57 protein-coding genes and 2 tRNA genes (2 of these 59 cut by a window edge) are annotated in these 57,671 nt (G+C 37.4%); 8 read left to right on the top strand and 51 right to left on the bottom strand.

What is annotated here, in order from left to right; translation table 11 throughout:
* The 3 genes in view from C5L23_RS05475 to C5L23_RS05465 are tightly spaced (at most 22 nt apart) and all read right to left on the bottom strand, a layout consistent with a single transcriptional unit that may run on beyond the window.
* On the bottom strand, positions 1–187 hold the beginning of the coding sequence (locus C5L23_RS05475; RefSeq protein ID WP_010007707.1) for an RluA family pseudouridine synthase. Its footprint begins 719 nt before the window's first position; the window shows 187 of its 906 coding nt (coding positions 1–187); the start codon lies at positions 185–187; the stop codon falls past the left edge of the window.
* Between the two features lie 11 nt (positions 188–198).
* The gene (locus C5L23_RS05470; protein ID WP_010007708.1) at positions 199–993 is read right to left on the bottom strand and encodes an NAD kinase; all 795 of its coding nucleotides are present in this window, start codon (positions 991–993) and stop codon (positions 199–201) included.
* Positions 994–1,015: 22 nt separating this feature from the next.
* Positions 1,016–1,594, bottom strand: a complete 579-nt coding sequence (locus C5L23_RS05465; protein WP_010007711.1) for a GTP pyrophosphokinase — start codon at positions 1,592–1,594, stop codon at positions 1,016–1,018.
* 169 nt (positions 1,595–1,763) lie between these two features.
* On the opposite strand from C5L23_RS05465, the gene C5L23_RS05460 reads away from it, so the two are divergent.
* Positions 1,764–2,381 (top strand): DsbA family protein, encoded by a 618-nt coding sequence (locus C5L23_RS05460; protein ID WP_010007713.1) that lies wholly within the window; start codon positions 1,764–1,766, stop codon positions 2,379–2,381.
* Positions 2,382–2,427: 46 nt separating this feature from the next.
* Here C5L23_RS05460 and C5L23_RS05455 read toward each other — a convergent pair whose 3' ends face one another.
* The 3 genes from C5L23_RS05455 to rnz are packed head-to-tail and all read right to left on the bottom strand — an operon-like array spanning position 2,428 to position 5,925.
* The gene (locus tag C5L23_RS05455) at positions 2,428–2,955 is read right to left on the bottom strand and encodes an adenine phosphoribosyltransferase (protein WP_010007714.1); all 528 of its coding nucleotides are present in this window, start codon (positions 2,953–2,955) and stop codon (positions 2,428–2,430) included.
* A gap of 50 nt (positions 2,956–3,005) precedes the next feature.
* The gene (gene recJ, locus C5L23_RS05450) at positions 3,006–4,982 is read right to left on the bottom strand and encodes a single-stranded-DNA-specific exonuclease RecJ (RefSeq protein ID WP_010007717.1); all 1,977 of its coding nucleotides are present in this window, start codon (positions 4,980–4,982) and stop codon (positions 3,006–3,008) included.
* On the bottom strand, positions 4,969–5,925 hold the full coding sequence (gene rnz, locus C5L23_RS05445) for a ribonuclease Z (protein WP_010007718.1): 957 nt from the start codon (positions 5,923–5,925) through the stop codon (positions 4,969–4,971). Before rnz ends, recJ begins: the two co-directional genes overlap by 14 nt.
* 340 nt (positions 5,926–6,265) lie before the next feature.
* Here rnz and rpsO point away from each other — a divergent pair, with 340 nt between their 5' ends.
* The 4 genes from rpsO to C5L23_RS05425 all read left to right on the top strand — a co-directional run bounded on the left by rpsO (position 6,266) and on the right by C5L23_RS05425 (position 8,944).
* Entirely contained in the window at positions 6,266–6,535 is a 270-nt protein-coding gene (rpsO, locus tag C5L23_RS05440; protein WP_010007719.1) for a 30S ribosomal protein S15, read from the top strand.
* A gap of 48 nt (positions 6,536–6,583) precedes the next feature.
* Entirely contained in the window at positions 6,584–6,835 is a 252-nt protein-coding gene (rpsT, locus tag C5L23_RS05435) for a 30S ribosomal protein S20 (protein ID WP_010007720.1), read from the top strand.
* 24 nt (positions 6,836–6,859) lie between these two features.
* Complete coding sequence (gene rpmF / locus C5L23_RS05430) at positions 6,860–7,033, top strand: 50S ribosomal protein L32 (protein WP_010007721.1); 174 nt, start codon at positions 6,860–6,862, stop codon at positions 7,031–7,033.
* 219 nt (positions 7,034–7,252) lie between these two features.
* Positions 7,253–8,944, top strand: a complete 1,692-nt coding sequence (locus C5L23_RS05425; protein WP_133264408.1) for an NFACT RNA binding domain-containing protein — start codon at positions 7,253–7,255, stop codon at positions 8,942–8,944.
* A gap of 39 nt (positions 8,945–8,983) precedes the next feature.
* On the opposite strand, the gene argF is transcribed toward C5L23_RS05425, so the two are convergent.
* The 21 genes from argF to C5L23_RS05320 form a co-directional block, all read right to left on the bottom strand.
* Positions 8,984–10,000, bottom strand: coding sequence for an ornithine carbamoyltransferase (argF, locus tag C5L23_RS05420; RefSeq protein ID WP_133264407.1), 1,017 nt, complete (start codon positions 9,998–10,000; stop codon positions 8,984–8,986).
* Complete coding sequence (gene argH / locus C5L23_RS05415) at positions 9,997–11,385, bottom strand: argininosuccinate lyase (RefSeq protein WP_010007723.1); 1,389 nt, start codon at positions 11,383–11,385, stop codon at positions 9,997–9,999. The genes argF and argH overlap by 4 nt, the downstream gene beginning before the upstream one ends.
* The gene (locus tag C5L23_RS05410) at positions 11,385–12,614 is read right to left on the bottom strand and encodes an argininosuccinate synthase (protein ID WP_029508646.1); all 1,230 of its coding nucleotides are present in this window, start codon (positions 12,612–12,614) and stop codon (positions 11,385–11,387) included. Before C5L23_RS05410 ends, argH begins: the two co-directional genes overlap by 1 nt.
* 205 nt (positions 12,615–12,819) lie before the next feature.
* Positions 12,820–14,295, bottom strand: a complete 1,476-nt coding sequence (locus tag C5L23_RS05405) for an ABC transporter substrate-binding protein/permease (protein ID WP_133264406.1) — start codon at positions 14,293–14,295, stop codon at positions 12,820–12,822.
* Positions 14,296–14,462: 167 nt separating this feature from the next.
* Positions 14,463–15,032: a hypothetical protein gene (locus C5L23_RS05400; protein WP_010007731.1), complete on the bottom strand. Its 570-nt coding sequence runs from the start codon at positions 15,030–15,032 to the stop codon at positions 14,463–14,465.
* Positions 15,033–15,088: 56 nt separating this feature from the next.
* Positions 15,089–17,881, bottom strand: a complete 2,793-nt coding sequence (ileS, locus tag C5L23_RS05395; RefSeq protein ID WP_010007733.1) for an isoleucine--tRNA ligase — start codon at positions 17,879–17,881, stop codon at positions 15,089–15,091.
* 305 nt (positions 17,882–18,186) lie between these two features.
* Positions 18,187–18,897 (bottom strand): DivIVA domain-containing protein, encoded by a 711-nt coding sequence (locus tag C5L23_RS05390; RefSeq protein WP_133264405.1) that lies wholly within the window; start codon positions 18,895–18,897, stop codon positions 18,187–18,189.
* A gap of 27 nt (positions 18,898–18,924) precedes the next feature.
* The gene (locus C5L23_RS05385; protein WP_033192915.1) at positions 18,925–19,713 is read right to left on the bottom strand and encodes a YlmH family RNA-binding protein; all 789 of its coding nucleotides are present in this window, start codon (positions 19,711–19,713) and stop codon (positions 18,925–18,927) included.
* 4 nt (positions 19,714–19,717) lie between these two features.
* Positions 19,718–19,978 carry a YggT family protein gene (locus C5L23_RS05380; protein ID WP_010007737.1) on the bottom strand — a complete coding sequence of 87 codons (261 nt, stop codon included), beginning with the start codon at positions 19,976–19,978 and terminating at the stop codon, positions 19,718–19,720.
* 2 nt (positions 19,979–19,980) lie between these two features.
* Positions 19,981–20,430, bottom strand: a complete 450-nt coding sequence (locus C5L23_RS05375; RefSeq protein ID WP_010007738.1) for a cell division protein SepF — start codon at positions 20,428–20,430, stop codon at positions 19,981–19,983.
* 8 nt (positions 20,431–20,438) lie between these two features.
* Positions 20,439–21,788 (bottom strand): cell division protein FtsZ, encoded by a 1,350-nt coding sequence (ftsZ, locus tag C5L23_RS05370; RefSeq protein WP_010007739.1) that lies wholly within the window; start codon positions 21,786–21,788, stop codon positions 20,439–20,441.
* 24 nt (positions 21,789–21,812) lie between these two features.
* A complete protein-coding gene (gene ftsA / locus C5L23_RS05365) occupies positions 21,813–23,150 on the bottom strand; it encodes a cell division protein FtsA (protein WP_010007740.1) in 1,338 nt (445 codons plus the stop codon).
* A gap of 84 nt (positions 23,151–23,234) precedes the next feature.
* Complete coding sequence (locus C5L23_RS05360) at positions 23,235–23,993, bottom strand: cell division protein FtsQ/DivIB (RefSeq protein WP_010007742.1); 759 nt, start codon at positions 23,991–23,993, stop codon at positions 23,235–23,237.
* 3 nt (positions 23,994–23,996) lie between these two features.
* A complete protein-coding gene (gene murG / locus C5L23_RS05355) occupies positions 23,997–25,106 on the bottom strand; it encodes an undecaprenyldiphospho-muramoylpentapeptide beta-N-acetylglucosaminyltransferase (RefSeq protein ID WP_133264404.1) in 1,110 nt (369 codons plus the stop codon).
* A gap of 16 nt (positions 25,107–25,122) precedes the next feature.
* Complete coding sequence (gene murD / locus C5L23_RS05350; protein WP_133264403.1) at positions 25,123–26,472, bottom strand: UDP-N-acetylmuramoyl-L-alanine--D-glutamate ligase; 1,350 nt, start codon at positions 26,470–26,472, stop codon at positions 25,123–25,125.
* 55 nt (positions 26,473–26,527) lie between these two features.
* Positions 26,528–27,496 carry a phospho-N-acetylmuramoyl-pentapeptide-transferase gene (gene mraY / locus C5L23_RS05345; protein WP_133264402.1) on the bottom strand — a complete coding sequence of 323 codons (969 nt, stop codon included), beginning with the start codon at positions 27,494–27,496 and terminating at the stop codon, positions 26,528–26,530.
* Between the two features lie 10 nt (positions 27,497–27,506).
* Positions 27,507–29,654, bottom strand: coding sequence for a penicillin-binding protein (locus C5L23_RS05340; protein WP_133264401.1), 2,148 nt, complete (start codon positions 29,652–29,654; stop codon positions 27,507–27,509).
* Between the two features lie 6 nt (positions 29,655–29,660).
* Positions 29,661–30,017 (bottom strand): cell division protein FtsL, encoded by a 357-nt coding sequence (gene ftsL / locus C5L23_RS05335; RefSeq protein WP_010007746.1) that lies wholly within the window; start codon positions 30,015–30,017, stop codon positions 29,661–29,663.
* A gap of 38 nt (positions 30,018–30,055) precedes the next feature.
* Positions 30,056–31,009: a 16S rRNA (cytosine(1402)-N(4))-methyltransferase RsmH gene (gene rsmH / locus C5L23_RS05330; protein WP_010007749.1), complete on the bottom strand. Its 954-nt coding sequence runs from the start codon at positions 31,007–31,009 to the stop codon at positions 30,056–30,058.
* Between the two features lie 25 nt (positions 31,010–31,034).
* The gene (gene mraZ, locus C5L23_RS05325; protein ID WP_010007750.1) at positions 31,035–31,466 is read right to left on the bottom strand and encodes a division/cell wall cluster transcriptional repressor MraZ; all 432 of its coding nucleotides are present in this window, start codon (positions 31,464–31,466) and stop codon (positions 31,035–31,037) included.
* A gap of 162 nt (positions 31,467–31,628) precedes the next feature.
* Positions 31,629–31,973 carry a DUF3397 family protein gene (locus C5L23_RS05320; RefSeq protein ID WP_133264400.1) on the bottom strand — a complete coding sequence of 115 codons (345 nt, stop codon included), beginning with the start codon at positions 31,971–31,973 and terminating at the stop codon, positions 31,629–31,631.
* A gap of 103 nt (positions 31,974–32,076) precedes the next feature.
* On the opposite strand from C5L23_RS05320, the gene C5L23_RS05315 reads away from it, so the two are divergent.
* Entirely contained in the window at positions 32,077–32,283 is a 207-nt protein-coding gene (locus C5L23_RS05315) for a DUF4044 domain-containing protein (RefSeq protein ID WP_010007756.1), read from the top strand.
* Positions 32,284–32,337: 54 nt separating this feature from the next.
* Here C5L23_RS05315 and C5L23_RS05310 read toward each other — a convergent pair whose 3' ends face one another.
* The 8 genes from C5L23_RS05310 to C5L23_RS05275 form a co-directional block, all read right to left on the bottom strand.
* The gene (locus C5L23_RS05310; RefSeq protein WP_133264399.1) at positions 32,338–34,686 is read right to left on the bottom strand and encodes an FtsK/SpoIIIE family DNA translocase; all 2,349 of its coding nucleotides are present in this window, start codon (positions 34,684–34,686) and stop codon (positions 32,338–32,340) included.
* Between the two features lie 68 nt (positions 34,687–34,754).
* A tRNA-Glu gene (locus C5L23_RS05305) sits at positions 34,755–34,826 on the bottom strand.
* A gap of 123 nt (positions 34,827–34,949) precedes the next feature.
* Positions 34,950–35,309, bottom strand: a complete 360-nt coding sequence (rplS, locus tag C5L23_RS05300; protein WP_010007758.1) for a 50S ribosomal protein L19 — start codon at positions 35,307–35,309, stop codon at positions 34,950–34,952.
* A 137-nt stretch (positions 35,310–35,446) separates the two neighbouring features.
* Positions 35,447–36,160, bottom strand: coding sequence for an acetolactate decarboxylase (gene budA, locus C5L23_RS05295; RefSeq protein ID WP_010007760.1), 714 nt, complete (start codon positions 36,158–36,160; stop codon positions 35,447–35,449).
* 37 nt (positions 36,161–36,197) lie between these two features.
* Complete coding sequence (gene alsS / locus C5L23_RS05290; protein WP_010007762.1) at positions 36,198–37,874, bottom strand: acetolactate synthase AlsS; 1,677 nt, start codon at positions 37,872–37,874, stop codon at positions 36,198–36,200.
* Positions 37,875–38,048: 174 nt separating this feature from the next.
* A complete protein-coding gene (gene obgE / locus C5L23_RS05285; RefSeq protein WP_010007763.1) occupies positions 38,049–39,365 on the bottom strand; it encodes a GTPase ObgE in 1,317 nt (438 codons plus the stop codon).
* Between the two features lie 127 nt (positions 39,366–39,492).
* Positions 39,493–41,286 (bottom strand): excinuclease ABC subunit UvrC, encoded by a 1,794-nt coding sequence (uvrC, locus tag C5L23_RS05280; protein ID WP_133264494.1) that lies wholly within the window; start codon positions 41,284–41,286, stop codon positions 39,493–39,495.
* 57 nt (positions 41,287–41,343) lie between these two features.
* Positions 41,344–42,078, bottom strand: coding sequence for an amino acid ABC transporter ATP-binding protein (locus C5L23_RS05275; RefSeq protein WP_133264398.1), 735 nt, complete (start codon positions 42,076–42,078; stop codon positions 41,344–41,346).
* Positions 42,079–42,216: 138 nt separating this feature from the next.
* Here C5L23_RS05275 and C5L23_RS08635 point away from each other — a divergent pair, with 138 nt between their 5' ends.
* Complete coding sequence (locus C5L23_RS08635) at positions 42,217–42,339, top strand: hypothetical protein (RefSeq protein ID WP_275668019.1); 123 nt, start codon at positions 42,217–42,219, stop codon at positions 42,337–42,339.
* A gap of 87 nt (positions 42,340–42,426) precedes the next feature.
* On the opposite strand, the gene tuf is transcribed toward C5L23_RS08635, so the two are convergent.
* From tuf to C5L23_RS05240, 7 genes are all read right to left on the bottom strand, one after another.
* Positions 42,427–43,614 carry an elongation factor Tu gene (gene tuf, locus C5L23_RS05270; protein WP_010007766.1) on the bottom strand — a complete coding sequence of 396 codons (1,188 nt, stop codon included), beginning with the start codon at positions 43,612–43,614 and terminating at the stop codon, positions 42,427–42,429.
* A 171-nt stretch (positions 43,615–43,785) separates the two neighbouring features.
* Positions 43,786–44,724, bottom strand: a complete 939-nt coding sequence (locus C5L23_RS05265) for a hypothetical protein (protein ID WP_010007768.1) — start codon at positions 44,722–44,724, stop codon at positions 43,786–43,788.
* Positions 44,725–44,773: 49 nt separating this feature from the next.
* On the bottom strand, positions 44,774–46,642 hold the full coding sequence (locus C5L23_RS05260; protein WP_133264397.1) for a ribonuclease J: 1,869 nt from the start codon (positions 46,640–46,642) through the stop codon (positions 44,774–44,776).
* A 3-nt stretch (positions 46,643–46,645) separates the two neighbouring features.
* A complete protein-coding gene (gene dapA, locus C5L23_RS05255) occupies positions 46,646–47,512 on the bottom strand; it encodes a 4-hydroxy-tetrahydrodipicolinate synthase (protein ID WP_010007769.1) in 867 nt (288 codons plus the stop codon).
* Positions 47,513–47,654: 142 nt separating this feature from the next.
* Positions 47,655–48,314 carry a VTT domain-containing protein gene (locus C5L23_RS05250; RefSeq protein WP_010007770.1) on the bottom strand — a complete coding sequence of 220 codons (660 nt, stop codon included), beginning with the start codon at positions 48,312–48,314 and terminating at the stop codon, positions 47,655–47,657.
* Between the two features lie 32 nt (positions 48,315–48,346).
* Entirely contained in the window at positions 48,347–49,348 is a 1,002-nt protein-coding gene (gene holA, locus C5L23_RS05245; protein ID WP_133264396.1) for a DNA polymerase III subunit delta, read from the bottom strand.
* A gap of 348 nt (positions 49,349–49,696) precedes the next feature.
* A tRNA-Asn gene (locus C5L23_RS05240) sits at positions 49,697–49,768 on the bottom strand.
* Between the two features lie 515 nt (positions 49,769–50,283).
* Here C5L23_RS05240 and C5L23_RS05235 point away from each other — a divergent pair.
* Positions 50,284–50,634, top strand: a complete 351-nt coding sequence (locus C5L23_RS05235; protein ID WP_010007773.1) for a hypothetical protein — start codon at positions 50,284–50,286, stop codon at positions 50,632–50,634.
* 51 nt (positions 50,635–50,685) lie between these two features.
* On the opposite strand, the gene C5L23_RS05230 is transcribed toward C5L23_RS05235, so the two are convergent.
* The 9 genes in view from C5L23_RS05230 to C5L23_RS05190 are tightly spaced (at most 55 nt apart) and all read right to left on the bottom strand, a layout consistent with a single transcriptional unit that may run on beyond the window.
* Entirely contained in the window at positions 50,686–51,576 is an 891-nt protein-coding gene (locus C5L23_RS05230) for a peptidoglycan amidohydrolase family protein (protein ID WP_010007775.1), read from the bottom strand.
* Positions 51,576–51,863, bottom strand: coding sequence for a holin (locus tag C5L23_RS05225; RefSeq protein WP_010007777.1), 288 nt, complete (start codon positions 51,861–51,863; stop codon positions 51,576–51,578). Before C5L23_RS05225 ends, C5L23_RS05230 begins: the two co-directional genes overlap by 1 nt.
* Positions 51,864–51,865: 2 nt before the next feature.
* Complete coding sequence (locus C5L23_RS05220; protein WP_010007778.1) at positions 51,866–52,327, bottom strand: phage holin family protein; 462 nt, start codon at positions 52,325–52,327, stop codon at positions 51,866–51,868.
* Between the two features lie 55 nt (positions 52,328–52,382).
* Entirely contained in the window at positions 52,383–55,094 is a 2,712-nt protein-coding gene (locus C5L23_RS05215; protein WP_133264395.1) for a pyocin knob domain-containing protein, read from the bottom strand.
* A complete protein-coding gene (locus C5L23_RS05210) occupies positions 55,094–55,624 on the bottom strand; it encodes a putative phage tail protein (RefSeq protein ID WP_010007781.1) in 531 nt (176 codons plus the stop codon). The genes C5L23_RS05215 and C5L23_RS05210 overlap by 1 nt, the downstream gene beginning before the upstream one ends.
* The gene (locus tag C5L23_RS05205; protein ID WP_133264394.1) at positions 55,617–56,759 is read right to left on the bottom strand and encodes a baseplate J/gp47 family protein; all 1,143 of its coding nucleotides are present in this window, start codon (positions 56,757–56,759) and stop codon (positions 55,617–55,619) included. Before C5L23_RS05205 ends, C5L23_RS05210 begins: the two co-directional genes overlap by 8 nt.
* A complete protein-coding gene (locus tag C5L23_RS05200) occupies positions 56,756–57,229 on the bottom strand; it encodes a DUF2634 domain-containing protein (protein ID WP_133264393.1) in 474 nt (157 codons plus the stop codon). The genes C5L23_RS05205 and C5L23_RS05200 overlap by 4 nt, the downstream gene beginning before the upstream one ends.
* Positions 57,230–57,242: 13 nt before the next feature.
* Positions 57,243–57,536, bottom strand: coding sequence for a DUF2577 domain-containing protein (locus tag C5L23_RS05195; protein ID WP_010007783.1), 294 nt, complete (start codon positions 57,534–57,536; stop codon positions 57,243–57,245).
* On the bottom strand, positions 57,536–57,671 hold the 3' portion of the coding sequence (locus tag C5L23_RS05190) for an XkdQ/YqbQ family protein (RefSeq protein WP_133264392.1). 911 nt of this gene lie beyond the right edge of the window; only the last 136 of its 1,047 coding nucleotides appear in the window; its start codon lies beyond the right edge, outside the window; the stop codon is at positions 57,536–57,538. Before C5L23_RS05190 ends, C5L23_RS05195 begins: the two co-directional genes overlap by 1 nt.

Raw genomic sequence — 57,671 nt, 5'->3', positions numbered from 1 at the left:
GCATAATGATTGTTACGCTATCACCCTGCTTTAAAAAATCAGAGGTATAGACTGGCTTTTCATTCACCAAAATAGCACCGCCATGATGTTTCATTCGGCTAAACATTCGATGGGAAACCCCATGCCCTTGTAAAAATGTCCGTACCTTACGTAATTCTTCTCCTTGATATGTCCAAGTAAATTTCACAATTTTCTCCGTTATTCTATATCATTAATAAATGAATTATGTACACGTCGCCAGAAATTAACATGACGATATTCTGCAAAGTGTACTCTTTGTTCTGCAACTTTAAAGCGTACGCGTTTCACATGATTTGTCGCTATCATCCCTTGATCAAACATCAAAGCAAAATTTGAGTGAGCTGGTTCTATGATAATTTCTTCGCCTTTAGGTACAATTAAAGGTGAACCAAGGGTTCGAAAAACACGATTATTCAGCGATGAAATCTCCGACATTTGAATAGCCGAAAGATTAGGATGTAACACTGCCCCACCATTAGACTTATTATAAGCCGTTGAGCCTGTTGGTGTTGATACAGAGACACCATCACCTCGAAAACGCTCAAATAACTCGCCGCCTAAATAAATATCGGCAACGAGTGTTCCCATGGGTTGTTTGACCACTGCTTCATTTAAAGCCAAGTGTTCTTGTCGCTTGCCATTGTCATATTCAACAGTTAATGATAATAAAGGATAATCTACACTTTGTCCATTATCATGCACTAACGCTGCTACTAACGCTGGAATTTCATCACTTAACCAGTCAGTATAAAATCCTAAATGGCCAGTATGCAAACCAACAAATCGGATGGTATGGATTTGATTAATATAATGACGAAAGGCACCAAGTAGCGTCCCATCACCGCCTACTGATATCACCACATCGGGCGTTTTGTTATCTAATGCAATACCATGCTGACGTAACGCTAAGGCTAATTCATCAGCAACTTTATGACTGATGGGACCATCATTTTGATAGATTCCTATACGCATAGTGTATATTCCCCATTTGAATTTATTCTAACGAACGGATTTCAGATAATTCTTGATCAAGTGCAAATGTCATTTCAGATAATCCTGTTAATCGCTGTGCAATATCGTCTGACAATTCTTCGCCGTGTTTATAACGTAAATCGTGTTCAACGGTTGCCCAAAAGTTCATTGCCATGGTTCTCACTTGAATTTCAGCTAAAATTGTTTTCTCACCATTATACATTTGTACAGGATATTCGATTACAATATGATAAGAACGATAGCCTGATGGCTTAGCATTTGTGACATAATCTCGTTCTTCTAAAATCTTGAAATCTGTTCTTTGCCGTAAGATGTCCACAACTTGGTAGATATCTTCAACATATTTTGTCATAATACGTAGACCTGCAATATCTTGTAAGTCTAAAGCTAACCGCTCTTCTTTCAAATGACGGCGAATAATTTTTTCCTCTATGGACGCTTTTGATTTGACACGTCCTGTGACAAATTCTATTGGCGAATCTTCACCATCCATTTCATATTGCGCGCGTAGCCCTCTTAATTTAATTTTTAATTCTTTAACCGTTTGCTGATATGGCACAAAAAAAGTGTTCCAATTCATTCTGACACCCCCTATGAGTGTGTTAAAAGTTTTTCATACTTCATTATTTTAACACGAAACATATTCATCTGAGACTTATTCATCGACAACTTATCATGAAGGCGTTACAATTTATATGGTAAAAATCATCATATCAAATATTTATATATAAGTATTAGGAGAAATCACTATGTTAGACGTCTATCACTTTGATCAATTATTAACAAAGCAGTGCTTAGAACTAGAGAAGTACTTGCAATATCTCATCGACAGTAATCAGCGCGTTATGCACTTGCGTTTTGTTCCTGTCATTGACGAGCAATTCTTGTCATTTTCTAAACATGAACAAATCAAAATGGCACAACAACCACCTGTTAATCGTCAGCAACTTGCTTATCGACTAGCCCTTGATTTTAAAGCAGCACAGCTAGAAGGTAATAAAAAGGCACGCCATTTTTTGATGCACATGCAAGAAGCATTAGTAGCAAAACACAAAGATTACAGTGAAGATTTAGTTCAAGAGGTTGCTGAATTTTTGGATATGGATACAGATGATTTCCTTCATAACAGAATGGATATCGATACAATTAATGCCTTAATTGCTGAACAATCTTATGTCAAAGATAATATTGCACATACAACACCTAGTATTTTAATTGAGAACTATCGTCAAAATCTGGCTGAATGTTTTAGAAATTGTACTTTACAAGATCTAAAAGCTTTATTTGAACCCGATGCGCAAACACCACCAACCAACCTACCAGCTGCGCACACAATTTTCTCTAAAAAGTCACCAAAACTTGTTTAACAATCTCACATAAAAAGACGTACCGGATATCCGATACGTCTTTTTATTAGTATGTCATTAATGACAAGAATGGTACTTCGCCACTTGACATAATCTTGTCACGACCATTTAGATCGTTCAATTCAATAATAAATGCAACGCCAGCAACTATACCACCTAATTTTTCAATAATTTCGCGTGTCGCATTAATTGTCCCACCTGTTGCGAGAAGATCGTCAACGATCAAAACACGTTGGCCTGGTTGAATAGCATCCTCATGAATTTCCAAAACGTTAACGCCGCCATATTCTAATTCATAAGTTGATTGAATGGCTTTACGCGGTAATTTACCACCCTTACGAGCAGGGACAAAACCAATACCCATAGTATAAGCTAAAGGTGAGCCAACAATGAATCCTCTCGATTCAGGACCTGCAATTAAATCAACATTTAAATCCTTAGCAAAATCAGCAATAGCATTAATGGCCTGCCGATAAGCCACGCCATCTCCCATTAACGGTGAAATGTCTCTAAAACTAATACCAGGTTCTGGATAGTTTTTCACAGTTGCAATGTAATTATGTAAGTCTACCATTTATCATTTAATCCTTTATAAGTACACGTTTTATTTAAAAATGACACACGCTATTTTACTTTATTAAAATAGCGTAAATAAGTTGTGGATTGTGATAATGCTTTTTGTGGTGCATTTTCAATAATTTTGACGAAGCCATTATCGATTTTAACAAATCCCAACTCCAAAAACACTTGTACAACAACTTTCAAATCACTTACTGAAGCACCAAGTTGCGACGCGACATCAGGTAAATGGTGCGCAAAATTTAAACTTTGATGTTGCATGATATATTTATAAGTCATTGCAAAACGTTGTTTAACCGTTATGTCATCGTTTGAAGCCACATGTTTAATATCCAGCATCATCAATTGCAATGTTTGCCGACCACGGAAGTAATTTGTACCAATTGTTGCCACAAACGAAATATTAGTGGACTGTGTTACAACTGGTACCCAATCCGGATGGTTGAAACCAACAGCCTCGACATCAGATTGCAAATTAGCTAAGGATAATTTAACATGCTGTTTCAAGTTACCCATCGTCGTCGCGTTCATAATTTTAGGTTCTTCAAATACAAAAACAGGGCGTTGATTATCTGTGCCAAATGGTTCCAACAAGGTCAGTGATTCATACGTACTATTATTAATCGTATCAGACGGTAATAATAAATTAACTTCAATTGGTTTAGTCACTAAGGTAATTGTACTATTTTTAGCCTTGATTTTTTCACGTAATGTTGCCAAAGATGTTACAGACAACGATAACCCAATGGCACTGGCATGACCGCCAAATGTAGTATACGTATCTCGAAATAGCGCCATAAACTGATATAGGTCAAATGCACCATATGATCGTCCAGACCCTTTTAATATATCATCTTTTTGACTGAGGATAATCGTCGGCTTCTTTGTTAATTCCACAATACGACTTGCAACAATGCCTAAAATACCTTCATGCCAATTTTCACCACTTAATAACAATATCTTATCATTCTGATATTGTGGTGATAATGCTAAAGATTTAGCTTCTGAAAAAACTTTTTCAACGACTTCTTGCCGTTGCTTATTAATCGCTTCAACTTCTTTAGCTAAAGCTTTTGACTCATCTAGATCTTGACTTAATAGCAAATCGAGCCCTAATGAAGCGTCTCCCATACGGCCAACTGCATTCAATCGTGGTGCTATTTTAAAAGACACCGTTTCTGAAATGACGGGTTGGTTTTTGGCCTGCCCAGCGTTTTTCAAAAGATATTGAATACCCGGCCTTGGACTATCGTTCATTTGCTTGAGTCCCAATGACACCAAAACACGATTTTCATCAGTTAACGAAACCATATCAGCAATTTCACCCATAGCCACTAAATCAAGCATTTCCGTGGGTAATTGGCTGATATCTGTTATTGCTTCCCCATCGCTTAATAACGCTTGTGCAACTTTAAAAGCAACACCAACGCCTGACAAATCATTAAAAGGGTAGTGCCCTTCAGGATGTCTGGGATGCACAATAGCGTACGCCTCAGGCAATGTTGGTGCAAGCTCATGATGATCGGTAATAATGACATCAACACCTAACGCTTTAGCGCAATTAACAGCATCATAACCAGTCACGCCATTATCAACTGTGACGATAAGTTGCGCACCATCTTGAATTAATTTTTGATAAACGGCTTTATTAGGACCGTAGCCGTCATTAAATCGATTAGGAATATAATAGGAAACATCCGCACCCAAGATAGCCAAGGCCTCATACATCACAGCTGTACTGGTTAAGCCATCTAAATCATAATCACCATAGATAACGATTTTTTCGCCACCAAATGCTGCATCTTGTAACCGTTCTACTGCCTTATCCATATCATGTAACAGCATTGGATCGTGTAATTGTTCAATACTAGGCGACAAATATTGATATGCGCTCTCGGCATCTGTATAGCCCTTCTGCGCCACAATAGTTGCTGTAAGCCGACTAATATCCAACCGTGATGCTAATTCATCTACAACCTTTGGATTAGGTTTTGGTAAAATTTTCCAATTATTTTGTGTCATTGCCTACCTTCTTAAATGGAATTTCAATAATATCAAAATCACGTACGACGCGTGTATTTGGAAAGACATCACGTACATCGTGGATCAATTGATTAACTTGTGGCCCAATATAGCGTGCTGACAGATGGGTTAAGAGTAACGTGCCAACATGAGATTGAATCGCCGTCTTAGCAGCATTTAAACTCGTAGAGTGTCCGTGAGCCTTGGCCATTTTATTTTCTTCTGGACTACTACCGTAAGTACTTTCATGTACTAACACGTCTGCATTATGCGCTAACTGCAGACTATTATCGTTTGGCCGTGTATCCAAAATAAAGGTAATAATTCGACCCTTTTGTGCCTGACCAATAAAGTCTTGGCCATTAATTATCCTGCCATCTGGTAATGTGACTTGCTTGCCAGCCTTCAATTGACCATAAATGGGACCAGCCGGAATATGTGCTGCTTGTAATTTATCAACTTGCAATTCACCAGGATGGTCTTTTTCCGTCACTCGATATCCCCATGTTTCAATACGATGTTTCAAAGGTAGGGCTTCAACGGTAAATGTATCATCATCAAAAATAATACCGCTCGTCGTCTCAACATAATGAACTGGATAGGTTAATCGTGTCTCCGACACACGTAAAGCAGTCTTCACAAAATCTTGAACACCCTTTGGTCCGTAGATTGTTAAAGGTTCATTTCTATTAGCACCTTGAAAAGAGCGTGAACTCAAGAATCCAGGCAAACCAAAAATATGATCACCATGTAAATGAGAAATAAATATTTTTTCAACTTTTCGGGGCCGTAGCGTTGTTTTCAAAATTTGATGTTGTGTTGCTTCACCGACATCAAACAACCATACCGCATTTCTCTCCTCTAGTAGACGAAGTGCAATACTTGTAACGTTACGAAATTTTGATGGTTGTCCTGAACCAGTTCCTAAGAATTCAAGTTGCATAAGTATATTTCCTAAATTAGTCTTCATTATATAATGTACGTTCAAAACAAACTCTACGTACTAACTTTTAACTATCCAATTTTATCACACTTTGTCATTGTTGTTTGACATGTTTCGCCATCATTTCAAATTGAAATGAACACCATTATAGCCTTAAGCGATTGAACTGATTCCCGCCATACTAGCATTTTCCCTAAAAAAAGCACTTAAACTTTACTTTTATTTTATATTCTGTATAATTAAATTTGTTGTATCAACAACTCGACCATTCTCTGCGATTGACGTCTCACCTGTCGTCTTTCTCGGATTATGGCGACAAATTAGAAAGGTGGTTAATGATATGGCCCTTACACAAGAACGTAAGAACGAGATCATTAAGGAATATGCTCGCCACGAAGGCGATACGGGTTCAGTTGAAGTACAAGTTGCAGTTTTGACTGCCGACATCAACGAATTAAATACTCATATGGGTATTCACAAACATGATTTCCACTCACAACGTGGTTTGATGAAGAAGATTGGTCACCGTCGTAACTTATTGCGTTACCTCCGTAACACAGATGTTCCGCGTTACCGTGAACTAATCCAACGCCTCGGTTTGCGTCGTTAATCAACAGATTAACTTTAAACCCGTATTAAATTTAAGGAGAAAAGACATATGCCTGTTATTGAATCAGCAATTCAACGCGTCCGTCTAACAAAGAAGCAACATGACCGCAATGAACCTCAACTCAGTGCTTATCGTACAGCTGTTAAAAAGTTTGAAAAAGCTGTAAATGACAATGCTGATAATCTAGAAGAAGTACACAAAGCAGCCATTTCAGCTATTGATCGTGCTTACTCAAAAGGTTTGATCAAGAAGAACAAGGCTAACCGTGACAAGTCACGTTTGGCAAAATACGTTAAGTAATTTAAACGAAAGGAGGTGTGCTTTATGGCTACCCCATCTAACAAGAATTCTAAGTCACACAAGCGCAATCGTCGCGGTCATATTGGTTTGAATGTTCCAAGTATTGTTTTGGATCAAACGACCGGTGAATACCGTGTTTCTCACCGCGTATCACCTTCTGGTGTTTACAACGGGAAACAAGTTGTTGACAAGAAGTAATAAATGATTTCTGGCCTGTTCATATCGAACAGGTTTTTTTATTCAATTAAATTATCTTAAGATACTTTTCATTTATCATAAAGTACATAACTTATAGTGGAGAATCCATGATTAAATATGTTACGCTCTATTAGTATCATGACATATATAAAGCGCATAAATATATTATCGTCGCTAATACATCAACATTAACTAAAATAACAAAAGGAAGTCTCTATAATGCCATTAGACGGTCTCTTTACGCATGCCCTCGTTCATGAATTAAATGAACTGATTGTAGGCGGTCGAATTACAAAAGTACACCAACCCTATCCTAATGAAATTGTTCTTGTTGTCCGTAACAACAGTACAAATTACCCGCTCCTATTAAGTGCTCACCCTACTTATGCCCGTGCGCAAATTTCTTTCATCCCTTACGAAAACCCACAGGTTGCGCCTAATTTTGTCATGTTTTTACGCCGATATTTAGAAGGCGCTAAAATACAAAGTATTGAACAAATTGATAATGATCGTATTATTAACTTTTTCGTTAATACTCGTGACGAATTAGGAGATATTCAATCTGTACGCCTCACCTTAGAAATGATGGGACGCCACTCCAATCTCTTTCTTGTTCGCCAACAAGATCAACGTATCCTTGATTTAATCAAGCACGTTCCTGCCGATCAAAACCGTGTTCGTTCATTAATGCCAGGCGCAACATACACTTTACCACCACAACAAAATCTAATTAATCCCTTTACAAGTTTAGATAAATTAGCACCACTTGTTCTTGATAACCCTTCTGAAGACTGGGCAAAAGTCATTCAGTCTACTTATCAGGGATTTAGCAAAGAAAGTGCTCAATCTCTGGCATTAGCATTAAAAAATGCCACGAATACCATGCAACAAGCCAAAGATTGGTTATCAGGATTTGAAAACCTATCACCAACACTAGGTATTAAATCGGATCAATCATTGAGCTTTTCCGCTTTTAATTGGCCTAATACTTACCGTAGTCAACAGTCTTATCAAAGTTTAGGTGAACTACTCGATGCCTATTATATTGGTAAAGCCGAACGAGAAAGAGTGAATCAGCAAGCCGGTACACTTATTCGCATTATTAAGAATGAATTGAAAAAAAATAAAAATAAGAAAAAGAAATTAAATCAAACATTGGCCGATGCGGATAATGCTAATCAACTCAAAGTAATGGGCGATTTGCTCATTACTTACCCTCATCTTGTGTCAAAAGGAATGAAAAAAGTTGCTATCGAGAATTATTATGATAATAATCAGCTTTTGACAATTCCTTTAGATGAGAAACTTGATGGTCTTAAAAATGCCGAAAAATATTTTAATCGTTATCGCAAATTAAAAAATGCCGTAGCCTATGTTGATGAACAACTCGTGCTAACAGATAAAGAAATTGATTATTTCGAAACTATTTTATCCCAATTGGATGTTGCCTCTCCAAAAGATATTGACGACATCCGTCAAGAATTAATTGGTGAAGGTTATATTCGACAAAATAAGCGTAAAAAGCAAAAGCCAAAAATATCTAAACCAGATCGTTTTATGAGTACTGATGGTGCTTTAATTGAAGTTGGTAAAAATAACCTACAAAATGAACGATTGTCTTTAAAACAAGCTAATCGACGCGATATTTGGCTACATGTTCAAAAAATACCTGGATCGCATGTCATTATTCATGACGATAATCCAAGCGATAAAACATTAATGGAAGCGGCACAACTCGCAGCTTATTTCAGTAAAGCACGCGAGTCAGCTAATGTGCCTGTTGATTACTTACCTGCTGGGAAGCTCAGAAAGCCCAATGGCGCTAAGCCTGGTTTTGTTATTTTTGAAGGGCAACAGACATTATATGTGACACCATCGGCTGATTTACCTCAACAGCTTAAAATAAAATAATCATATTAAAAAGCCACCACACGTCCGTATGGTGGCTTTTTAAATTTGGTTTGGAATAAATAAGTTCCCTAAAGTTGCAGCCATTACAGCCTTAATTGTATGCAAGCGATTCTCTGCCTGTTGAAACTGATAAGCATACGGTGCATGAAAAACTTCATCTGTAATTTCCATCTCTGAAACACCATATTTAGCATAAATATCTTGTGCCATCTGTGTTTTTAAATCATGAAAAGCAGGTAAATCATGTAATACAATGGTATTTGAATTCGCTGTTTTTTTAACTAAGGCTTGATTAATTTGGTAAGGAGAAAGCAAACGAATCCGTTCGGCAAAACTTTCTTCTTCACCCATCGAAGCCCATACATCTGTATACAAAATATCAGCTCCATTGACCCCTTGATCTACATCATCTGTAATCATTAAGTCAGCACCTGAAATTTGTGCCTTTGACTCTGCAATAGCTTGAATGTCAGTGCTTGGTTGTAGTGCTTTTGGTGCAACAATATGCACATTGACGCCTAGAATAGCCCCCGTCACTAGTAACGAATTGGCAACGTTATTACGGCCATCACCCAAATAAGCTAAAGTTAACCCTTCAATTTTACCAAAATGCTCTTTAATTGTTAAGAAATCAGCCAACATTTGCGTCGGATGCCACTCATCTGTCAACCCATTCCACACAGGAACACCAGAATATTCTGCTAATCCATCTACTGTATTTTGACTAAAACCACGGTATTCAATGGCATCATACATACTACCTAAAACTTTAGCCGTATCAAATAGTGACTCTTTCTTGCCGAATTGAATATCATTTTTACCTAAGTATTCTGGATGCGCACCCAAATCATTTGCTGCGACTGTAAAAGCAGAACGTGTTCTAGTTGATGTTTTTTCAAATAAGAGTGCAATGTTTTTCCCTAATAAATAAGGGTGTGGTATGTTTTGCTGTTTAAGCGATTTTAGATGGGCAGCAAAATCAATTAAATACATTAATTCATTTGTACTAAAATCAATTTCTTTTAAAAAACTTTTACCTTGAAAATGTGATGTCATAGTGTCCGCTCCTGCAAGATATTTAATGCACGTTGAACTTCATTTTGTACATTAGAAGGCGCTGTACCACCTAATGAGACACGACGATCAACAGCTACTTTAGCGTCCAACACCTGATAAATATCTTCATCGATAACACTGGCAGCTTGTTGTAGTACTTCAAGGGACATATCCTGTAATGCTGTGTTCTGTTGAATGCCTTGTAGAACCAATTGGCCAACAATTGCATGCGCCTCACGGAATGGTATACCTTTAGTTGCTAAGTAATCAGCTAACTCAGTTGCATTGGAAAAATCATGTGTTGTACTTTCAAGCATTCGTTCTTCATGAACTGTTAAACCGTTTAGCATCCCCGTAAAGATTTTGATAGATGCCAATACAGTATCCATAACATCAAAGACCTGCTCTTTATCCTCTTGCATATCCTTGTTGTAAGCAAGTGGTAGTGCTTTCATGGTTGTCAGCAACGCCATGAGTGACCCAAAAGTTCTTCCCGTTTTACCTCTGACCAACTCTGCAAAGTCTGCATTTTTCTTTTGTGGCATAATTGATGATCCAGTAGAAAAGTCATCTGAGATTTCAATATAGTTGAATTCGTAGGTTGACCATAAGATCATTTCTTCAGCCATTCGTGACAAATGCATCATTAATATTGATGAATTACTGAGAAATTCCAAAGCAAAATCACGATCTGATACTGCATCTAAAGAATTGTGATAAATTTGATTAAATCCAAGCTGTTCAGCAACGAAAGCACGATCAATAGGAAATGTTGTACCGGCTAAAGCTGCAGCGCCTAAAGGTAATATATTCGTATGTTTTTGATTAAATTCGAAACGTTCATAATCACGTTGGAACATCTCAAAATAGGCTAACAGATAGTGTCCATAAGTTATAGGTTGGGCATGCTGTAAATGTGTATATCCTGACATAACCGTATGACTATACTTATCAGCTAATTGAACAAGTTCATGCTGTAACTCATCTAAGGCATCTAAAACACGAGGCAGACGGTGCTTCACCCACAAATGAAAATCTGTTGCGACTTGATCATTTCGAGAACGTGCAGTATGCAATTTACCAGCAACTGACCCAATTTTTTCTGTTAGCAGCGCTTCAATATTCATATGAATGTCTTCATTTTTAACATCAAATGTTAACTGTCCATTCAACAAATCTTGTTGTAGTAGCTCCAAGCCTTCAGTAATCTTTTGAGCTTCATCTGCTGTAATAATTTGTTGCTTACCTAACATTTTAACGTGTGCCAGAGAACCTTCAATATCTTCTGCTGCCATTTTTTGATCAAAATGAATGCTAGCGCCAAATTCATCAACCCATTCTGCTGCTTTGGCGGTAAAACGTCCGCCCCATAGTTTATCTGACATTAAATCTCCGCTTTCATCTTTTTCTTTTGAGAATGTACATGATTGACTTGTTCATATACTGTATTGCCTAACGTCCATAGCTTAATGAAGCCAACGGCTGCTGCTTGATCAAATGAACTAGAAGATGTATATGTTGCCAAATCTTCATCATACAAAGAGTTTGTTGCTGATTGACGTGCCACTGCAATCGCATTTCCCTTGAACAACTTCATCTTTACAATACCATTCACTGTACTCTGAGTAGCATCAATAAAGGCCATTAATGAATCGAATAATGGTGAAACCCACTTAGCTTCATAGGTTAGGTTAGCGAGTTGTTGCTCAACAATTGGCTTAAAATGTGCCACATCACTTTCGAGCGTCAAATCTTCCAAATCTTTGTGCGCTGTCATCAAAACTGCTGCTGCCGGCGCCTCATAAATTTCACGTGACTTAATCCCAACAAGACGATTCTCAATATGATCGATACGACCAATACCATGTTCACCGGCAATTTCATTAACCTTAATAATTAAGTCAGATAGTGGCATTTCAACACCATCCAAAGCAACGGGAATACCTTTTGCAAATGTAATATCAATAAATTCAGCTTCGTTAGGTGTATGCTCGATAGCCTTTGTTAGTGCATAAGCATCTTCTGGTGCCTGATGCCATGGATTTTCTAGAATCCCAGCTTCATTAGCACGTCCCCATAAATTTTCATCAATAGAGTATGGTGAATCTAAGTCAATAGGCACTGGCACATCATGTGCATGAGCGTACTCAATCTCTTCTTCACGTGACCATTGGAAATCACGAATTGGTGCTTCAATTTTCATATCTGGATCTAATGCATGAATTGCGGCCTCGAATCGCACTTGATCATTACCATGTCCTGTAGAACCGTGTGCAATTGTCGTTGCTTCATTTTCATGTGCAATATCGACCAACTTCTTAATAATGAGCGGACGAGACAATGCCGATACCATAGGATATTCACCTTCATAAAGCATATTAGCTTTAATCACTGGCGCAACATATTGATCTGCAAATTCCAACTTGGCATCGATAACAATAGATTGAATCGCCCCAACCGTCAATGCCTTTTCTTGAATCATCTGCATGTCCTTACCATGTTGACCAACATCTAAGACAACAGCGATAACGTCATATCCTTTTTCTTTTAACCACGGAATAGCAACCGAAGTATCTAATCCACCTGAATAAGCTAAAACTAATTTCTCTGTCATAATATTTAATCGCATTTCTGTCAAAAGATCAGATATACGTTTCCTCCTGTTTGTTTTGTATATTATTACTTTAACGCTTTTGTTTTATTTATACAACACAATTCTCTGTTTATACACCAAAACGATGAATATCATCATTTTTATTCAATTTTATACAAAAAAAGGCATAATACTGATGTATTATGCCTTTTACAATATATGTTTCTTATCGACTACTACGTGCCATTCTTTTTTCAGCAAATCCTAATGCTCGACTAATACTAAACGTCAAAACAAAGTAAATAACTGATGTAATTAACAGTGGGAAAAATGGCTTAAATGATGCGCCTTGAATAACGCCTGTTTGGAACATCAACTCACCTACACCAATCACTGAGACTACTGAACCTTCCTTAATAACTGTCACGAACTCATTACCCAACGCTGGTAATATATTTTTAACAGCCTGTGGCAAAATAACATAGCGCATTGTTTTACCATTAGACAAACCAAGTGATCGTGCCGCTTCCATTTGACCGGCACTAACAGAATTAATACCTGAACGAATAATTTCCGTCACATAGGCTGCTGAGTTAAGTCCCATGGCTAACGCTCCGGCAGCAAACGCACTCAAATTAAGACCAATAACCTGTGTTCCGAAAAATACCATGAATGCCTGAACCAAGAGCGGCGTACCTCTGACATATTCAACATAAATATTCGCGATAGCCTTTAAGATGAAAGCACGTGACAACTTCATCAAGGCAAGTACTGTACCCAAACCAACACCAACAATCACCGCAATCGCAGCTAAGGCTAATGTGTACAATGTTCCTTTAATAAATAAATTACCGTACTTTGCCCAAAAAGAATCATTGGCAAACATTAACTTGTTGGCTTCTTTTTGGAATTTTTCAAACTTATTAGTGTTCTTAATATCGTCTATTGTTGCATTGATTTTTGCTTGTAATGCTGGGGAATTCTTTGGCATTGCAACAGCCATACTACCTTCGGAAGAAGATGGCTTTGGATAAATCAATTTAAATGCCTTATTCTGTTGCGCATAAGCTTCACCAATGGGACTTGCTAGAACAACACCGTTAACCTTACCTGCTGACAACTGTGATACAAGATCAGGTACTTTCTGTAGGCTAACAACTTTAGAATTTGGTATATCATTTTTGGCAAAAGTTTCTTGTGTAGTTTGACGTTGAGCCCCAATTTTTTGACCATCGAACGAATTGATATTATTTGTAAACTTCTTTTCGTTTTTCTTCATAATCAATACAGTTTGCTTTGAAGAAAGATAAGGCTTTGAGAAATCTACAACTTTTTGACGTTCTGGTGTATCAACAATACCTGAAATAATAATATCAATTTTTCCAGTTTGTAGCGCACCAATTAACCCGTCAAAGCCCATTTCTTTAATGACCAATTTAACGCCTAAATCTTTAGCAATCTGCTGAGCCATGGATACATCAAACCCAACAATCTTATCTTGGCCATTAACGGTCGAATGAAATTCGAAAGGTGCATAATCAGCTGATAGTCCAACAACTAATGTGCCCTTTTTTTGTATTTTTTCTAGTGCAGGATCTGTTTCTTGCGCACTTGCAACTGGTGCTGTCGCCATTAATAATGGGATTAACAACCCTAATGTTGCTAAAATCACACCAATTTTTTTAAATAATTTATTTCCCATATGTATTCTCCTAAGATGCGAATATTAAATATAATTAAACATAATTTATCATACCTAGCTATAAATATTTATTCAAGCTTATTTTACCTTTATACATCTCATTACTGCATATTATTTCTTTTACGCATAAAAAGGCGTTTATTAAAATAAACGTCTTTTAGTCCACTTTATTGATTCATGACAGGTAATGTACTATTAATGAATTGTGCCGTTACATCTTGCCAGTTGACCTCTGATAATTGCTGACTATACTGTGTTAATCTTACAAGACGCCAATCATAAACTTGATTATCATTAAACTCATCAATATATGGCTCAAATTGTCCATTAGTTTGTAAAATGAGGTATCCAGCAAAGGCTTCAACAAACTCTTCAGATGTTACAACTAAGCGTTCTAAATTACCATCAATAAAGAAAGCAACAGCCAACTGTTCCCCATGCCATGCACTCTCAAAAGCCCATTTCAAACTAATCCAGTCAGAAATCGTAATGCCTAAATTCAACAAATAATCTGCCGATAATCTAATATGAATCGGGTGCTTTGTTGAAGCAACCTGACTTCCCTTTTGATCAAGTTGCTCTGAAAATAGTAAACTTAATTTTTCAAGTATTGATACAGAAGCAGCTGTCTTTTCATGACACACCGCTTTATACTCATCAATGCGCATTGGCACTGTTTCAAGTACAGTATGTGTATCTAAATCCGTTAATGTTCTAATTTTTTCAATATTATTCATATGTGTATTGTACCATGGTTCAAATCGAAAAAAGCAGCTCTACGAGCCGCTCTTCTTTATTCGAATCCTTCCTCCAAAGCTTCTGGATAGAATTCACGTATAATTTCAGCTTCATGCTTTGATAATTCAGGAAACGCTGGATCAGCGCCCAAATCTTCGTGATACATACGATCACGTGGTGATACTGCACCTTTAGCATGTGCCACATTAATTAAGAAGCCATCATAATCTGTCGCATTTTCAGCTTGGTTAGCTGGATAAACATGTAATTGTGATGTCATCAAAATTAAGCGAACATCTGCATTTAGAGAATTTAATAACGCTTCTTGTTCATCAGTTACAAACAGTGTCAACGCTGCCTCAGAATTTTTCCCAATTAATTCATTAACACGTGCTTGCTCTAGCGCCTTGTTTACACTATCGCGTAATTTCATAAACTGATGCCAACGTGCTAATAGTTCTTCAGCACCAGTTAAGTTCTCCACCTCAGGCATATCTGCTAGATATGCAAAAGCCTCATTTTCATGTGGCAAATATTCCCAAACCTCTTCTGCCGTATGTGGCAAAATTGGTAAGAGTAACTTGACCAAATCAAGCAAAGTCTTATAGAATACGGTCTGCATTGAACGACGTACATGTCCTGTTGGTGCTTCAACATAAACAACATCTTTAGCAATATCAAGATAAAATGCTGATAAATCAACATTAATAAAGTTAATCAAGCGATTAAATACCGCTTTAAATTGATAAGTATCGTAGGCTTGTCGCACATCTTTAACCAATTCGTTAAGTAACGTATAAAAATACTGGTCATGAGCTGCCAAGTCATCATAAGCGACACTATCTGTCTCTGGATTGAAATCTGTTGTATTTGCAAGTAAGAATCGCAAAGTATTTCTTATCTTTCGATAACTCTCAGAAACTTGCTTTAAAATATCATTTGAAACTGGCATATCAGCTGACGTATCAACTGTTACCGTCCACAATCGTAATATTTCAATTCCCATCTTATCTGCAACTTCTAATGGTGAAATAGTATTTCCCAATGACTTAGACATTTTATTGCCGTTTTGGTCCATCGTAAATCCTTGAGAAATAACATTCTTATAAGGTGCCACACCATTAACTGCTACTGAAGTAATCAACGAAGAATTAAACCAACCACGATACTGATCAGAACCTTCCAAATAAACATCAGCGGGATAATCTAACTCTGAACGTGTATTTAAGACACCATTCCATGAAGATCCAGAATCAAACCAAACATCCATGATATCTTCTTCCTTGGTAAATTCACCATTTGGAGAATGTTCATTGGTATATCCTTCTGGGAGCAACTCTTGAGCTGAGTGCTCAAACCAATAGTTTGAACCGTGTTTTTCGAATAGCTGGGCAATATGTTCAATAATATCACGATCTAAAATTGCCGTACCATCTTCTGCATAAAAAATTGGCAATGGTACGCCCCAAACACGCTGGCGTGAAATAACCCAATCACCCCGATCGCGAATCATATTGTAGAGACGTTTCTTACCCCATTCAGGATAAAAATTAACTTGATCAATTTGATCTAGAATGTCTTGGCGGAACTGATCAACTGATGCAAACCATTGTGGTACCGCTCGCCAAATAATAGGTTTCTTGGTACGCCAGTCAAATGGATATGAATGTGTTATTTTTTCTGTTGCCATCCACAAATTAGCACGCTTTAATTTATCAATCACAATATCAACAACATCATCATAGAACTTGCCTTCTAAGTCAGGACCAGCTTCTGAAGTCATAAAGCCTTTAGCATCAACTGTAACATCTGCTGGTAGACCATATGCTTTACCAACATTATAATCATCCTCACCAAATCCAGGTGCCGTATGCACTAATCCAGTTCCAGAATCCAATGTAACATGATCAGCATTCATCACTAATTCTTCAACATTTTGATCCCATGGATGTTGTGCTGTAATGCGATCTAATTCTTTACCTAAATGTGTTGCGACAACTTCATAATCATTCCAGCCAAAACGTTCAGCACTTTCAGCTAACAATCCAGCCGCCACAACAAACTTTCGATCATCATTGGCTGGTTGAACTACTGCATACTCAAAGTCTGGTCCCAGTGTGATACCACGTGATGCTGTGATTGTAAATGGTGTCGTTGTCCATACAATGAGATAGGTATTATTATCTAAAATACCTTTACCATCTTTAACACGGTTGGCATAAAATAAAGAAGTTGACTCAATATCATGATACTCGATTTCAGCTTCAGCCAAAGCTGATTCAGATGACCATGACCAATAAACAGGCTTAGCACCTTTGAAAATATAGCCTTTATCTGCCATATCACCGAAAACACGAATTTGCGCTGCTTCAAACTCTGGTTGCAATGTAATATAAGGCTTATCCCAATCAGCCAGTACACCCAAGCGCTTAAAGTCTTGCCTTTGCTTCTTCACTTGTTCCAGAGCAAAGTCACGAGCCAAATTTCGCCAAGCATACTTTGGCATTGATTTGCGATCGTGCCCTGCTTTAGTTAATTGCTGTTCAATAGGCAACCCGTGCGTATCCCATCCTGGAACATAGGGAGCATAAAAGCCTGTCATATTTTTATAGCGAACAATAATATCTTTAGAAATTTTATTTAAAGCATGACCTAAATGAATATTTCCATTGGCATAAGGTGGTCCATCATGTAAATTAAAATGAGGTTTCGTCTCATTTTGAGTTAATCTTTCATGATATAAATCATTCGCATACCACTTAGCTTGACGTTCGGGTTCTGTTTTTGGCAATGAGCCTCGCATTGGAAATTTAGTTTTTCCCAAATTCAATGTATCTTTATATTTCATATCAATCTCCTATATTTATCGCTTTAAAATCACAAAAACGTCCCATGCTGTTAAAAAATTTAACAACATGGGACGTCTTTAAACGCGGTACCACCCACTTTTGATAGAAACAATATCATTGATATAACGCCCTATGGCTATTCTATCCTTATACAGTTTTAACGATCTGCACCGGAAAAATTTACTTAAATTTCAAAATTTCATTATAAATAGTGGATCTGATTAATAACAGGGACGATCATCTCAAACCATCATGACTCGCTGGGCGTTTACTTATTAATCTTTCTATACTATTAAAACTCTGTTTATTTAGTTTCCTCTGCATCGGGGAAAACCACAACGGGGCCTTCAACATGATTGTTGGTCGTTGCTTGTACTTCTTCAACTAAAGGTGCTGATTCTGATTCGTCGACCACTTCAGTGTTTTCCTCTTCAGAATCAGCCTCTTGCTCATCAGCCATATGTAAAGGTTCTACTACCTTAGCTGCTCGTTCTTCAGTCGCTTTGCCAAGAGGTAAACGATGCACGGCGCTAGCCAACGCATCATTTTCTAGTAGTGTACGCTGTTCATCTAACAATTGCAAGAATGAATCTTTAAAGCTCTCAACTTCTTCACGCAATTGGTTTTGCTCAGCTACTAAATCAAGATTTTCTTGAGCCAAATTTTCGGCTTCTTGTGAAGCCTTAACCCGAGCATCATCAATAATTTTAGTTGCTGACTCTTGTGCGTGTGTTAACTTCTTTTTAACTTCTGTATCCGTTTCAGCTTTTAATCTATCTGCAGCTTCTTGTGCAATCAAGATAGATTGATTAACTTGGTCACGCTTAGATTCTAATTCATCTACCTTGGCTTGCAAAGCAGCATTTTCTTGCATGAGTCGACTACGTTCATTTAAAACAGATTCATAATCTGAATTAACACGATCTAAAAATTCATCAACTTCACTTGCTATATATGCCTTAGAACCTTTTTTTGTAAACTCATGTTCTAAAATTTCATCAGGTGTTAAAGCCATTACTATCTCCTTAATTACCACCGACAACTATCGCCGAATAATATTCTCGATTGCTTTTATTTTATCCTTTTTAGTCCGACCGTCAAGACCTTTTAACTGAAATCTACCATAATGATGCACCGAGACAATATCATTGATAGTTATTAGGCTGTCTGGCTTTTCAACCACTGTCCAGTTTAACCGCACCTGTCCTGATTCAATCATTTGTTTAGCGACAACGCGTGATAGATGATAACTGGCAGCAACAAGCGTGTCCAATCGTAGCGAACTCACCAGTAAAAATTGTTCTTCCCACGCTTTCGAAGTATCAATCATTTTATTTAAAGGTAGTGCTGTTACCTTTACTGTAGTGCGCCCAACTTTAACAAAATTCTGCTGAATATAGGTAAATATTCGTTTATCTACCATTACTTGCCAAATATGCTCATCATTTAAAATATCACCAATAGCCTTACGTTGAAGACCTAATCCCAATAAGGCACCCAATATTTGTGGATGCGATAAAGTAGTGAATTTAATTGGATAATCAATTTGAAATAACGTCATCTCAAAGTCTAAATTATCTTTTGAAAAATACTCTGGGGTAATGATTGCGCGCTGACTTTCAGCCTCGACACTACCACCGTCAAAAAATATATTAAGATCTTCAATAGGTTGTCCAACCATCTTTAAAATGTATTGCTCACGTGGATTTAAAAACGGCGTTAGAATAGGTCTATATTCATCACTGGATTGTGATAACCAATCATGGCATTGCTGTACAAATTGGTATTCATCTTCTCTAAAAAGTGATTGTTGTTTGGAATGGGGCATCATTAACCTAAATAAAAGCGGAAACTAAATACTGAAGTCCACTTCTAGCAAACTGCAATACGATAATTGCTACAACTGGAGAAAAGTCAATCATCCCAATTGGTGGAATGAATCGAAAAACACTCAAATATGGCATCACAATTGAGCCTAACCATTGGTGTAATCGTGATCGTGTTGCTCCAGGCAACCAGGTCATAAGTATATAAACGACAATGGCATATTCATAAAGCATCATCGCTCTGAAGATTAAATTAAATATTAGTGTCATAGTTAATACCGACTATTGGGTTCTAAATTATCCGTTAACGTTCCCGATATTTCAAAAGTATTAGGTGTCACCAAAAAGATTGATTGGCCAATACGTTCAATTTCACCACTAACTGCAAAGACAACACCACCAAGAAAGTCTAAAATTCTCTTAGCTTGGTCCTCATCAATTTGTGTAAAATTAACAATGACTGCCTCGCCGTTTAATATTTGTGAAGAAATAGCACGTGAATCAGAATAAACCTTAGGTTCAAATAATGCAATTTTATTACCAGACGAAGCTGCTACACCATGTACATTTGACTGCCGTACACTTGCCTGTGGCCGATTGAAATACTGATGTGAATCAGACTGAGATTGATTATGTGGTGTTTCTGAATAATCATTCTCGTAATCATCCTCATAGTATTCATCGTCACTATTAAACAGTGACTTTATCTTTTCAAATGCCATACTGACTCCTAACGCTTCTTAAAAAATGGGGGATTATCTAAATCATCTTGTGAGTTATTGCCTAAATCAAGATTATTATCATTTTGTGCAGGTGATTTAAAAACATCAAATGACTGCTTTTCAACACCGTCAAAACGCTTATCATCAGTAAACGCGTTCTTGTTGTTATCGGCAATGTTCCAATCTGCAAATGGATCATTACGCTTAACTGGTTGTTGATTCATTGGTTGTTCTGGTGCTGGTGTGAAATTTGAACCGGCATTAGGATTAATTGGATTACTCTTTGGTGCTGTATTTGGCACTTGCTGTTGTGTATTACCCGCAGCATTACCAAATACACTTGAGGCAGGTTTAGTTGCTGCACTTGCACTAGTATTTTTCTTTTCAAGACGCTCAGTAACGGCTTTTTGAAGTCCTGTGGCAATCACCGTAACACGAATACTATCTTCTAAGTTTTCGTCGATTGATGTACCAAAGATAACGTTAACGTCGCGACCAGCTTCTTGAGAAATAACTTCTGATGCTGTCTGTGCTTCAAACAAAGACATGTCTGGTCCACCAGTAATGTTAAGTAATACGTCTTCTGCTCCAGCCATATCTACTTCTAACAATGGAGATGAAATGGCTTGCTTTGTTGCATCAGCAGCACGTGTCTCACCACTTGCTTGTCCAACACCCATCAAAGCAGGACCAGCATCTTGCATGACTGTTTTCACATCAGCAAAATCAAGATTAATAAATCCAGGGTTTGTGATAAGTTCTGATATACCACGCACGCCTTGCGCCACGACTTCATCAACTACTCTAAAGGCTTCTGAAAGTGGTGTCCGTAGATCAATACGGTCCTTCAAACGTTCATTGGTAATAACAATTAATGAATCAACGCTTTCAGATAATGCTTGCAAGCCTTCAGCTGCGTATCGTGCACGCTTTGGTCCTTCCCACTGGAAAGGACGTGTGACAACAGCAACTGTCAAAGCACCTTGCTCTTTAGCAATGCGTGCAACAACTGGCGCAGCACCATTTCCTGTACCACCACCCATTCCTGCTGTAATAACAACCATATCAGCGCCTTTTAGTGCATCTGAAATAGCTTCAGTAGATTCTTCAGCTGCCTTTGTACCACGTTCTGGATTTGAACCGGCACCTAGTCCACCTGTTAATTTTGGACCAATTTGAATCTTGGTATCAGCTTGAGACTTTTCTAGAGCTTGAACATCAGTATTAGCAACGATGAATTCGACACCGCCTACGCCTTCTGCAATCATGTGGTTAATGGCATTAGAACCACCACCACCAACACCGATCACCTTAATAATAGCACCATTATCGATGGCTTCTTCTACAGTAAAATCCATGAGGTTACTCCTTAAAATATATCGTTAATCTTCGAATAAATTACTTAATTTTTGACGTGCCTTTGCAAACCAACTTTGATTAGTCGATTCACGGCTATCGCCAGCATATTGATCATTTACAATTAATCGTGTATCAGCTGGTTCGTTGTTATTGGTTTCAATAACTTGATTTGGGTATGCTGTAATCTCTGGTTCCCGACGGCTCATAATGACCTGCTTAATGACAAGCTGTGTCATATTTTCGCGTGATGCGTAAAGCGCGTAGGCCATAGCTCTTGCGTAAGATGGATGTCGCAATCCGATCTGATCAGGTACGAATAACCGAACGTTTTCACCCAAAATTTTCTTTGCAAAATCTGCCATACGTGGCAATGCTGCATTACCACCCGTCAAAACAAATCCGCCAGGTAATTGTAAAGCATTGATCTGGCTTAAATGTTGATAGATATTACTATAAATTTGTTCTAAGCGTGCTGCAATAATTTCAGCTAAATACTTTTCATCGACTAACTTAGGATTTGGTTCTCCAACAATAGCAACCGGAAATTCATTATCTGCACTGGCTTGGCTTGGATCAGCAAAACCATAATTACGCTTTAATTTCTCAGCATTACCATAAGATGTTCCTAGAACGGTAGAAATATCATGCGTAACATAATCTCCACCTTCTGGATCAACATAGGTAAATTTCAATTTACGGTCATGAATAACAGAAACTGTTGTTTGTCCACCACCCAAATCGATCAAAACAGTACCAAAATCTTGTTCGCCATCGTCTAAGATACTATTACCCATGGCTAATGGTGCTAGTACAAATTCTTTTAGCACGAGACCAGCTTTTTGAATTGCCATTCGTGTATTGTCAATAATTTTACTTGGTCCAACATAAGCTGTTCCACGCATCTCTAGACGAACACCGATCATTTCATGAGGGTCTTTGATGGCATCAAAACCATCTACAATAAATTCATCTGGAACAAGATCAATGACATCACGATCTGCTGGCATACTTCTTGAAAGTGCCTGTTCTGCAACGGCTTGAACATCTTGATATGTAATACGTTTGTTCTGATTTGCGACTGAAACCAGCCCATCTACTTTAATAATTTCTAATTGGTTAGCGGCTATACCGACTACCACATCTTTAATTTGATAATTTGCTTTTTCTTGTGCTTGATCGACTGCTTCTCGAATTGCATTGGCGGTTGCATCGATGTCAACGATAATACCGCGACGCAAACCTCTGGATTGTGCAATTCCCGCACCAATGATATTAAATTGGTTACCTATTAATTGTGAAATCACTACCTTAATAGAAGTTGTGCCGATGTCGATACCAACCGTCACGCCTGAATCATTCATTCGCCGTGCCCCTTTACAATTTATTTTGGACAAAAGATACCTAATATAAATACTAACATAAAATCACCATATCAGGCTACGTTACTAACGCTTTGTATTGTTTTTGTCATGATTTTGACCATAAGTATATGAGTAAGCACCAAATTGTAAATCCACAATACCTTTTTGTGGCATTTGAGCTGCTATACCCGGATAATAAATAATTTTCTTACCAAAGGTCCCAATTGAGGCATATACCGTATTGCCATCATTCATATTAATTACTAAACGATTAGGATTAGACTTTATTGGCGAAAATGTAATTTGACTAATATTTTGCCTTAATGTCAAATCTAAATCTGCAAAACTTTGTGCAGTCTGAGCTAATTTACCTTTAGAACCAAAATCTTTATAAATTGGTGCACTACCATCCGGCGTTGTCACTTCTTTTACACGATGGCCCTTACGATCTAAGGCATACCATTTTTCTTTTGTATTGATGAAACCAGCTGTGACACGTTCTGAAACTTCCACATTAACTTGATTACCATTCAGTCCCAAATGAATATCTTCTATTTTATGATTTTTTTGAAGAAAATTTGTTTCAATAAAAGCTAATTGTCCAGCAACACGCCAGCGCGGTGTGCCTGGTTTAATATTTAATTGCTTTTGAATTGTTTTAGGGTTTAATAACACAGCATTCACTTTAACGCTTTGAACAACACGCCATGGTTGTATTATACAGATTACGATTGCTATTAAGCTCAAGAAAATAAAAAATGACAAATATAATTGTTTTGGTTGCCGTTTTAGGAAGTTCAGCAAAATATATAATTTATCAGCAAAATAATCCTTACTAGCCATAAACTACTCTGCCTTATCTGCAACCGCATCCAATAATAACGCGTACAATCTGTCCCCGGCATCAGGCATGCCAATCTTAGCTGATTGAGCTGCCATAACATCCCCAAAATCTTGATTCAACAATAATTTATCACTAGCTTCTGCTAATTTAATACCTGATAAATCAGGTTCTTTAATCATTAGAGCAGCACCAGCATCAACCAGACTTTGCGCATTTTTCGTTTGATGATCTCCAGTCACATATGGTGAAGGAATTAAAATAGAAGGAATACCTAACGCTGTAATCTCAGCAATTGATGTTGCCCCAGCACGAGAAACAATAGCTGATGTTTCAGATAATACTTCAGGCATATTATCAATATATGGCAAAATACGCACATTATCTGATAATTCAATTTGCTTTTCAGTTAACAAATCCAGCATATTTTGATAACGTTTAGGGCCGGTCACAATCACAACCTGATAAGTTTGTTGATTGAAGTGTGGGATAGCCTCTAGGACAGCTAGATTAATAGCTGGTGCTCCTTGAGAACCACCAAAAATTAACAATGTTTGTCGATCATCTCTTAAGCTAAGCGTTCGCCATGAAAAATGAGATTTAATATTAGCTACCTGTTGTGCTCGTGGATTTCCAACAAGAACAACCTTGCCTTTAGGAAACTCATGTTTGGCCATTTCAAAAGCAATACCAACTCTTGTCGCACCACGTGATAAGAACTTATTAGTTACACCTGCTACAGAGTTTTGTTCATGAATAACTGTTGGTATATGTAATTGTTGGGCTGCATAGACGACTGCGCCACTGACATATCCCCCAGTACCAACAACAACATCTGGTTGGAATTCACGAATAATTTTTTTAGCTTGTTTGACTGCTTTTAAAAACAATCTAATCGTCTTAATATTTTCAAATGATAGCGACCGTTTAAAGCCTTGTACTACCAATTGTTTAAATGGCATGCCCGTTTTCGGTACAATATTTGCTTCAACACCACGTTCTGAACCGACATATAAAAATTCTGAATCTGGCTCATGGTGTAGCACAGCTTCGGACAGCGCCAAAGCAGGATATATATGGCCTCCAGTACCACCGCCTGATAGTATTACTCGCATAATTCCCTCCTTCAATTTAAATATTCAGTGTTGCTTCTAACGCTTTAACGAATAAATCACCACGCTCCTCAAAAGAACGATATTGATCCCAGCTAGCTGCTGCTGGAGAAAGCAACACCACATCCCCTGCTTTTGCTTGCGCAATAGCTATTGGTGCAGCCGTCATAACATTTTCAGTCACAGTAATATTTTGAATACCGGCGATTTTAGCCAATGACACAACTTTATCTGCTGTCTCGCCAAAAGCAATAACTGATTTAACATGTTTTAAATTATCTTTCATTCGTGTTAAATCATCGCCACGATCTAAGCCGCCAGCTAACCAAACAGTTGGCACATCGAAACTGTTAAGGGCTTGCTGGGTCGCTTCAATATCTGTTGCCTTAGAGTCATCGTAAAATTTAATACCATTATGACTAAACACGAATTCTAATCGATATTTAACACCACCAAATTGTGACAAAACTTGACGCATACTTTCAATTTTGACACCAGCTAATTTAGCAACACTCACCGCCGCCAAAATATTTTCCAAGTTATGGGGCCCAACCAGTTTAATATTATCTAGTGGCATAACTATCTGATTATCAACTAATAAGTTATCCTGATCTGCACCAGCATAATAGCCAGATTGTTGTCTAGAAAACATCGTTACGGCTGCTTGTGTATCTTGTGCAAATCTCTGGCTGTCCGCAATATCTGCATTCAATACTAAGTGCTGTGTGGCTAATTGATGCTTTGTTATTTGAAACTTTGCTTTAACATAGTTCTCACGACTACCATGATAATTTAAATGTGAAGCAAATATGTTTGTCACTGCGGCAATATCAGGCTGAATATCTGGCGTTCCCAATAATTGAAAGCTGGATAGTTCTAATAATAAGGTATCGTCTTTTCTGAGTTGCCCAGCGACTTCACAGACAGGTGTCCCAATATTACCAGCTGTTACAACTGATTGCCCATCTGCTTGTAACATGTCACGAATGAGAGAAACCGTGGTTGTTTTACCGTTTGACCCAGTCACACCAATTAAGCGCCCTTTGAAAGTACTCAAGGCCACTGTTACCTCTGTTATTATTGGAATATTGAGCTTTTCTGCTTGTTTAATAATGGGATGTTGATAATTGATACCAGGGTTTTTCACAATGTATTGAAATGAATCATCTACTATATCTGCTGCATCATGATTAATAAACACAACGCCATTCTTCTCTAATGACAGATAATCCTTATCTTTTTCAAAATCATCACGATTAACCACTGTAACTTTTGCACCTAATTCATATAAGCGTTGCGCTGCAGCTTTACCAGAACGAGCCCAACCAAATACTAATATTTTTTTATTTTCAAAATCTGATGCCTTCATTATGATTCCCTGATTTCTATCTATATTTATGTACGTGCGCGAACGCACTTAAATTTTAGCTCATATAAGCGATGCCTACAAATGCTAAAGCGAATGTAATTAACCAAAACAACAGATCAATCTGCCATTCTGCCCAACCAAATTTTTCAAATGAATGATGGATGGGCGCCATAGGGAAAATTCTTTTTTTCCAAAAATGGTAACCTACAGTCTGTATGATTACGGACAGCGTTTCAACAACAAACACTAAACCAAACCAAAGCAATGAAAATGGGATACCCAACACAATAGACTCAATAGCAAGACCTGCACCCAGCGCCAATGAGCCCGTATCCCCCATAAAAATTTTTGCCTTTGGCTTATTGAATAACATAAAGCCGGCCAAAGCACCAATCACCGCAAAGTTAAAGATGACAACCATGTTATTATGCATACCCATTGCAATCCATGTATAAGCACCATAGACAATGATACTAATACCTGTTAGTAATCCATCTAATCCATCTGTTAAGTTTGTTGCATTAGACCAACCAACTAGCCAGAACCAAAGGAATATAAAATAGAAAATACCCAAATTAATTGTACCAATCAGCGGCAACTGCACAATAAACGGAATCTTCAATGCCCACATGATGAGCATAACAAGTAATGCACTTAATGATTGTGCGGCAAGTTTTGGCTTAAAACGGAAACCATCATCTGTATGATTAATAAGTTTCAAAACATCATCAATGCCACCGATAATGCCAAAAGCTAGCATGGCTAAGACAAGAATGAGCATATGAAAGATACTCTGTTGTCCATCTGCCATCGCAAAGCCACCAATAATCGCACTTAATGCAGCTGCTGCAATAAACAGTGCTCCCCCAATGCTTGGCGTTCCTGCCTTGGATTGATGATCTGGCCCAAGCTTACGAATAACTGCTTGCTCCTTTGATTGCTTCAAAAATTTAATTAACGCTGGCATAAAAATGACAGTGACAATAAAAGCCCTGGTAAATGCCCATAAATTATCAGATAACATAACGCCCTCACTATTCCTTTTGTTTTAATTTTACCGTAATATTAGACCATTTGCCTAGCTGTTGTGTCGCTGATACATTCTGACTCGTCACATATCCGCTACCAGTCCAATTAAGGTTAATATTGGCCATTTTGGCAAATTCCTGTACCTCAGTCAAACTCCATCCTGTCATATTAGGCATTAAGGTATTACCATCTTTGGCAGTTAGAATAATTAACTGATTGCTCAAGGCTTGTTGGTTTGGGTTCAATGACTGTGCTTTTATTTTGCCTGAACTACCAATCACCGCAACACGTAAGCCTCTATTTGATAATGTATGCTTAGCACTATCAATTGACTTACCCACTGTATCAGGCACTGTTACTTTGGTTGTTTTAGATTTAACCGCTTTAGTACTACTATTCAATGCTTGTAACATGAGTGGTCGATAGAGCTTATTCATTGTTACTTGAATTTCTGTATCAACAAATTTTTGTGGTGCTGTAATCGCCATGTAAAAAATATATTGTGGATCTTTTTCTGGTGCTAATACAACAACTGAGTGAATGGCATTAGACAAACCATCTAAATACCGACCGTTTTTAGCAATCTGTGCTGTTCCTGTTTTAGCGGCAACTTGATATCCGGCATCACGCAAATCAAACTCACGCGCTGTCCCTGTTTTTTGATTGACAACATCAATCATTTCTTTTCTTACAGCTTGTGCCGTGCTCTTCTTGATTGGATTAGCAACGACCTCAGTCTTTCCTTCTTTCACTACTTTACCAGTATCCGCTTCACTAATCTTGTCTACAAAGTAAGGCTTAACCTCCTTACCATCGTTAGCAATAGCTGAATAAGCTTGTACCATTTGTAACGGTGTCACACTGATCCCCTGACCAAATGCTGTATTGGCCTGTTCCAGTGGATAATTGAACGCAATACTACCTTTTTCTTCTCCTAATAACCCAGAGTTAGTGGATTGTAGGAACTTGAATTTCTTTAGGTATTTATACCACGTATTTGCACCCATTTTCTGTTGTGTCTTAGCAAACGCAATGTTTGATGAACGCCAGAATCCTTCACGATAAGAAATAACGCCCATTTCTTTGTTAAAGTCATTAATTTGCTTACCATCGACCAGCATTGTTCCAGATTGGAAAGTTGCATTAGGTTGCCAATTACCGGTTTCAATAGCTGAAGCGAGTGTAATCCCCTTCATCGTTGATCCTGGTTCAAAAGCACCTTGCGTTAATAAATTTTGCCATTCATCTTGCAAGCCCTTTTTAGTATTTGGATCAAAATTAGGTCGCTGCGATGCAGCTAGCACTCTTCCTGTTTTAGCCTCAGCTAAAACCGCAACGATACCAGAAGGCTTTGTATCACTAAATAGCTTATCCATTTTAGTTTCTAAAGTATTCTGCAAATCTGAATTCAAAGTCAAATAAACATTGTCACCATTCTTAGCTGCTTCACTAGCCTGTCCGTCAGCTGTTGTACCAGCATAACTCTTAATTCCATCCTTACCCGATAGTAAACTATTCTCAGCAGCCTCTATACCCATCAAGCCACTCAACTTGGTTTGACCTGTTGTCGCATTTTCTTTTGACTGCACCGAACCAATTAAGTGAGATGCCATACGACCATTGGGATAAGTTCGTGCTGGTTGGGCTGTAAAACTAATACCTGATAATTTCAAATCTTCAATTTTCTTATGAACAGCGATACTTAAGTTTTTACCAGCTGTCCCAAATTCAACCTGTTTAAGATTTTTTTGTGATAAAATTTTGTAAATTTTTGAGCGTTTCATATTAATAATACGACTCAATTTTTCTGCAGTTTCTTCTTTATCCACTACATATAATGGCTTGTTACCTTGCTTTTGTGTTTTATCTAAAACAGCATATAGATTATATGTTGTTGTATTATCAGCTAGCACTTTACCATTAGTATCGAATATCTTACCTCGGGTTGCCGGATCTTGTTGATTTTGAATAAATGCGGCTCTAGTAGCACTGGTCAAATTATGCCCATCAACTTGTTTTGTTCCTGCAATCTGAAAAAAACGGATAGCCAATCCTATTACCACAATAATTGTTACGATAAGCAACAAGACACCAAAAACTTTGGCGTTTTTTGTGATAATTTTCATTGATACCCGTTTTTTCTTGATTTTCATAATTATTTACTGGTTAACATTACGAACACTACCGTCAGATAGCGTCATATTGTATTTTTTTGCAACCTTATCTAGATTTTGTTTATTTGTAATACGTTGAGCCTCATCTCGCAAATCATCATTAGATTGATTGGTTGTACTGATTTTGTTTTGTAAAGTCTGAATTTGTCGTTGTACACCGTCAATTCTAACACTTGTATAAACAACACCAATCATCATACCCAAAACACCAAGACCAACGACAAATGATAAGAACTTTTCTTTCTTTGTCCATACCGCTGCTTTATATTTAACTCTGCTCTTTTGTTTACTTTGCGGCAATGCATGCGCCGTAGCCGAATAGTTTGTTGCATTTTGAGCCATACTAATATTGCCTCTCAATTTTTAAATACATATTAAATTTATTCATCACTCATATGGATTCGTTCAATACCTCGTAACTTTGCGGACTCAGCACGATGATTATGAGCGATTTCTTGTTGACTTGGTAAAATCGGCTTGCGATTTGATAATCGATAGTCTACTTCAATTTGTTCTGGTAATAATGGTAAACCTGCTGGCAATTCAGGTAATGATACTTTTTCTCGAAACATTTGTTTAACTAAGCGATCTTCCAATGACTGGAAAGTAATAACACTAATTTTGCCATTGATACCTAATAAATCGATTGCTTGTGTTAAAGAGTCCTCTAGAGCACCTAATTCATCATTAACGGCTACGCGTAATGCTTGAAAAGTACGTTTTGCCGGATGACCACCTTTTCTTCGAGCAGGCGCCGGTATCGCATCTTTAATGATATCTACTAACTCAAAAGTGGTTTCGATCAGTTGCTTTTCACGATATTGCTCAATTTTACGTGCAATTGATTTAGCAAATCGATCCTCACCATAACGACTGAGTACACGTAACAAATCATTAAATGGCCATTCATTAACAATTATTTTAGCTGTTAATGCCTGACGTTGATCCATGCGCATATCCAATTCAGCATCGTAATTATAACTAAAGCCACGTTGCCCGTCATCAAATTGCACAGAACTCACGCCTAAATCATAAACGATACCATTCACTGAAGTGATACCATCCTGATGCAATACATGCGTTAAGTTTCTAAAATTTTGGTGTACTAAAATTAGTTTGCCAGCAGTAATTTCATCAGCGTACTGGGCTTTATTATAATGGATTGCCGTATCATCTTGATCAAAACTATACAATTTACCAGTGGTCAATTGCTTTAATATTTCACCAGTATGTCCACCACCGCCAAGTGTTGCATCAACATAAATCCCTTCAGGATTAATATCAAGCAACGCAATGGCTTCATGTAATAGCACGGTTGTATGTTCAAAATTCATTCAAGATTCCTTTGTTAACAAAAATTTAAAAATCAAAATCTGATAAATCTTCGGCAATACTATCAAAATTTGCTTCAGCTTCACGCTGATATTCTAGCCAATGTTGCGCATTCCAAATTTGAAAAGAATCACCATTACCAGTTACAGCAACATCTTTTGTTAAATCAGCATAGCCTTTTAGATTTGCAGGTAAAAGAATACGCCCTTGTTTATCAAATTCTGCTGCCATCGCACCAGCAAAAACTAAAGCGCGAAACTTTCGTGCATCACTTTTACCAGCTGGTAAAGCATTTAACTGGGCTTCAAGTTCATGCCACAATTCGATAGGCATTCCCCGTAAAGAGCGGTCTAACCAGCGTGTTATGATAAATTTTTCGCCTAGTTGATTACGAAATTTAGCTGGAATAATTAAGCGCCCCTTAGTATCTAGGGTATGTTGATATTCACCCATGAACATGCAGGAACCTCCAGTAATTTCTATATTATTAATTTACCACAATCCACCACTTCCCACCACCCAATTTTAAAATTGTTATCATTCAGTAAATTTTGGTTACAAAAAAGCCATGTTGTATCTCAACAACATGACTTTCTTAATAGATAATAAATAAGTGGGAGATTATCCCATAATTAATTTTATGATGATTAAAAAAATAAATAATAGCACCGCCACTAAACCACTTAGGCGCCAATAATTACGCCAAAATTTTTGCCAGCGCCAACGTTTCGTGTTTGACATTAACCATCCTGCTAATAAAAGACCTACAATTAACCAAGCTAATAGTAACCACCAAATATATGACAATCCAAATGCATAACCCATTGTATAATGTAAGCCAATCCAATTTGGTATGACAATGATATCTAATATATTCAAACGATTTTTATTTAGAAATTTGTTAATGATAAAACAACCGACATCAAATAATAACACGCCAATCGGCCACCACCACCAATTTGTCATGAGACACCCCACTTTTTTGCCTTAATTTATATACTATAGCAGACGTTTTGTCTGTACTGTATAAACATGTTACACTATTATAGAATAAAAAACGAGGTGGACTATGTCAGAAGAACATCCAAAACAGCCCGTTAATGCAAAATTACAAGCAGAGATTGATGCAAAATTAAATCAACATCATAATAGATTGCCAAAAACCGAAAAGAAATCAAGAACAAGACTTGAAAAAATAACACTCGTTATGGCATGGGTGATGATTATTTTGATGGTTGGCTCTGTTGTATATGCTTCAATTAGTGCATTGGGTTAAATTACATTTGATATTAAATAAAAAAAGAGATAGGCAGATTGCCTATCTCTTTTTTTAATGTTCTGTACCCGAACTACCATCTTGTATATTGACATGCCGTGGTCTTGATCCATCTGCTGGGCCAATATAACCACCTGACTCCAAATCATCAATTAACCGTGCGGCACGATTATACCCAATACGAAAACGCCTTTGCAATAGTGATGTAGATGCTTTTTGTTGCTGAATGACAAAGTTCAATGCATCTTGGAATAACTCATCTTCACTATTCGCTGCTGAATTTTGACCATTCTGTTCAACTTCTTCATCTGTAACTGTCATACTTTCAACATATTCAGCCTCTTGTTGGCTCTTAACAAAATCAACTAAGTTTTCAACGTCACTATCACTAATAAAAGCACCCTGCACACGTTGTGGCACCTTACCTAACGGTGCAAAAATCATATCTCCACGTCCAAGCAATTTTTCAGCACCATTAGCGTCAAGAATTGTCCGTGAATCTGTTCCTGAAGAAACAGCAAAAGCAACACGACTTGGTACATTGGCTTTAATTAGACCCGTAATAACATCAACAGATGGACGCTGTGTTGCTAAGATTAAGTGAATACCGGCTGCACGCCCCATCTGTGCAATACGAATGATAGCTGGTTCCACTTCCCCAGAAACCGTCATCATTAAATCAGCTAACTCATCAACAATTGCAACGATGTAAGGCATCCTTTGCATTACCGTATCTGTTGTTTCTGGCTTTTGTTCATTTTGTTGGTCAACCGCTTTGTTATACCCTGCAATATTTCGCATACCAAATTGCGCAAATAATTCATAACGACGTTCCATCTCGGTCACAACTTTTTGTAATGCCTTGGCTGCTTTTCGCGGTTCAGACACCACTGGTGTCAATAAATGTGGAATTCCATTGTAAACTGATAATTCAACCTTTTTAGGATCTACCATCATCAATTTCACTTCATTGGGCTTGGCCTTTAGTAATAGCGAGGCAATGATTCCATTAATAGCAACAGATTTTCCTGATCCTGTGGATCCGGCAATCAATAAATGCGGCATCGCCTGTAAATCCGCCATAATAATATTACCCGTAACATCACGACCCAAAGGTACTGTCAATGGTTTATTATTTTGTGGCGCACTTTCAACCATATCACGAAAACCAACAGTTGCTTGTGTTTCGTTGGGGACTTCAATGCCAACATATGGCTTTCCTGGAATAGGTGCTTCAATTCGAATTGATTTGGCTGCCAAGGCCATTGCTAAGTCATCAGCTAAATTAGCAATGCGTGATACTTTCACTCCGACAGCTGGTTTTAATTCATACTGTGTCACAGTTGGTCCAAGTGAAACACTAGTGACTTCCGCATCAATATTGAAACTTTTCAAAGTGTCATGTACGATACGCGATTTTTCAGTCAATTGATTAAACTCTGCTGTTTGATCTGTTGGTGGAATTGGTGTTAACAATTCTGGATTAGGCAGTTGATAATCTGGATTATCATTGCTTGAAATTTCCGTTGCTAACGTTATATCATCATCGGCTGATGTTTTATTTTCTTTTTCATTTGATAAACTTGGCGCCATGGATGCCTCTGGCTCTGGCGTTGGCCGATTCCATTTAATTTCAGGTTGTGTGAATTCAGTTGTTGCCACCTCATCATCAGGTACTGTTTTGCTAGATGGTCTCATGTTAACAGTATTTGAAGCACGAACCGGCGTTGCATCAGCTGTATCTTTTTGTTTCCGATCAGATTTAGATTTCGTCTGTTGTTGCCGCTTATCTTGCCATGCTAAGAATATCTGCTTGACTTTTTCTAATCCTAATTGTGCAATATCACGTGCTGGTATACGGAAAAATACAATAACACCACTCATTAGTAGTAGTATTGACAAAATCCAGGTACCAATATTTGCAACCAACATCTGCAAAACTTGATAACATAACGCACCAATCATACCCCCACCTACAGGAGTTTTAGCTGATTGTGTCATAAAATCTTGTCCAATAATCCGGATGACTTCTGAGGCATAACCCCCCTCAACCTTTAGTGTTTGCGTGAAAAGCATTAAAGAGGATATCGTCAGCAAGGATATAAGTCCCATTATTGCCCCTAACCAATAATGACCAGCTATTTTTGGGCGTTGTCTAAATAATAAGATGTAAATTAAGTAAATGCTCAACGGTGCTAAACAAGCAATATATAAATTACCCGTGAAAAATCGTACAATGTCGGCAACATATACACCAACTAATCCTAATTGAAAGATTCCAAGTACACTGACTAGAATACCAATTAACAACCAAATGGTTTGCGTAATTTTATGGTCTTGCGACCCTTTATTCCTTGTTCGAGTTGTTTTTCTTTTTGAACTTGTACGTCTTCTTTGTGTCAAAATATGTACCTCTACTCAATATTCTACCAAACAAAAAACCGCTACACCAATGTGCAACGGTTTGTTAGTAGCTCGTGAGAGAATCGAACTCTCGATTCCGCCGTGAAAGGGCAGCGTCTTAGCCACTTGACCAACGAGCCATGGTCAATTACGTTGTTCGTATCAAACAACTATATAAGAATACCAAGAATTTTAGATAACGTCAAGCTTTTATTTAAATAAAAAATCACCCATTAAAAATGGATGATTTTCAGCTCAATTAATTAAACATCACGACGACGTTCTTGAATACGAGCTGCCTTACCTTGTAGGGCACGCAAGTAGTACAACTTTGCACGACGTACACGACCATGACGTGTTACTTCAATCTTATCAACACGTGGTGAATGCAATGGGAAAGTACGTTCCACACCCACACCTGAAGAAATCTTACGAACAGTATAAGTAGCTTGGATACCCGCACCCTTACGCTTAATCACAACACCTTCAAATAACTGCACACGTTCACGTGAACCTTCAACAATACGTGCGTATACTTTAACTGTATCTCCGGCACGGAAATCAGGAATATCGCTACGCAATTGTGATGAAGTTACATTCTCTAAAATTTTGTTCTGACGCATTGTCATTCTCCTAGTCGACAATCTTATACTTGCCCTTAGGCTAAACGCACAGCGGATTATCGTTAATATGGCATATAGCCAAATTTAATTCTAACAAAAATAAGTCATATTGTCTAGCTAAATCACAGCAACATCTATTAATGATGTCCACCCTCTGATTTGGCAATATTTTCTTTCAATCCATTCATATTTTGCTTCATTTTTCTAAAACTCTGATTATCTACCGGTAAATGTTGCACAAAATCATCAAATATTTGTAACGATCCTTTCAACTGGGATGCATAAAAATCTAATACATGCCCTGCAAACTGCTTATCATCACTAATAAAATGAATATGCCAACCAGCTGTTGTTGGTCCAGCAAAAATTTCAGGTGCATAGTAGCCAACCAGAGTTCCCGTTATATCACGCGCTTGAAACTCGGCTTGCCCCTCAGCGACGTCCAGTAATGATGGATAAGGTTGAGACTGCTCTTTGGCAACACGCACATGAATATGCTGGAACGTCCCATGCAACTTGATACCAGAAAATACATTCGCTAAATCATGGTCACCCAAATGGGCTGTCAATGACTGTGCATCGACTACATCAAACGCTAACATAACTGTGGGTTCATTGAAGTGCACAGAAGAAAATGGCGTCGCAACTGTTAAATCAGTTATATGGACGACCTCACCATCACTCTTCGCATGATAAACTTCGCCATCAAGAATGGTCAATTCACCATTCGTCCCAGTCAACGTACCAATGCCAGTATCACCATGTGTCATTAAATCAGCTAATGTCATAGTCCCATCCATCATGCCGTCCATGAGCATGGCTAGTGTCCCGTGTTCATATAACTTTGTCATTTTATGCGCTCTTTCTTCTAAATTCCATGCAATGTTATTAAAGCAAATTCATGCCTAATTCAGCATTATGTGAGTAATCGACAGGTACATCGACCACAACTGGTCCGTTCGTCGCAAAAGCCTCATCAAAAATCGCATCCAGTTGATGCGGACTCGTCACCCGTAATCCTTTGGCACCAAAACTTTGCGCATATTTAACAATGTCAATTGGACCAAAATCAACGCCGGCCGATTGGCCATCGTATTTCATTTCTTCTTGGAATTTTACCATGTCATAATGTGCATTATCATTCCAAACAATATGCACCGTATTTAACTTCAAACGTACTGCCGTTTCTAATTCCATCGCGCTAAAGAAGAAACCACCATCACCAGAAACGGATACTGCCTTTGCCTGTGGCCTTACCATTGCCGCTGCCATCGCCCAAGGTAATCCGACACCCAAAGTTTGCATACCATTAGAAATTAAGAAATGTCGTGCAACATAAGATTTAAAATGACGCGCCATCCAAATATAATGAGAGCCAACATCGGTTGTCACTGTCATATCATCGGTAATATGTGATTGTAGTGCGCGAATGACATCTAAAGGATGATTCAAATGATCTACAGCTGGTGTGTAGTTAGGTTCATCTGACGCTATCAATTGTTGTTTCAAAGCTTTTAGTGTCTCTAAACTATTAGACCCGAGTTGATAGCCCACAATAGCCTGTTTTAATGCATTCAAAATTTCGCTAAGCTTGCCGATAAGTTGCCTTTGTGGCACAAAATGATTATCAATTTGAACTGGAAAAGTATCGATGGCTACAATATTGAGTTGCTGTTCTTTATTCCAATTGCGTGGCTCATATTCAATTGCATCATAGCCAACCGTGATTACCAAATCCGATTGATGCAACAGCTTATCACCAACCTGATTACGGAACAATCCAATTCGCCCATAGTACGCAGTTTTTTCTAATTCTCTAGAAATCACACCAGCACCTTGGAACGTCTCAACAACAGGAATTTGTGTTTCTTTCAATAAACTTTGTAAAGCAATGACCGTCTCGTCGTCAGAACCACGTGCGCCAATTAAAATAACTGGTAACACGGCTGATTTCACTTTGTCAGCTAACCAGTTTAAATCTCGATCATTTGCTGATCCCATTGAAATTTCTGGCATAACTGGCAATACTGGTGTATCCACTTCAGCATCGTCAATATCTTGTGGCAAAGAAACAAAAGCAGCACCTTTTTTCGCACCATTAGCTGCAACAAAAGCATTAGCAATAATTTCTGATATATTATTAGGATCTTGAATTTCTGAACTAAAATTCGTGATTGGTTCAAATAATGCTGTTGATTTTGTTGATTGGTGTGTTAAACGATACAAGTCTTTTCGTGGTACTTGACCGCCAATAGCAAGTACCGGATCACCTTCAGCTGTTGCTGTCATTAACCCCGTTGCTAAATTACCAACACCTGGTCCTGAGGTAACTAAAACAACACCTGTTTTACCAGTAATTCTTGCATAAGCTTGTGCCATGAAAACCGCATTTTGTTCATGACGCGTCACAATTAATTTTGGTACTTTTTGTCCAGCATTAGGATGCTCTAAAGTTTCAAACAAGCGATCAATTTTTGCGCCAGGAATACCAAAGACAACTTCAACACCATGATTCACTAAACTTTCAACAACAACATCTGCACCATATCTTTTTATTTCGTTCATTTGTATCAGTCCAATCATTATTTTTGATATTTAATACTTATTGCCTTTAATAATAGCACTTTTCACTAACTTTTAAACATTTTTTTGTGAAAAGTACTGTAGTATCAATGATCAAAAATTCACAATATAAAAGACAGTTCACAATCTTGAACTGTCTTTTATCTCAATATTCAATTAATCACTAAATTCAAAGACGAAATCACTATTATTAATCCGAACATTATCGCCATCCTTTGCTCCTGCTTCACGCAAAGCATCATCTACACCAATGTGGCGTAATTGACGGGCAAAACGCATAATCGTTGCTTCTCGTTGGAGATTGGTCATCTTGAACAGTTTTTCAATTTCATCCCCACTCAACAACCACTTTTCTTCTTCTTCTACCCATTCAACCTTAAAGTCATGTTGTTCTGGCTCAAATTTATAAACCTTCTCATCAACTGGTGCGACTTCTGGTTGATAAACTTCTGGTGATGGTGCTGTTGCCAAAAGATTAGCCGTTTCACGCATCAAACTATCAACACCCGTCCGTGTCATTGCTGATATTGGCATTATTTTAGGTACAGTTGACAATCCAGACTCTGCCGTTACTTGTTCCGTAAATGTTTTTAGATTTTCTTCACTATCCGGCATATCCATTTTAGTTGGCACAACAATTTGTGGCCGATCTAATATAGTACGATCGTACTGCTCTAATTCAGATAAAATTCTGCGATACTGTTGGTAAGGATCCTCTCCTTCAATACCACTCATATCAACCAAATGAAGAATCACTCGCGTTCGTTCAACGTGTCTTAGGAATTGGAAACCTAGACCAATCCCCTGTGATGCACCTTCAATCAATCCTGGCAAATCTGCCATGACAAAATCATTATGATCATCTAAACGAACCATACCAATATTTGGTGACAATGTTGTAAAATGATAAGCTGCTACCTTAGGTTTTGCATTTGATACAACAGACAGCAAAGTTGATTTACCAGCGGAAGGGAAACCAACCAAACCAACATCAGCCAATACTTTCAACTCTAGCTTTAAATTAAAGACTTGCCCAGGTTCACCATTTTCAGACAATTCTGGTGCTGGATTGGCAGGTGTTGCAAAATGAATATTCCCTCGACCGCCTCGACCGCCTTTAGCGACAACAAGTTCTTGACCATTTTCAAGTAAATCACCCAAAACTTTACCGGTATCTGCATCCGTAACAGTTGTCCCCTGGGGTACTTTAATATAACGATCTTGTGCAGAAGCGCCTGTCATGCCTTTCGTACCGCCATTGCCACCTGGTTGCGCCTTGAAATGACGATTATAACGAAAGTCCATTAAGGTTCTTAGTCCCTCATCAACTCTAAAAATAATGCTACCGCCATGACCGCCGTCACCACCAAACGGTCCTCCCATAGCCACGAACTTTTCGTGACGAAAAGAAACGATACCATCGCCGCCTTTACCTGCTTTTACTTCTATTTGTGCTTGATCAACAAATGCCATAATAATTATTTAACTTGTATGATAATAGCTACACTACTGCAGTCATTATCACTACATTTCTCCTTATTTCATCTACTTGGTAGAATATGCGAATATTGCCTTATCCAGTTTAACATAACTCAACTATTTATTCTTTGTTTGTATTCAAAGAAAGTTGAATCACCCTGGCTAACTTCTCATTAACACCTATTGCTGATAACTCTTCAACGGAAGCATTGGCAATTTTTGATAGTGACCCAAAGTGACGCAAAAGTTTTTGTCTTGTTTTGGGTCCAACACCTTGAATCGTATCAAGTCTTGACGCCAGTGAATGTTTTGAGCGTAATTGCCGATGGAAACTAATCGCAAAACGATGTACTTCATCTTGAATACGTTGTACTAAAAAAAATCCCTCGCTTTGTTTATCTAGCGTCACAATTGCTTTCGTTTTACCATTAATTAAATCAGCCGTTCGATGTTTAATATTCTTAACCATTGCTGCAACTGGAATACTTAAACCCAATTCATCTTCCAAAACTTCTTTAGCGGCATGTAATTGTATCTCACCGCCATCCATTAAGATTAAATCTGGTAATGGTTTACCTTCTTTTAGTAATCGTGAGTATCGTCGCCGAATGACTTCTTGTGTTTCTGCCCATTCATCTGAATGTGCGACACTTTTAATTTTAAATTTACGGTAGAGCTTTTTATTGGGTTTACCATCTTCAAATACAACCATCGCACTCACGATATCTGTGCCTTGTGTATGTGAATGGTCAAACGCCTCAATACGATGTCCCATTGGAATGTCCAAAGCATCAGTAATTTGCTTCATCGCACCAACTGTTTTTTGTTCATTGAGTGTTAACAGCCTAAACTTTTCTTCTAATGCGATTTTAGCATTTTTTTGGGCTAGATCCATTAATGCCTTTTTTTCACCACGCTGTGGTGTCCTAATTGGTACACCTAATGCACTGGATAACGTCTTATCATCGATACCAGTTGGCACCAAAATTTCACGTGGCTTTTGAATATTTTTTTGCAAATAAAATTGCTGGATAAAACTTGTCAGTTCTTCATTTGCATCACCGATAACTGCAAACGTCTGTTTAAATTGACGAATAAGTCGTGCTTGACGCAAAAAGAATACTTCTACTGTCATCCATCCTTTATCCATATAAAAATTAAACAAGTCTCGTGGTGTTGTATCCTTTGATAATACCCTTTGGCTTTCAACAGTTTCATCAATATAGTGTAGCTGGTCTCTTAAATCAGCAGCCCGTTCAAATTCTAAATTTTCAGCCGCTAAAATCATGTTTCGCGTGATAGCTTGTTTAACTTCTTTTGTATCACCATTCAAGAAACGCTTAATTTTTTGAATTTGATTTTGATACTCCACTTGCGGTACTTCACGCCAACAAGCACCAAGGCATTGTCCCATATTGTAATACAAACAAGGTCTTCCTTGGTAACCATTGCATCGCCGTAAAGGATAATTTTTTTCTAAAAATCTTAGTGTTTCTTGTGCAGCATAAACATTAGGATAAGGGCCAAAATAAAAGCCTCGATCTTTTTTAACCTCATTAACCAACGCCATTTTCGGATTTAATTCATATGTGATTTTAATATAAGGATAGCCTGTACCATACTTCAGACGAATATTATAATAAGGCTTATATTTTTTAATTAATTCATTTTCCAGTAAAAAAGCTTCTTTATCAGAATTTGTCACAATAAAATCAAAATCAATAATTTTACTGACTAATTCTGCAGTTTTTCCTGTATGATCCTGTTTAAAATATGAACGAACTCTGTTTTTAAGATTTTTAGCTTTACCTACATAAATGATTTTATCAGTTTCATCTTTCATCTGATAAGAACCTGGCTCATTAGGGAGCAAGGCAAGCTTTTGTTCGATATGTTGTGAAATACCAGCTAGCATAACTCTATTATACAATGAGTCCAAATAAAAAACGCCCTTCTGGACGTTAAAATTAGCTTATACTATTTTTTCTAAGAAATCCTTAGCACGTTCTGTTTTAGGTGCGCTAAAAAAGTCATTTGGTGAAGCAATCTCTTGAATGCCACCATCTGCCATAAACCAAACCGAATCAGCGACTTCTTTTGCAAAGCCCATTTCGTGTGTCACAACAATCATCGTCATACCGGCTTCTGCTAATTCCTTCATAACTGACAACACCTCACCAACCATTTCTGGATCTAATGCACTAGTTGGTTCGTCAAACAATAACACATCAGGTGACATTGCCAACGCACGAGCAATTGCGACACGCTGCTGTTGCCCACCAGACAAACTAGCTGGATACATATCAGCTTTATCTGACAAGCCAACTTGTGCTAATAGTTTTTTAGCTGTTTCAGTTGCAACATCATTAGACTCATTCTTTACTTTAAGCGGCGCTAGTTTAATATTTTCAAGGACCGTTAAATTAGGAAAAAGATTGAAACTTTGGAAAACCATTCCCATCTTCTCACGTAATTTATCGAGCTGTTTATCATTTAACTGCGTCAAATCAGTATCTTCAAATAAAACTTTACCGCTAGTTGGCGCATCCAACATATTAATTGCCCGTAAAAATGTCGATTTACCAGCACCAGACGGCCCAATGACCGCAATAACTTCTCCAGATGTAACGTTAACATTAACGTTATCAAAAATAACTTTTTCACCATACTGTTTTTTTAATTTTTGTATTTTCAATAATTCTGTCATAATGAGCTCCACATCTATTTACTGATTATTAGTATAGCAAATAAATTCTATAGTATGTATAATATACATATAAGCATGAATACCTTGTATATTATTGCATAAAATTTTGATTATATCAAAATGAACTGGAGGCTTGCTATGGCTAAGATTATCAATCAAGAAGAACATTTGAACAACACATTAGACAGCATTATTTCTTTACCTAAAAGTGATGACGAAAATGACAAGCGTCAAAAGGCACTTGGACAAAAAAATAAATAATTAAAATATAAAAGAAAGTATGTGCTTATCGCGCATGCTTTTTTTATAACAAAAAAAGCACGTAATTAAACGTACTTTTTGATGTTATTAGTCTTCGATTTCTGTAACAGTTCCGGCACCAACAGTGTGGCCACCTTCACGAACAGTAAACTTCAAACCTAATTCGATGGCAACTGGTGCGATCAATTCGATTTCGAATGTCACTTGGTCACCAGGCATAACCATTTCAACACCTGTTGGCAATTCAACAACACCTGTAACATCAGTTGTGTGGAAGTAGAATTGTGGACGGTAGTTAGTGAAGAATGGTGTATGACGTCCACCTTCTTCCTTAGTCAAAACATAGACTTCGGCCTTGAACTTCTTGTGTGTGTGAATTGAACCTGGCTTTGCCAAAACTTGGCCACGTTCGATTTCGTTACGGTCAACACCACGCAACAATGCACCAATGTTATCACCCGCTTGAGCTTCATCCAAAGTCTTACGGAACATTTCGATACCTGTTACAGTAGTCTTCTTAACTTCGTCATGCAAACCAACGATTTCAATTTCTGTACCAGTAGTCAAGACACCACGGTCAACACGACCTGAAGCAACTGTACCACGACCAGTGATTGTAAATACGTCTTCGACAGGCATCAAGAAAGGCTTGTCAGTTTCACGTGCTGGTTCTGGAATGTATGCATCAACAGTATCCATCAATTCTTCGATGACCTTAACTTGTTCAGGATCACCTTCCAAAGCCTTCAAAGCTGAACCCTTGATAACAGGAATATCGTCACCTGGGAAATCATATTCGCTCAACAATTCGCGAACTTCCATCTCAACCAAGTCAACTAATTCTTCATCATCAACCAAATCAGTCTTGTTCAAGAACACAACAAGGTAGTCAACACCAACTTGACGTGCCAACAAGATATGTTCACGTGTTTGTGGCATAGGACCATCAGTTGCAGCAACAACCAAGATGGCACCATCCATTTGAGCGGCACCAGTGATCATGTTTTTAACATAATCCGCGTGACCTGGGGCATCGATATGAGCATAATGACGCTTTTCAGTCTCATATTCAACGTGTGAAGTGTTGATAGTGATACCACGCTCTTTTTCTTCAGGCGCATTATCGATAGCAGCAAAATCAGTTGCTTGTGACAATCCCTTATCTGACAATACTTTTGAGATAGCAGCAGTCAAAGTTGTCTTTCCATGATCGACGTGACCAATAGTTCCAATATTAACGTGGGGCTTAGTTCGAACGTAAGTTTCCTTAGCCAATGTAGTTTCCTCCAAAATTTCATTTTGCAATTAAATTCCACAAAATGTTTATAAGATTATTTTACAACGCAAACAATTAAAAGACAATATTAAAAGCTTGCATTTTTTGCGGCTTCCGCAGCCAAATAGTATTATATCGACTTATTAAGAGAATGTAAACTCATTTTCAAACTAATTTTTGAAAATGTTCATCGTCATCTGTAATACTTTGTGATGCCATTCTGACTGCTGTTTGGGCTCGTCTGGCATACTTCTTTGATAATAATGTGACAAACTAACAGCAACCCACTGCTTTGCATCGGTAATCACTTCTGCTATACGTGGATATAAAAGTGTTAGCTCTAGACGTAATTCATGTGTTAACGCGGTCATTGCATTTGGATCATTTTGGCCAACTTGTTGTTCTAATTCATTTGCAATATCTAAAAATACCGTGTTATCTGTCAAAGCATTAATTTCTGACAAATTAACCGTGTAAATATCGTTGTCTAACCAACGATATTGAATGACTTCATTAATATTTAATTTCTGTAAATCATCCAATAATGTTGCACGAATGACTGGCAAAGTATACGGATCCAATAATAAGAAACGAGCACCTTTAATGAAATCAGCAACTGGCAAATGGCGCGCAGACTCATATCGACTACGTTGCTCAGCAATATCATAATCACTCATGTGATAAAATTGACGCGAAATTGTCTGAAACGTCGCTGCCATTTTGTCTTTGGCTTTATTTTCAGCCTCTTTTACTTCATTCAACAGCGTTTGTTGTAATTTACCGTCATCCCCATCATCCCATAACATAATCAGCTGATGTGCATAAACAAAGTTTTGCGTTTTAACTGATAGGGCGACAAGCATTCTGAAATTATCTTCATACTCTAAATATTCACCCAAAAAATCATCTGCGTAAGAACCTGCTAATTGATATTGCTCATCCATAAATAGTGTGGTTACAAGCTTATAATTAACCTCAAAAGTTGGTAATGATTCATACAACTCACTTAATGTCTGTGATGCGTCATGCCAATTTTCTTGATCTATCTCGGTTTGGGAACGATTCATCAACGCTTTGATTTCAGGGGTTAAAGGTTTGTTTTCATCCATGTTTACTCCTTTCTAGATTAAGCAAACTGGTTGAAATCTCATCAAATATCTAACTATTTGTTTTCTCTGAACTATTTTCCTTGTTTGTTACTTTTTTATGTGGCTTATTGGGAGATGTTGTAGGCGATTGATGTGTATTTTGTGTTACTTTTTTCTTTTTATTCGTCGGTACCTTACCGCGTTTAACAACCGACTTTTGTTCAATCTTTTTTGTGGATACGCGACGACGATTAGGACGACGATTTTGATTAACTTCCATAACCACAGGCATCACCATTGGGCGGCGACGTGTCTGTTCATATAAGAATTTTGACAAAACATCACGCACACTGCTCTTTAGGTCGTTCCAGTCAAAAGACTTTGCTGTTTGAAGATAATCTTCAATTTGCTTGACAGTTAAATCAGATGCTTCCTTCATCAAATCACGATTAGCTTTAACATATACAAAGCCACGAGATGTTAGTTTCGGTTTAGATACAACTTCTCTCTTCTTACGATCAATAGTAACAACAGATATGAACACACCATCTTCTGATAATATTTTGCGATCACGCAAAACAACATTTCCGATATCACCAATTCCGGCACCGTCAATCAATGTTTCACCAACAGTGAATGAATCACTCAATTCGAAATGATCTTCTTGCCACTTAAATTGATCACCTTTCATCGCCATCATAATATGAGACTCAGGTATGTTAACTTCTTGGGCAGCATGATTTGCTGTATTCATAACACGGTATTCACCTTGAACCGGCATAAAGAATTCTGGATGAAGAATATTAATCATAAACTGCAAGTCTTTGCGAGAAGCATGACCACTAGAGCGCAAATCTGTACTGATAGCCTTCACATCCGCACCTTGCTTGAACAATGCATCTCTTGTTTTAGCAACGACACCTTCCATGGCAGTTGCAGGTGTCGTTGTGATAAATACAAGGTCATCTGATCCAATCCTAACATGAGGATCTTCACCATTGGCCATGCGACTTAAATGCTTAATTGGCTCGCCCATTCGCCCAGTTTCCAACACAACTGCTTCGTGATTTGGAATATCCTTTAATCGTTTCAAGTTCACAAACAATTGAGCTTCCGGAATTGGTAATCTCAACTTTTTCAAACGAATAGCTGTACGCACAACATTTTCAATATCATTTCCTGAAAGAATCAACTTACGCCGTGTTGCGGCTGTTGCATCAATAATTTGTTGAATACGTTGAATATTAGAAGCTACCGTAGCAACAATAATTCTTTTTTTCTTGTTGTCTCGGAATGTTTCCAAAATGTAGTCTGCAATGTGTGACTCGCTAACAGATTCTGCTGTATTTTCTGTACCAGCAGCGTCCCCTAGTAAAGCCAAAACCTTTTTTTGGCCTACCTCTACTAAGCGCGCATAATCTGTTTGATAATAACTCTCCGCTGTTTGGTCGAACTTAAAATCACCTGTATAGACAATTTGGCCATATTCTGTTCCCAATACAATTCCCAATGATTCGGGAATAGAGTGTGTCGTACTGAAAAATGATACAATCACATCGCCAAAATCAATTTCACTTTTAGCATTAACAACATGATAATCATCATAATCTTTAAGTGCTTCTTGATCTTTAATTGCTAACTTAGCTAATTCAATCGTTAACTCAGAACCAAATATTGGTGCATTGACTTGTTGCAAAAAATAAGGCAAAGCGCCAATAGCATCGGCATGACCGTGAGATAAAAATACACCAGCAATGTCTTCTTTATGTTGAATTAAATATTCAAAATCTGGTACAACAACGTCAATGCCAAGCTGGTCAGTTTCGGGATACTTTAATCCTGCATCTAATATAAAAATTTTGTCATGCACGGTTACCGCATACATGTTTTTACCATTTTCACGAACGCCGCCAAATGGAATAATGCTTAAATCTGTCATATATTATATTCCTAAAATCTTAAATAGTTGTTTTTCTTCCTGCTCATCAAGCGGCAGAATGGGTAATCTTGGTGTTCCAACACGCATTCCCATATGGTTCAAAGCAGCTTTAACTGGTGCTGGTGAAGGCAACATAAATACCGCCTTCATTTTATCAACTAATACTGCATTTATTGCATCAGCGTCTGCAACATTACCAGCATCAAATGCAGCATACATATCATGCATTTCTTTTGCAACAACATGACTTGCAACTGAAATCACACCATTTGCGCCTACTTTTTTAGCAGCTAACGCTTGCGCGTCCTCTCCCGAATAGACTAGAAAATCATCCGCTGTGTTCTCAACAATAAACTTAATGTCTTCAACTGAGGTTACCTGTTTAACACCAATAATGTTTGGATTTTTAGCAAGCTCAATCACACTTTCATTATCTAACTTTACAATTGAACGTCCAGGAATGTTATACAATATAACCGGTAATCCACCTTCATTAGCAATTTTACTAAAATGTGCCAACATCCCCTTTTGGTTAGGCTTATTGTAGTAAGGTGTGACCACCAAAGCAGCATCAATACCATCAATTTGACTCACTTCTTTTGTAAAGTCAATGGATGCCTGTGTATTATTACTACCTGTTCCCACAATTAAAGGTACGCGACCATTGATATATTCAGCCGTATGACGATAAACTTCAAGCTGTTCGTCATGAGTCATCGTAGCTGACTCTCCAGTGGTTCCACCGACAACAAAGCCATCAGATCCCTGTTCAATTAGAGCATCCATTAAACGATCCATAGCTGGAAAGTTAACTTTATTCTGTTCATCAAAAGGTGTAATAATGGCCGTTAAAAGTTCTGCTTTTTTCATTTTTCTCCAATCTTTCTGTAAAAAATTAAATGAGATAGCTTATATTGCTTATTGTTTCGTCTGCACTTATGTTACATTTTAGCACAAAAAAACGTGCCATCGCACGTCAATTCATTATCAATATCTCTTCTCAAAGTGCAACTTATTTAGTTAATTTAGACCGACGTTGAATAACTATTGAACGCAAGACACTAATAATCGTTGGTAATATCGTCACAAACGCCACACCTAATATAATGACCGAAAAATGTGCCTTAACAAATGGAATATTACCAAACAAATAACCTGCACCTGTCCCGATTAAAGACCATAAGAAAGCAGCAATAATATTGTTTCTCAAAAAATGCGTATAAGAGAATTGACTAACCCCTGCAACAAATGGCACAAATGTCCGCACAATCGGTAAGAAACGCGCAATAATAATTGAACTAGCCCCTTTCTTATTGAAGAACATTTCGGTTTCTTTAATTTGCTTTTCTTTAATGAATTTACCGAAAAAACGATGCCTAACCACTTTGTAGCCTAACGTTCGGCCAATCCAAAAATTAAGTGAATCACCAGAAACAGCAGCAACAAAAAACAAGATACCAAATACCCAATGATTTAAGACATCTGGCCGTGATGCAGCAATGGCTCCCGCTGCAAATAATAATGAATCTCCTGGAAGAAATGGCATGATCACGGCGCCGGTTTCAATGAATATCACTGCAAACAAAATTAAGTAGGTCCAAGGGCCAAAGGCACTTACTAAATTAGAAATGTGGGTATCAATATGTAAAATAAAATCAATCAAAAAAGTCATTACTTATTCCTTAGAAAATTATTATATCGTGATTATTTAGAAAAATTCATAACAAATAATTCAAATAAACGTTCCGGATTATGTTGTGTTGTTTTAAGTTGGATTTCAATATCCAACATTTTGAGATAGCCATTACGAATATCATATAGCTTGTACTGTCGTAATGACTGCTTTGCCAACTTTATACGATATGGGTGGACACCAAGCTGTTTGCTAATATCATTATCATTACCCTGTAACCCTGCAACTTGTAAGAGCAACCTAAATTGAGAAGTTAATACAGCATTGAGGCGCAATGGCGCTTCACCACTTAATAATAAATCACGATACAACACTAAGGCTTCTTCTACTTTGGCTTGGATAACATGATTAACAAGATCAAAGACATTAGCAGTTAAGGTTTTTGGTACTAAAGCTTGGACGGTTGATAGTTCAATTTTCTTTGCTTTATGTGCAAATGCCAATAACTTTGGCATTTCATTAAGCATGTTAGAATAATTGGCATTTGTCCGTTTTAGTAACTCAGTCATTGCTTCTGGTGTCATTTGATAATTGCGCTGAGACAAATAGCCAGCGATAGCTTGTTGAGATTGCTTTTCACTTAACAAAGGTAGGTCAACTATTTCAGCTTGTTTCAACAATAATTTTGTTATTTTTTTTCGCTTATCTAACTTTAATTGTTTAACAAAAAAGACAATTACGTTTTCTGCATTAGGCTGTTGTAATAGCTTTAATAGCAACTCCTGGTCATGGTTATTAACCTTAGCCGTTGCTGTCAAAAATTGTGGATTATCAACGATTGTCACTCTTTTATTACCAAAAAAGGGCATTGACATCGCGTCATTAATCATAGTGTCTAAATTTACTTCACTTAAATCAAATTGTGCCAAGTTCATATCACGATCTTCATCAGCTATCAGGCTTTGAAATAAACGATAAGCTGATGCAAGTAACGCGTCTTCTTCACCAGTCACAACATAAAAATTGGCCACTGCATCATTTTCAATTTGTTGCTGGAGTTGTTTTAAATTCATCTTGTTGACATTTCACCTTAAAACGGCCCTCATGACCAAAATATTCATATGTTATCATAACACACCCTGATACATCAGTGTTAGAGGCAGCTGTTCCCAACTTTTTCCCAACCCCAATAAATACCACTTTTAATGATTGTACAATCATTTGATAGCAAGGTGTACATATTTTACAGATTATGCGCTTTTATTTTTCAATTAATTTAATTAGTGCTACACTATGGATAGTCAAGCAGCCCAGCTTGATGGTTTCTCCTAATATGATTTTGCTCCGCTAACAGTGAAATTATATACTATTCCAAATAAAAAGCACCCAACCGAATTATCCGACTGGGTGCTTTTTTATTACTGCTCCACCTGGATTCGAACCAGGGACCTGCGCATTAACAGTGCGTTATTCTACCGCTGAACTATGGAGCAATTAAAACAACTAACAGAGAATAATACTAGTTTAAAACCTATTAGTTGTCAATGGTTAATTCAGTTTTGTACTTCATTAACCTTAGCTTGCGCATCAGTTAGTGCTTGTTTGTTGTGCCTTAGCTAACTGTTCTGCTTTCGCTCGAGTGTCATCAGCCTCTTGATGTGTTTCTGTTACTTGTGGGTAAACGGCATCCTTTTTCAATATTCCTGAGACTATCAAAACATTTCTATAAAATCATTTTTGACGATTAAAGCACCTATAAGTCCCCACAACATATCATGATAGTGATACAATGTAGACATTCGAGTACCTTAATACTTGATGATTTCTTCTAGGTTTTACCTTCCTAATTATGAAGCAAAACCTCTCCCATTTAAAGCACCTACTTCTCATAGGTGCTTTTTTATTTAATTGAAAACAGTTATCTGAATTTTGAAAATATATTAGTAGGAGTTGTTGTCGGTTTTTTAAGGTAAATAGTAGTATCATTGTCCTCAATGAGAGGTACTCTATGAAAAAAGAACGTATATTATATGAACTAAATAATGCTCTACTACCTATTAAGCATATCGACTTACTTTTCTCTACTAGAAAAAATTTGTTAGCCGACAATCTTGGAAATAACGATACGAAATCAAATTATCGCTACAATATAGAAATTGATAATAATTCTTTAACTTTTACACCCGACAGTAATGGTAACGTAGAGACAGCTGAGGACTTAAAACAACTGATCAAAAATATACAGTCGGATGAAGTTGCAATTAAATGTCAAGGCAGAGAATTCAAAAGTATCCTACCAACGGGAAAAACATTCACATTTATTTTAGAGGATGTTGATTTACACAAATATAATTTGTAAGGAAATTCAAATAAAAAACACCCCGCAACTAAGCGAGGTGTTTTTTAGTTTCTATTTAACTTCTTTTAGTCCTGATACTGCTGCTGTAGTCCAAACGGGTTCCCCACCAATTTCAATACATACGGCATTGTTCTCTTCATCAATATCGATCACCTTGTAAGTACCATTAAAGCGGAAGTAAGTATTTTCCAACCAGCCTGGCTTGAAATCAAACAACTGATCCTTGGTTGGTTTTCCATTCTTATCAACTTCAGTTAACTCACTAATGGGGATGTAGTTATTATAGTCGGGCAAACCATAACTAATCTGTTGGTTGTAAGCATAGTACTTCCCCTCATCACCATATTCTTGCATCGAATCCAAATGATAAAAACCATCAAAGCGTACTTTAGAGCCAATATCCAGTACCTGGTCGACCGGATTACTATTACTCTTTTGAATGGCATGACTACCGTTTGTTGCAGTACCACCGGCAATAGGTCGGAACCAATCCATTTGCCAACCGATCGTTTTCAAATAACCATAGTTACCTTCATTAATAGCATAAGCAGTAACAACTGAAGAGGCATCAACATAGACGCCCGCACCATTCCAACCATTGGGGGTACATTCAATTTCATCACTATCAGACGTTAGCATGAAGACATGTCCAGCACCCCCGTTACCACCACGACCACCCATAATACAGATATCTCCTGTATGGGCTTGTGCCTCAGTAATCCGTTGGAACTTGGTTCCTTCCATTTGCAACATACCAACTGTGTTGGGTGCCATTCCGTTAGCATAATAAACATTAACACCACCAGCCAAAAGTGCTTCAGCAATCGAACTTGAACAATCTCGCATTCGTGGGTTCTCGTTTTGACGGTAATTCATTGAATAAATCGTGCGACCTTTTCCTGATCGCATATTTGCAATCGCTGCAGCAACATTATAAGCCATTATTTTTCCTCCTTAGGATTAAAAGCATAGTGATTAAGTGTTTCGTTTAGGCCAGTAGCAGCAAACCCAGAAATAAAGCCGAACGCTGCCCCTAACCAAGCATCTGTGACATAAATGAAGTGGGCCGCTATAAAACCAATCAAAGTGCCTAAAATAATTGAAATTAACGGTAGATAACGATTATCCACTTTAGTTTGTTTAACGGCTTGAATAGCCACCCATGTTAGTAAGGCGATAAAGCCATAAACAGTGGCGGTTGCCAGGTTAAAAAATGTAATTAAATCCATACTCATTGCTCTCTTTCTTTGCTTGCTGCTTGCGGTTCATCTTCAATTTTCTGTAATTTCACATGGTACTCATCTTCCACCCACTTTTTTAAAAATGGCGGGATATCCATACCAGACAGCTGCATATTGGCATAAATTGATTTCAACATATAAGAACCAATAATCACCGTGACAATAAATGAAATCACATCAAAAATCAGCGGTTGAAAAGTAAAATCACGACCACCAAGATGATTGGGAACAACTGATATTAAAATTGTGAACCCCCAAATCACAATCGGCATCAATGCCAGTGGAATGGACGTGATTAAACCACCTAGTCCACCACCACTTGTCCGTGCAACCCCATTTCTTTTACGCCATAGTGACCCTAAGAAGGTGTCAAAAAAGACCAAAATAAAAAGGACTGCTGTTTCAGTAGCCCCGTTTAAATTAACGAATAAATATTGTAATAATTGTTCCATGTATACTCCTATGCATTTTCATTTGCTTACTCCTTAACTTTGCTGTTTCCAGCTACTAAAACTTCTTCCAGCCAGACCATTCATTTAATGCGAACCTTCTTTGACAAAATACGATATCATCTGCCCCGTTAGTTACGTTAAATCTTTGAATAACATCATTGCCGTTACTGGTAACTTCCATAATTCCCCAAACAGGATATGCTGGCAATCCCTTTATATCACCGTCAATTTGTGTGTAAGTGCCACTACTTTTAATACCATCAACGTGGAAACCTTTTGGCAAATATTGTAATTGCAAATTTGTTGCCGTGTCAGCGTTACCACCAAATGACTTTGCACCAACACGACCATTGATGTACTGATCGCCACTATTGTGAACGACAGTGTTATCTTTACTCATCTTTTCCCAATTTGTAAATTGGTTACCACTACTCCACGTTCTTACCCAAACATTACCGCTGTTTGTATCAGTCAATGTTTGAGTTCCGTTATAGTCTCCATTTCGCACAACGACAATGGTAAACCACCTAGAAACAGGGCTATTGTACGTATTGTTTGTTCCACATGAATAGTTTCCGTTATCCTTTAAATCATTGAGATTAGTATTATTAGAAATATCAATCATTCCAGTACGTGTTGCCGTATCAGCATTCCCCTGCAAATTACCAACAATGGCCTTAGAAAATTCTTGTTTACCAGTCCACTTATTATCGCTATTCAATCCGGATATTTGAGTCCATTCTGTCCAGGTATTAGTTGAACTCCAACCACGAATCCAAATAGTTCCCGTGTTAGAATCTTGTAAAATTTGCGTACCGTTATATGACCCAATTGAAATAACTGAAAGTGAAAACCAGTTATTTACGGGAGAATTATTAATTTTACCGTCTTGAAATGAGTAAGAACCCGGTGTTTTATAATCGTTTAGGCTTTGATTTGGCAGTATTCCAATAACTTGTGGTGAACGGGCAGTAGTTGCCGTATCAGCATTACCTTGCAAGTTTGCTAATATAGTGCCAACACTGCCATCGCTTTTTCTAAAGGCAAGACGCCCCTCAATATCCTCAATAATTCTTGATGTAAAATCTTTAGTACTATTCTTAAAATGGAAATCAATAAATGGTGTAGCGTGACTGATTTCTAATCCACCTTGAAAAGTTTGACTGCTTTTCCAAATTGTCGCTTGATTATCCCTAGCAACGACACCCCAATCAGTCCACTTATTAGCTGAAAACCAACGAACATTGATTGTATTATCACTATTTTCAAAAACTATTTGTTGAATATTATTACCGTAAGTAGTAACAGCCACTGTCCCATAAACGGTCCAACCACCACGATAATTTGTTAATTTAACGCCCCATACCTTGTATATACCATCCGTTGTTAATTTATCAAGATCTGTATTAGAGCTGTCTTGGACTGTTAACTTATCCGCAGAACCAGTAAAGCGATTAGCCATAACTATCCCTGTGGGCGTTACTTCAAATATTTTATTCATATTATCTGTAACATTAACAGGCAACTTATCACTTTTATTAATAATAAACGAGCGACCAGCACCAACAACAAATGTGCCTTGACTCCCCTGCTTTTTAACAATGGCCATGTCTCCGTCATTACCAACTCTAAGCATTGAATTGTCATTTGGTAAGGTGAAGCTACCTTTCACTTGCTGATCACCCTCTTTTAACTTATCAGCTGTGCTAGATGTCGTGGCATTGCCTTTCAATCCTTTTTTCGCGACAATTTCTTTTTGGAAAGTATTATCTCCACTCCAATCATTAGTACTACTTTCAGAAGGTAACTTATCCCATGTAGACCATGTGTTATTGCTATAAAAACGAGCACTAATAATCTTGGTATCAAAATCGGTTTTCATCTGTTTGACAGAATAGCGGCCATCTGTAGCTTCTATTAATATGCTGATATTAATTGGTGCATTATACCCTTTCGGTTTAACCTTATAACCAACATATAGACCTGGAACTTTCAGATTATCTAAGTCAGCGCCATCCCACAAATAATTTGGCTTTAAATCGGCTGGAATGTTGTATTCTTCAGCACTACCATCAAAATCAAATCCATTTAATTTTTTGGTTTTAGTTAATTTATCAGCACTATCAGCTTTATCTGCCAAGGTAATACGTCCTTGTATCTTCTGGGTAAAAGTCAATAGAGCATCAATAGTTTGGGTACCTTTTTTTGTCATAAACTTTGAAAAATTATCCCAAATACTTCGACGATCTTTATAAGCATCATCTAGCTGTTTCTGCAAAGCAGTGTCCTTACTATCAACTCGTTCATTTGTGGCTAAAGAGTCTGGACTAACAGTTGTTGCAATAGCACTAGTAGACGATATAACTAATTTAGGCTTAAGCGTTAAATTGTAAACTTCGGCTTCATTACCTGCAGGAACCTTAATAGGCCAATTAGCAATTTGAGAGAATGCTAAAAATTCTTGTCCCTTATACGTTGCGGTGTAGATGACCGTGTTAATCTCATAATTTACAGGATTACCGTTTGAAGAGAAAACTGTCACAAGAACTAAGCTATTATCATTTTGCTGAACATCTGAAAATGTTGATTCTGAAACCTTTTTTATTGTTTGAATATAAGTATCATCGAACGCTTTCAAATCACTAATACTATGTTTATCCGAACTAACAATAGCACGTTTAAAGACGATGCTATCTGCCGTTGTCGATGAGTTAGCCAATAAATTTAAAAACTTACTTGATAATACTGGTTGTTGAAATTGTTCCATCACTTTCCCCCGATTTCAATAGATGTGGCATGAGCTGCGCCAATATTAATATCTTGTTGTGTATTACTTGTTTCATTAAGTATCTTTGTATACGTCAAATTTGCTGGTAAAAACCGTTGGAGTAACTGATCTAATCGATGACTAGACTCTCCATCAACTTCATACATCTGTAAATTAACATGATAATTTTTTGAAACAGACTCGATTTTCGCATTAATATTAAGACGCCTAATTAAGTTATTGATATATAAGAGTGTTATTGGTTCAGGTGGCAGCATTGCCGTTAACACGTTATATCGTCTGGTTTCTAAGCTCAATCCGGTACCATTTAAGTTATAAATAGATTCAAAAATATTAATGGCCGATTCATCAGCAGTTAAGACAAACATATTCTGATGTGATTGAGAAAAAGCTGCTTGTAACTCATCTAATTGAGATTGCTCCACCTGAAGCAACATTTGCATGTCATAGATATCGTCATAATACTCTGGCAAGAAATTCTTTAACCTCATCAATCTATAATTAGCCATTTACATTGACCTCCCCCAAAACAGGCAGTTCTTGTAAAGCATTACTAAAGACAAGAGAGATATCATTATCTTGACCATTTAGTCGTAAACTTTCCACGTTAACAACACCATCAATTTTGATTATTTCACCGATGATTGCTGCCCTATATACAGTCAAGTTATAGTCTCTTGCATTAACTAAGGTGTCCCATTTTTTACGGAGATTCAAAAATATTTTGGATAACATTTTATTAATGTTTTCCTTTGCTAAATCAAACGTTGTTGTATTATCAACTACAATTTTCATTGAAATACTAATTGTCTTAATGGTTGGCGCTGCAACAGTCACACTATGGCCTATGGGTGCTAATCCATACCCTTTTCCTTCGTACTGTTTGGGATCAATAATGTTTTTAATCTCATTGACTAATTCTGGACTTGGAACATCAAACTCGTTATTAATAATGACTAGTCGAACAGTTCCACCACCATTCCATACTGGATAAACTTGTACACCACCAATACCATTTTGCTTTAGCGTCATATCAATATAATCTGCAACATTACCGCCATACTTAATGACGTTTGCTGTTTCTAATAAGCGTTGTCTTAATTCATCATCAGCTTCATTATCACGAGCTGGGACGGTAATACTCGTAATCTTTGCAATCGATACTCTATCATTAGCTGTGACCGGTAAAATTTGGCCCAAATAGGTATTACCAGTTATGCCAGACGTTTCAGCAATTAGAGTAGCCGAACCCTGACCATTTTTTTGTTTGACTGCGAAAAACACAGGATTGGCGCTCATAGTTGCAAATCTATCACCAATTTCTACAGAAGTTCGCTCACCATTATCGTCGTAGAATTCAGCAATAACCTCAGCAAATGTTGCTTTCTTCCTGAACGTACCTTTTTCTTGTGCGCGATAATCTAAATATTCGCCTGAAGCCGTTTGAATATAACTTTCCAAAATAATATTACGCATATTTAAAGCTAATTCTTGATATGATTGCGCCACTGGTGCTATAGCATCATAAATGATAGATCCCTGGCGAGTATCAATATTATCCGGTACACGACCTAGAGCATTATTCATAAAGTAATCAGCAGTAAATAGTTGCATACTATCTGCTAATTGTTCCGGAGTTGTCATGTTTTTACCTCCATATTAAAAACGGCTTCACCGTATATGGTGGAAGCCGTTATTGCTACTTCTAAACTATTCTTTTCAACAATTTCTTTTTTTAAAATTTCAACATCATCAATCCTATCATCTGCCAATAACGCTTCTCGGATAACGCGTTCAACATCATCATAAACATAATCCATATCCTTACCGATTAGCTCATTGATATCGTGGCCATACTGTTCATCATAGATTACAAAAACAAAACGTTCTGTCATAAGTATTTTTTGAATAGCTTGCATAATTGCATCTTGTCCATCAACCATAGAACGAATTCGCCCGTTCTCAACTCTATACGTCAAAGACGGTAACGACTGTTCTTCACTGTCATCAATCTCTTCAGCTATGGTATCGTCTAATTCATCATCAGTATATTCCTGATCATTGATATTAACGTCATCTGATGGATATTCTTGTACTATTTGGTCATCATCCATATCATGATTTCTCCTAACTTGTCTTCTCTAATACAAAGAATGTTTGACCACCATCCATACGTATCATGGCCACACTATCCTTAGTATTTAAAGATTGGTCAACTTCAACACTTTTACCATCAATTTTAATTTTTCTTTTAGAGACATTTTGACCAAGTATCAATAATTCTGAAGGCAATGTTAGTTTATCGCCAACTTGTATTGTTAACGGGTTAATGGATGACACAATTCCAAATATAATATCGGCATATTCTGAACTGTTGCCATGACGTTGCATAATAAAATCAATTAACTTTTCACCTGCCATTAGATTAGTACCTCTATATCCATCGTCCAATCATTTGGGTCGAAGGTATGCGTGACTTTGGTTGGAAAAACTAATTTTTGGCCAAAACCAAATGTCTTTAACTCTTGAGAACGAAAATAAAAGCTCGTCCCTGCT

The organism is Leuconostoc fallax (assembly GCF_004354645.1).
GTDB classification, from domain to species: Bacteria; Bacillota; Bacilli; order Lactobacillales; family Lactobacillaceae; genus Leuconostoc_B; species Leuconostoc_B fallax.
This window is presented reverse-complemented; position numbering and strand designations above follow the sequence as displayed.

What these genes read in the sequence shown, in the direction of transcription:
- C5L23_RS05465 (WP_010007711.1), bottom strand. Translation starts at nt 1,594, where the DNA reads ATGAATTGGAACACTTTTTTTGTGCCATATCAGCAAACGGTTAAAGAA.
- C5L23_RS05315 (WP_010007756.1), top strand. Translation starts at nt 32,077, where the DNA reads ATGTCAGAAGAACATCCAAAACAGCCCGTTAATGCAAAATTACAAGCA.
- ftsA (WP_010007740.1), bottom strand. Translation starts at nt 23,150, where the DNA reads ATGAATGATTCAGGCGTGACGGTTGGTATCGACATCGGCACAACTTCT.
- C5L23_RS05195 (WP_010007783.1), bottom strand. Translation starts at nt 57,536, where the DNA reads ATGGCAGGTGAAAAGTTAATTGATTTTATTATGCAACGTCATGGCAAC.
- C5L23_RS05265 (WP_010007768.1), bottom strand. Translation starts at nt 44,724, where the DNA reads ATGGATGAAAACAAACCTTTAACCCCTGAAATCAAAGCGTTGATGAAT.
- rplS (WP_010007758.1), bottom strand. Translation starts at nt 35,309, where the DNA reads ATGCGTCAGAACAAAATTTTAGAGAATGTAACTTCATCACAATTGCGT.
- rnz (WP_010007718.1), bottom strand. Translation starts at nt 5,925, where the DNA reads ATGCAACTTGAATTCTTAGGAACTGGTTCAGGACAACCATCAAAATTT.
- budA (WP_010007760.1), bottom strand. Translation starts at nt 36,160, where the DNA reads ATGACAAAGTTATATGAACACGGGACACTAGCCATGCTCATGGACGGC.
- C5L23_RS05400 (WP_010007731.1), bottom strand. Translation starts at nt 15,032, where the DNA reads ATGAATAATATTGAAAAAATTAGAACATTAACGGATTTAGATACACAT.
- ileS (WP_010007733.1), bottom strand. Translation starts at nt 17,881, where the DNA reads ATGAAATATAAAGATACATTGAATTTGGGAAAAACTAAATTTCCAATG.
- C5L23_RS05410 (WP_029508646.1), bottom strand. Translation starts at nt 12,614, where the DNA reads ATGACAGAGAAATTAGTTTTAGCTTATTCAGGTGGATTAGATACTTCG.
- ftsL (WP_010007746.1), bottom strand. Translation starts at nt 30,017, where the DNA reads ATGGCTCAAAATGCAACAAACTATTCGGCTACGGCGCATGCATTGCCG.
- C5L23_RS05375 (WP_010007738.1), bottom strand. Translation starts at nt 20,430, where the DNA reads ATGGCATTTGAAAAGATAAAGTCACTGTTTAATAGTGACGATGAATAC.
- recJ (WP_010007717.1), bottom strand. Translation starts at nt 4,982, where the DNA reads ATGACACAAAATAATTGGAAAATTTTACCAAAACCTAATCCAAAGGTT.
- C5L23_RS05230 (WP_010007775.1), bottom strand. Translation starts at nt 51,576, where the DNA reads ATGGCTTATAATGTTGCTGCAGCGATTGCAAATATGCGATCAGGAAAA.
- C5L23_RS08635 (WP_275668019.1), top strand. Translation starts at nt 42,217, where the DNA reads ATGGCTAAGATTATCAATCAAGAAGAACATTTGAACAACACATTAGAC.
- argH (WP_010007723.1), bottom strand. Translation starts at nt 11,385, where the DNA reads ATGTCAGATAAACTATGGGGCGGACGTTTTACCGCCAAAGCAGCAGAA.
- C5L23_RS05260 (WP_133264397.1), bottom strand. Translation starts at nt 46,642, where the DNA reads ATGACAGATTTAAGCATTATTCCATTTGGCGGCGTTCGTGAAAATGGT.
- mraY (WP_133264402.1), bottom strand. Translation starts at nt 27,496, where the DNA reads ATGTTATCTGATAATTTATGGGCATTTACCAGGGCTTTTATTGTCACT.
- C5L23_RS05215 (WP_133264395.1), bottom strand. Translation starts at nt 55,094, where the DNA reads ATGGAACAATTTCAACAACCAGTATTATCAAGTAAGTTTTTAAATTTA.
- murG (WP_133264404.1), bottom strand. Translation starts at nt 25,106, where the DNA reads ATGCGAGTAATACTATCAGGCGGTGGTACTGGAGGCCATATATATCCT.
- ftsZ (WP_010007739.1), bottom strand. Translation starts at nt 21,788, where the DNA reads ATGGATTTTACTGTAGAAGAAGCCATCGATAATGGTGCTATTATTAAG.
- rsmH (WP_010007749.1), bottom strand. Translation starts at nt 31,009, where the DNA reads ATGAATTTTGAACATACAACCGTGCTATTACATGAAGCCATTGCGTTG.
- C5L23_RS05390 (WP_133264405.1), bottom strand. Translation starts at nt 18,897, where the DNA reads ATGGCTTTAACACCTGATGAAATTTTAGAACATGAGTTTACAAAAAAA.
- C5L23_RS05380 (WP_010007737.1), bottom strand. Translation starts at nt 19,978, where the DNA reads ATGACACTAATATTTAATTTAATCTTCAGAGCGATGATGCTTTATGAA.
- C5L23_RS05360 (WP_010007742.1), bottom strand. Translation starts at nt 23,993, where the DNA reads ATGGCTAGTAAGGATTATTTTGCTGATAAATTATATATTTTGCTGAAC.
- C5L23_RS05210 (WP_010007781.1), bottom strand. Translation starts at nt 55,624, where the DNA reads ATGGCTAATTATAGATTGATGAGGTTAAAGAATTTCTTGCCAGAGTAT.
- obgE (WP_010007763.1), bottom strand. Translation starts at nt 39,365, where the DNA reads ATGGCATTTGTTGATCAAGCACAAATAGAAGTAAAAGCAGGTAAAGGC.
- rpmF (WP_010007721.1), top strand. Translation starts at nt 6,860, where the DNA reads ATGGCTACCCCATCTAACAAGAATTCTAAGTCACACAAGCGCAATCGT.
- mraZ (WP_010007750.1), bottom strand. Translation starts at nt 31,466, where the DNA reads ATGTTCATGGGTGAATATCAACATACCCTAGATACTAAGGGGCGCTTA.
- C5L23_RS05455 (WP_010007714.1), bottom strand. Translation starts at nt 2,955, where the DNA reads ATGGTAGACTTACATAATTACATTGCAACTGTGAAAAACTATCCAGAA.
- holA (WP_133264396.1), bottom strand. Translation starts at nt 49,348, where the DNA reads ATGAATTTAAAACAACTCCAGCAACAAATTGAAAATGATGCAGTGGCC.
- C5L23_RS05320 (WP_133264400.1), bottom strand. Translation starts at nt 31,973, where the DNA reads ATGACAAATTGGTGGTGGTGGCCGATTGGCGTGTTATTATTTGATGTC.
- C5L23_RS05250 (WP_010007770.1), bottom strand. Translation starts at nt 48,314, where the DNA reads ATGACTTTTTTGATTGATTTTATTTTACATATTGATACCCACATTTCT.
- C5L23_RS05275 (WP_133264398.1), bottom strand. Translation starts at nt 42,078, where the DNA reads ATGACAGAATTATTGAAAATACAAAAATTAAAAAAACAGTATGGTGAA.
- C5L23_RS05460 (WP_010007713.1), top strand. Translation starts at nt 1,764, where the DNA reads ATGTTAGACGTCTATCACTTTGATCAATTATTAACAAAGCAGTGCTTA.
- uvrC (WP_133264494.1), bottom strand. Translation starts at nt 41,286, where the DNA reads ATGCTAGCTGGTATTTCACAACATATCGAACAAAAGCTTGCCTTGCTC.
- C5L23_RS05200 (WP_133264393.1), bottom strand. Translation starts at nt 57,229, where the DNA reads ATGGATGATGACCAAATAGTACAAGAATATCCATCAGATGACGTTAAT.
- C5L23_RS05235 (WP_010007773.1), top strand. Translation starts at nt 50,284, where the DNA reads ATGAAAAAAGAACGTATATTATATGAACTAAATAATGCTCTACTACCT.
- C5L23_RS05385 (WP_033192915.1), bottom strand. Translation starts at nt 19,713, where the DNA reads ATGATGCCCCATTCCAAACAACAATCACTTTTTAGAGAAGATGAATAC.
- C5L23_RS05220 (WP_010007778.1), bottom strand. Translation starts at nt 52,327, where the DNA reads ATGGAACAATTATTACAATATTTATTCGTTAATTTAAACGGGGCTACT.
- alsS (WP_010007762.1), bottom strand. Translation starts at nt 37,874, where the DNA reads ATGAACGAAATAAAAAGATATGGTGCAGATGTTGTTGTTGAAAGTTTA.
- rpsT (WP_010007720.1), top strand. Translation starts at nt 6,584, where the DNA reads ATGCCTGTTATTGAATCAGCAATTCAACGCGTCCGTCTAACAAAGAAG.
- dapA (WP_010007769.1), bottom strand. Translation starts at nt 47,512, where the DNA reads ATGAAAAAAGCAGAACTTTTAACGGCCATTATTACACCTTTTGATGAA.
- murD (WP_133264403.1), bottom strand. Translation starts at nt 26,472, where the DNA reads ATGAAGGCATCAGATTTTGAAAATAAAAAAATATTAGTATTTGGTTGG.
- argF (WP_133264407.1), bottom strand. Translation starts at nt 10,000, where the DNA reads ATGACATCACATTTTCAAGGTAAAAGTTTTTTAAAAGAAATTGATTTT.
- C5L23_RS05425 (WP_133264408.1), top strand. Translation starts at nt 7,253, where the DNA reads ATGCCATTAGACGGTCTCTTTACGCATGCCCTCGTTCATGAATTAAAT.
- C5L23_RS05405 (WP_133264406.1), bottom strand. Translation starts at nt 14,295, where the DNA reads ATGGGAAATAAATTATTTAAAAAAATTGGTGTGATTTTAGCAACATTA.
- C5L23_RS05225 (WP_010007777.1), bottom strand. Translation starts at nt 51,863, where the DNA reads ATGGATTTAATTACATTTTTTAACCTGGCAACCGCCACTGTTTATGGC.
- rpsO (WP_010007719.1), top strand. Translation starts at nt 6,266, where the DNA reads ATGGCCCTTACACAAGAACGTAAGAACGAGATCATTAAGGAATATGCT.
- C5L23_RS05205 (WP_133264394.1), bottom strand. Translation starts at nt 56,759, where the DNA reads ATGACAACTCCGGAACAATTAGCAGATAGTATGCAACTATTTACTGCT.
- C5L23_RS05470 (WP_010007708.1), bottom strand. Translation starts at nt 993, where the DNA reads ATGCGTATAGGAATCTATCAAAATGATGGTCCCATCAGTCATAAAGTT.
- C5L23_RS05340 (WP_133264401.1), bottom strand. Translation starts at nt 29,654, where the DNA reads ATGAAAATCAAGAAAAAACGGGTATCAATGAAAATTATCACAAAAAAC.